This is a genomic window from Streptomyces phyllanthi (assembly GCF_009377205.1).
Classification (GTDB): Bacteria; Actinomycetota; Actinomycetes; order Streptomycetales; family Streptomycetaceae; genus Streptomyces; species Streptomyces phyllanthi.
Genome location: NZ_VJZE01000015.1, coordinates 1 through 47,487 on the forward strand (window position 1 = coordinate 1; position 47,487 = coordinate 47,487).

Below are 47,487 nucleotides of genomic sequence, written 5' to 3' on the forward strand. Positions count from 1 at the left end.
GGGCGAAGGCCTTCAGCGCCAGGTGGAGCATGACGATGGAGTCCTTGCCGCCGGAGAAGAGGATCACCGGCCGTTCGAACTCGCCCGCCACCTCGCGGAAGATGTGCACCGCCTCCGACTCCAGCGCGTCCAGATGCGAGAGAGCGAAGGTGAGTGCCCGGGTCCCGGCCGTCATACGAGCCCCCTCGCCGCCAGCATCGCGTGCACCAGGTCCGCCGACTCCTGGGGCGTCTGGTGCTGCGTCTGAAGGGCCAGCGCCGGATCGACCGGTGCCTCGTACGGGTCGTCGACACCGGTCAGGCCCTTCAACTGGCCCGCGGCCTGGCGGGCGTACAGGCCCTTCACGTCCCGCCGGCTGCACACCTCCACCGGGGTGGCGACGTGCACCTCGAAGTACGGCGTCCCGCTGACGTCGTGCCGCTTGCGGACCGCCTCGCGGCTGTCGGCGTACGGGGCGATGACCGGCACGACGGTGAGGACGCCGTTGCGGGCGAGCACCTCGGCGACCAGGCCTATGCGCTGCACGTTGGTGTTGCGGTCCGCGCGGGAGAAGCCGAGGCCGGCCGAGAGGAAGCGGCGGACCTCGTCACCGTCGAGGACCTCCACGCGGTGCCCCTCCGACCGCAGGCGCCCGGCGAGGATCCGGGCGATGGTGGTCTTGCCCGCGCTCGGCAGCCCGGTGAGCCAGACGGTGGCTCCCTGAGCCCTGGGGGTGGTGGTCATGCGCCCTGTCCTTTCGCGGCACCGGTCGGGTGCCGTTGTCCGTGAAGTTCGGTGAAGAGGGCCTCCCAGCGGGGGTGGACGGCGTCCGGGCCGTACGAGGCCGCGGTGAGCACCGCCGCCACACCCATCTCCTCGCGCAGTTTCTCGTCGGCCATCATCCTGCCCATCGCGTCGGCGAGCGCGTCCGGGTCCTCGGGCGGCACCAGCAGACCGTCGACCCCGTGTGTGAGGACGTCGGAGGGGCCGGTCGGACAGTCGAAGCTCACCACGGGCAGCGCGTGGCTCATCGCCTCGATCATCACCATCGGCAGCCCCTCGAAGCGTGAACTCAGCACGTAGAAAGAAGCCTTGGCCAGTTCGTCGTCCAGGCGGTCCGTATGACCCATCAAGAACACGTGATTGTAGAGGTGGTGCTCCTCGATCAGAGCGCGGAGTTCGGCCTTCTTCTCACCGCTGCCGTAGATCCTCAACTGCCAGTCGGGGAACGACTCCACGAGCTTCGCCCAGGCCGGGATCAGCATGTCGAAGCCCTTCTGCGGGAAGAGCCTGCCGGCCGCCACCGCGATCCTCGACCGGGGGTCGGCGGGCACCTGGTCGAGCGAGTGCACGGCGTTGGGGATACGCACGACCCGGGTGCCGGGCAGCAGTTCCTCGTACTCGTCGCGGTCCCGCTCGGTGAGCACCGCCACCGCGTCGAAGCGGGGGTAGATCTCGCGGATGCGTTTCTGCACGTCGCGCTTGTGCGTGCCGTGGTTCATGTGCTCCTGGGCGACACGGACCACGCCGCCCGTGGCGTGCTCGGCGGCCAGGAAGTTCAGCGCGGGGCGGGTGGTGACGAGGACGCCGTCGGTCAGCGCGCTCATATAGGCGATGAGCCGGTTCTCGACGTACCGGTTGAAGTAGCGGTAGCCGAACTCGCCCGCCGGGATGTACCGCGGGGGTTCTTCGAGGTGCCTGCCGCGGCGCCGGTCGCGCCAGCGGCCCATGAGGCCGGATGCCGGGATGTGCGCACCCTCGCGCATGTCGACGACCGTGGAGACCTTCACCCGCGGGTCGAGCGGGAACTGGATGTCGTCGCGGCGGCGCAGCGCGCTCACGATCTCGACCTCCCAGCCCGCCGCCACAAGCGAGTTGGCCTGATTCATCACCGTACGGATGGTGCCGCCGCGGCCGTAGGCGTGCAGCAGCAGATAGCGGACCCGGGGCAAGGGGCGGCGGCCCGTCATGCGGCACCGCCCGGGCGACACTCCAGGGACAGGTTGTCCTTGACCGTGTAGTAGGGGCGCACGCCGAGGTTCCCGGTGCGCTGCTCCGGATACACGAGGATCTTCTTCTTGCCGCGGATGTCGTCGAGGTGCCGTCCGGCGCGCAGTTGCGCCCTGCCGTCGGTCAGATGGATGTCCCACTCCTCGACGGCCGCGTAGTCGGGGGCGGCCAGGTCGTCGATGGGCAGTTCGCTCTCGAAGCGGTCGCCCTTGAGCCGGGCGTCGTAGCGCAGGCGCCGGTCGGCGTGGGCGCGGCGGGTGAGGACGAGCCGCCAGTCGCCCGCGGCGTCGTCACGGGGCAGCCCGTGGATACGTCCGACGAGTCTGATGCGTCCGTCGCGGGGCCAGATCTCTTCTATCTCGGCGTGCGGCTTCACTTGCTGTAACCCCACGCCTGGCACATCGGCCGGAGGAGCTCCGGGATCTCGTCCTCGGTGGGCAGCGCCCGCCCGGCCTGGACCGTGCCGGTCCTGATCTTGTCCCGCCAGTCACCGAGACCCTTGACGACCTGGGTGTCGTCCTTCTTGCCGTAGTCCAGCATGGCGGGCTCGAAGTCGATGTCGAGGAACGCGCACAGCGCTCGCATCTCCTTCTCGGGGTCGGCGGTGATGTCCTCGTAGCGCACGGTGTGACCGCCGGTGAGGCCCTTGCGGGCCCTCTCCACGGCCTTCATGTAGCGCAGCGCGTCGGCCGCGGCCTCCTCGTACGAGCGCTTGCCGGGGTCGCCCTCGTGCCAGGACTGGGCGATGGAGACGGGGTGCCGCAGCAGGAAGACGAAGCGCGCGTCGGGCCAGCAGTCCCGGATGCGCTCGTGGACGAAGGCGTTGCTGGGCGTCTTCTCGACGATGAAGTCCTTGCCCGACTTCACCAGCTCGCGGTGCATGACCCGGTCCCACAGCAGGTGCTCCAGATCACCGCGCTCCAGGTCGAGGGCGCTCATGGCCTTCTGCGACAGTTTGCTGCCGTAACCGACCTCGAGACGGCGTATGTGCAGCTCGTGCGGGGAGTGCAGCCGGGAGTGCGCGTTCAGCAGCATCCGCAGCAGGGTGGAGCCCGAGCGCACGGGAGACATGATGAAGACCGGCTGCCGCAGCAAGCGGTCCGTGGCGAGGTCGTCCGGGCCGGGACGCCGGTACACCGGCGTGGGCTTCTTCGCGGCAGGCTTGGGGGCCGTGGCCTTCGGCTGGGCGGGCGTGACCGGCGCGGCCCTACGCACCTGGAGGCCGGTGGTGGCGGTGAGCGCCCGGTTCAGATTGCGCATCAGACTCATGCGTCACGATGCTAGGTAAGAATTCTGAGAAGACGAGAGGAGAATTCTAAGGGTTCCCTGAGTCAACCGAATCGTAACCGGCGACAGGTTTACGCCGTGGCGCCCGGTGTCTGATCCATTCCGGCGAAGACCGCGCCCGCGTCCCGCAGCCGCTCGTGCAGGGCCCGGAAGACGGCCGCGGAGCGCACCCCCGGCCAGTCGGCGGGCAGCAGGGCGGCGGGCAGCCCGGGGTCCACGTACGGCAGGTGGCGCCAGGAGTCGAGGGCCAGCAGGTAGTCGCGGTAGGCCTCCTCCGCGGGGGTGTCCTCCCGGCGCTCCCAGTCACGCAGCACTGCCGCGTGGCGGTCCAGGAACGCCTCGTGCTCCTTGGCGATCGCGGCCAGGTCCCACCACCGCTCCACCGCCTCGGCCGTGGGGGCGAAGCCCAGGTGGCCGCCGCGGAACAGGTCCACGTACGGGTCGAGTCCCAGCCGCTCCAGGCTGTGCCTGGCCTCCCGGTACAGACGCGCCGGGGCGATCCACACCCCGGGGGCCGCGGTGCCGAAACCGAGCCCGGCCAGCCGGGAGCGCAGCACGTGCCGCTTCTGCCGCTCCGACTCCGGCACGGAGAACACGGCCAGCACCCAGCCGTCGTCCTCGCTCGGGGGCTCGGTCGCGTACACGCGCAGATCGCCGTCGTCGAGCAGCTGCCGCGCCTCCGGCGACAGCGCGTACCCGGCGGCCCCGGCCGCCGTACGGGCGGGCACGAGCAGCCCGCGCCGTTTCAGCCGGGACACCGACGACCGTACGGAGGGCGCGTCGACACCGACCGCGGCGAGGAGCCTGATCAGCTCCGAGACGGGCATCGGACCGGGCGCGAAGCGGCCGTACGCGCCGTAGAGGGTCACGATGAGGGAACGAGGGGCGTGCTGCTCGGACACATTGATCATTTTAGTTCTTCAACATCACTCCGGGGACATCAGCCCTGGTCGTCACCGGTACGCAGCCGGAACCGCTGCACCTTTCCCGTCGCGGTACGGGGCAGAGCGTCCAGGAAGACGATCTCGCGCGGGCACTTGTAGGGCGCCAGCTCGGACTTGAGGAACACCCGCAGCGCCTCCGCGTCCCGCCGCGCGCCCGTCCTCAGGACCGCGTACGCCACGACGATCTGCCCCCGCGCCTCGTCCGGCCGCCCCACGACCGCAGCCTCGACCACGTCGGGGTGGCGTAACAGGGCCTCCTCGACCTCCGGGCCGGCGATGTTGTACCCGGCCGAGATGATCATGTCGTCCGCGCGCGCGACATAACGGAAGTAGCCGTCGGGCTCGCGGACATAGGTGTCCCCGGTGAGGTTCCAGCCGTCCCGCACGTACCCGCGCTGCCGGGGATCGGCGAGATAGCGGCAGCCCACGGGCCCGCGCACCGCCAGCAGCCCGGGCTCGCCGTCCGGTACGGGGGAGCCGTTCCCGTCCTGCACGCGCGCGTGCCACCCCGGTACGGGAACCCCGGTCGTGCCGGGCCTGATGTCCTCGTCGGCCGCCGAGATGAAGATGTGCAGCAGCTCGGTGGCGCCGATGCCGTTGATGATCCGCAGCCCGGTGCGCTCGTACCAGGCCCGCCAGGTGGCCTCGGGCAGGTTCTCACCGGCCGAGACACAGCGCCTGAGGGACGAGACGTCGTGCCCGGCCGGTCCGTCGAGTTCACCCAGCATCGCCCGGTACGCGGTCGGCGCCGTGAACAGCACCGAGACCCGGTGCTCCGCGATCGCGGGCAGTAACTGCGGGGGACCCGCCTGTTCGAGCAGCAGCGCACTCGCGCCGGCCCGCATCGGGAAGACGACGAGCCCGCCCAGCCCGAAGGTGAACCCGAGCGGCGGACTCCCCGCGAAGACGTCATCGGGGTGCGGCTTCACCACATGCTTCGAGAACGTGTCCGCTATGGCCAGCACATCGCGGTGGAAGTGCATGCACCCCTTGGGGCGGCCGGTCGTACCGGAGGTGAACGCGATCAGCGCCACGTCGTCGGCGGCCGTGCCGACCGCCTCGTACGGCTCGTCGGGCGCCGGCAGCCGGAGCAGGTCGTCGGGCGCGTCACCGCCGTACGTCGTGATCCGCAGCCCGGGCACCCCGGCCTTCACCAGGTCGTCGACCGACCTCGCGTCGCACAGCGCGTGGGTCACCCGGGCGATTGCGCACATGGTCGCGAGCTCGTGCGGCCGCTGCTGCGCCAGCACGGTGACCGCGACCGCGCCCGCCTTGAGCACCGCCAGCCAGCAGGCCGCCAGCCACGGGGTGGTGGGGCCGCGCAGGAGGACCCGGTTGCCGGGGACGACGCCGAGGGTGCCGGTCAGGGTGTGCGCGAGGCGGTCGACGCGGGCGCGGAGCTCGCCGTACGTCCAGGTGGTGCCGGAGGGGGTGCGGAACACCGGGCGCCCGGGGTCGGCCCCGTCGAGCAGCGCGGCGGCGCAGTTGAGGCGGGCCGGGTAGCGCAGCTCGGGCAGGTCGAAGGTGAGGTCGGGCCACTGGTCCGGGGGTGGGAGGTGGTCGCGGGCGAAGGTGTCCGCGTGGGCCGGGACCGCCGGCCTCACGGTGTCCACGGTGTCACGTGGGTCCCTGGTCTCCATGGCCGTTCGCCCCCTTTGTCGTGGTGGGCTCGCCCCAGGAGCGTATCGCGTTGGTGACGACAGTCAACGGTCCGCGATACCGTCGAGCGAGGACCCGCCCAGAGGTGAGAGGACCGGGAATGACCGCATTCTCGCTCGACCCCGCACAGCTCATCCGGTGCGCCGAACTGCGCACCCTGGCGGCGGAGCGGCTGCGCCCCCTCGCCGAGAAGGGTGAACCGGGCCGCGTCAACCGCCCGCTCGTCGCCGAACTCGCCCGACTCGGGCTCCTCGGAAGACTGTTCACCTCCGGCGCGCTCGACCTGTGCCTGATGCGGGAGTCCCTCGCGTACGCCTGCACGGAGGCCGAGACCGCGCTCGCCCTCCAGGGCCTGGGCGCCCACCCGGTGCACGCGTACGGCACCGGGCCCCAGCGCGCCCGCTGGCTGCCCGCGGTGACCGGGGGCGACGCGGTGGCGGCCTTCGCCCTGAGCGAGCCGGGGGCGGGTTCCGACGCGGCGGCCCTCGCCCTGCGGGCGGATCCGGACGGCCCGGACGGCTGGCGGCTCACGGGGGAGAAGTGCTGGATCTCCAACGCCCCGGAGGCCGACTTCTACACCGTCTTCGCGCGGACCACGACCGGTGCGGGCGCCCGGGGTGTCACCGCCTTCCTCGTCCCCGCCGACCGCCCCGGCCTCGGCGGCACCCCCCTCGACATGCTCTCCCCGCACCCCATCGGCGCCCTCGCCTTCGACGCCGTACCGGTCACGGCCGACGACGTCCTCGGCGAGGTCGACCGCGGCTTCCGGGTCGCGATGGGCACCCTGAACCTCTTCCGGCCGAGTGTGGGTGCCTTCGCGGTCGGTATGGCCCAGGCGGCCCTGGACGCCACCCTCACGCATACGGCCGAACGGGACGCGTTCGGCGGCAAGTTGAGGGACCTCCAGACCGTGGCCCACCAGGTCGCCGAGATGGCCGTGCGGACGGAGGCGGCGCGCCTCATGGTGTACGCGGCGGCGTCGGCGTACGACGCGGGGGACCCGGACGTCCCCAAACGCGCCGCCATGGCCAAACTGCTCGCGACCGAGACCGCGCAGTACGTCGTCGACGCGGCCGTCCAGCTGCACGGCGCCCGCGCCCTGCGCCGCGGCCACCTCCTGGAACACCTCTACCGGGAGGTGCGGGCGCCCCGGGTCTACGAGGGGGCCAGCGAGGTCCAGCGGGACATCATCGCCAAGGAGTTGGCAAAGGAGCCTGCGAAGGAGCCGGCGGAGGAGTCGGCCAAGGAGTCGGCCAAGGAGTCGTACGCCTCATGAGCGCCGAGCGGATCAATCCCGCCGAGTTGTCCCCGCCCACGGGCTTCTCGCACGCCGTCGTCGCCACGGGGTCCCGGGTCGTCTTCCTCGCCGGCCAGACCGCGCTCGACACCGACGGCGAGATCGTCGGGGACACGCTCCCGGAACAGTTCGAGCGGGCGCTCGCCAATCTGCTGACGGCCCTCGACGCCGCCGGCGGCACCCCGGCCGACCTGGCCCGCGTCACCGTCTACACCACGGACGTGGCCGGCTACCGGGCACACGCTCCCGGACTGGGCCTGATCTGGAAGCGTTTGGCGGGCCGTCACTATCCCGCGATGGCGGTCGTCGGCGCCGTACGGCTGTGGGACGAACGGGCGCTGGTCGAACTCGACGGCTTCGCGGTGCTGCCGTAGGGCCTCACTGATCCGGGCGCCGGGGTGCGCACCCTCGGAGCGCTCAGGCGGCGACCGTGAACTCGGCGACCGGCGACCGCAGCGGAGCGACCACGCTGCCGTCGGGCAGGATCTCACCCAGGTCGTCGAAGACGATCGTCCCGTCGCACAGCAGGTTCCAGCCCTGTTCGGGGTGGAAGGCGACGACGTGAGCGGTGTCCGGGCGGCCGGCCGAGGGGCCCTGGGGCTGGTGCGAACACATGGCGCGCCTCCACATCGGAAGGATGAGGGGCGGGCGGCGGGTCACCGCCCCGCCCTGGTGCGGTACTACAGACCATGCGCGCGCCCGGGACTCATCGCCAAGCGGTGTCGAGGAAGCGTGACAGCACCCGGACGTCCTGTGACACGACACGGACATGGGGGAGACCGCCGCGCCGGAGTGCGATGAACGGACGAACCGACTCGCCGACGAAGGGGTGACAGTCATCAGCGCAGGTGTTCGGCGCCGGTACCTCTGGAGCTCCCGCTCAAGGAGGTGTACCGATGTGGTTCTCCCGAGCCGTCGGCGCGGCCGTGTGCGCCGCGATGATGCTCACCGCCCCTTCGGCCAGTGCCGCGGCCTGGTCGTACTCCTATGTCACGATCGACGCGCGCGGCCATGTGGCCGAGGACGGCACCCTGACCCTGTCCGGCACCTACCGCTGCGACAAGACCAGCGGACCCGTCTATCTGGCGTCCAACATCCGGCAGAGCCACAGCCGCGTCACCTACGCCGTCAACGGCGCCACCGTGGTCTGTGACGGCGACGAGCACGAATGGGTGCACACGAACAGGGCCCAGCCCGGCAGGCACCGGGCCGGCCCGGCCAGTGTGAAGGTCAACCTGATGGAACTGCGCACCGGCATCAACGGGTTGCCGACGCCGTACTGGCACGCGAAGCGCGAGCAGGACATCACGCTGGTCGAGGGCACCCCGCCGGTCCAGGACTGACACGGCACGGCGGCCACGGTCACCGGCACGCGCCGGAGTCCGTGGCCGCCGTGCAGCCGTCAGGCGACCCGGTGGACCAGCTGGCTGGTCAGCTCGTAGCGGGCGCCGACGATGAGCAGCTTGCCCTCGTCCACCTTGGCGGCGAGGTCGGGCTCGGCCGCGAGCCGGGAGCGTACGAGCGCGACATTGGCGTCGATGGTCGCGTCGACCCGGGCGTCACCCTCCTTGCTGCGGTCTATCGCCGGCTTGATCTGGTCGGCGATGTACTGGATGTGGGCGGGCAGTTCCTCGCCCGTCAGGTCCGCCTGGACCGCGGCCTTCACGGCCCCGCACGACTGGTGCCCGAGCACCATCACCAGGGGTATGTCCAGTTCGAGCACGCCGTAGGCGATGCTGCCGAGCACCGCCTCGTCGAGCACCTCGCCCGCGGAGCGCACGGTCATCAGATCGCCGAGGCCCTGGTCGAAGACCAGCTCCGGGGGGACACGCGAGTCGATGCAGCCGAGCACGAGGGCGAACGGGTGCTGACTCGACGTGAGCGCCGCCCGGACGGCGGGCGACTCGTCGGGGTGCCGCTCGCGGTAGGTGCGCCAGCGCTTGTTGCCCGCCGCCAGTTCCCGCAGTGCCTCCTGCGCGGTGGTCGGACGGGAACGGGTGGCGCCGGTGGGGGTGGCGCCGGCGGAGGAGGCTCCGACGGTGAGCCCGGCACCGATGAGGGCGGTGCCGGTCAGCGCGGCGCGGAGCATGGAGCGCCGCCGGGGAGTGGTCGCGGCGGCGGCGGAGGCGGTCGGCGCGTGGCCGACCGCTCTGGGAGCAGGTTCGGAATTCACGGGGAGGAACGTACGTCCGGAATCCGGCCAGACCGATTCCGTTGCTGAATCTTGGTACGCGTTGAACGAATCTTGAACATTCACATCCCGAACCGTGACCGCCCCTTTTCCGAGCCCATGACCAGGCATTTCACCGAAGGCGAGCAGGGCGGAGACAACGTCACGGAGCCGGTGGAGCCGGTGATTCCGCCACGGCCGGCCCCGGCGCTGATCGAGTGGTGACGGTCACCGGGCGGGCGTACGGTCGAACGGTGGACCCAGCAGTGGACGGGACCGTCCGCTGACTTCCCCTCCCGAGGGTTTCGTCCCCCGAGAGTGCGACATTGCCATGAGCAGTAGCCCGCACCCGACCTCCGCGCCGCAGACCACCGCCCGGGAACCCGGCGGTGGCGGAAGCGCGATGGCGCTGCTGGTGATCGCCTCGTGCCAGCTCATGGTGGTGCTGGACATCACGATCGTGAACATCGCGCTGCCGCACATCCAGCGCTCCCTGGACTTCTCGACCACCAGCCTCTCCTGGGTGGTCAACGCCTACACGCTCACCTTCGGCGGCCTGCTGCTGCTCGGCGGCCGGGCCGGCGACATCCTCGGCAGACGGCGCGTCTTCATCTTCGGGGTGCTGCTCTTCGCGTTCGCCTCGCTGCTCGGCGGGTTCGCGCAGAACTCCGGCCAACTCCTCGCCGCACGCGCCCTCCAGGGCGTCGGCGGGGCCATCGCGTCGCCGACTTCGCTCGCCCTGATCAGCACGACCTTCCGCGAAGGGCCGGAGCGCAACCGGGCGTTCGGGGTGTTCGCCGCGGTCTCGGCGGGCGGCGGCGCGATCGGTCTGCTCGCGGGCGGGATACTCGTCGAGTGGCTGAACTGGCGGTGGGTGCTGTTCGTCAACGTCCCGATCGCGCTGCTCATCGCCCTCGCCGCACCCCGCTGGATCAGGGAGTCCGAACGCCACCCCGGTCACTTCGACATCACGGGCGCGCTGACCTCCACCGCGGGCATGGTGCTGCTGGTGTACGGCTTCATCAGGGCCGCGCAGGACGGCTGGCGGGACGGGCTCACGCTGGCCTCGTTCGCCGCGGCCGCCGTCGTCCTCGGGGTGTTCGTTCTCGTCGAGCGGCACTCCAGACAGCCGATCACACCGCTGCACATGTTCGCCGACCGCAACCGCGCGGGCACGTACGGGATCATGCTGTGCCTCGCCGCCGCGATCTTCGGCATGTTCTTCTTCCTCACGCTCTTCGTGCAGAACGTGCTGGACTTCAGCCCGTTGCAGGCCGGGCTCGCCTTCCTGCCGGTCAGCGCGGTCATCGCGGTCGGCGCCGGTCTCGCCTCACGGTTCCTGCCCGTGTACGGGCCCAAACCCTTCATGGTGGTGGGCGCGATCCTGGCGGCCGCGGGTCTGGCCTGGCTGACCCTGACCGATGTCCACTCCACCTATGCGGGCAGCGTTCTCGGGCCGATGCTCGTCTTCAGCCTGGGCATGGGCATGGAGTTCGTCTCGCTGACCCTGATGGCGCTGTCCAACGTCGCCACCCAGGAGACCGGCGCGGCCTCCGGGCTCCTCAACGCCACCCAGCAGGTCGGCGGCTCGCTGGGCCTGTCGATCCTGGTCACGATGTTCGGCACGGCCAGCAACAACGAGGCGGAGAAGCAGGTTCCGCTGTTCCTGGAGCAGGCGACCCCGGCCGAGCGCCTGCGGTTCGAACGCACCGGGGAACTCCCACCGCCCTGGGCCGACGAGGTCCTCACCTCCGGGGTCTCGGCCGCCTTCATCATGGCGGCGATCTTCACCGTGCTCGCCGCGCTGATCGCCGTCCTGGTCATCCAGGTCCGCCCCTCCGACATCGAGCGCCTCAAGGGCGGGCAGGTCCCCGGCGCGATGTAAGCCCTGCGCCTCCGGCGTCTGCCGGGCTCTGAGCGTCTTCCGGGCCCTGAGTGTTTTCCGGGCCCTGAGTGTTTTCCGGGCCCTGAGCGTCCTCCGGTTCGGTCTCGGGGCGTCTGCGGGTTCTTGGGTGTCTTCCGATTGGGTCTCGGGGCGTCTGGCGGTTCCTGGGTGTCTTCTGCTTCGGCCCCCGGGCGCCCACCGGTCGCAGGGCGTTTTCCGGTCCGGCCTCCGGGTGTCTTCACCCAGCCGTTCTCCGGGTGTCCACAGGTCCCTGAGCGTTCACAGGCCCCCGGGCGTCCACCGGTCCCCGGGCGTCTTCCGGTCAGTCCGGCCTCCCGTCGCCTTCTGGCCGGTTTCCGCAGGATTCAACCCGAGGCCACCCGCGGAGGATTGACTCCGGTCACACGCCTCCCTACGGTCACCGACACCACGGCTCGCTCGTCACCACGCCGAGAGAGGGACCGCCCATTGACCGCGAGGAACACGACCACATGGCGACGACGGGCGGTGATGCTCCTCGTCGGGTTGTCACTGCTGACGGCCGCGCCCACGACACTCGCCCCACCGGAGGCGTCCGGCACCCCCGACCCGGCCGGGAGAGCCTCCCGGTCGTCGGTCTGGACCGGGACCTGGGCCACCACCCCCACCACCGTCCCCGCGACGGACACGACCACCTTCGAGGACCAGACGCTCCGTCAGATCGTCCACACGAGCATCGCGGGGGACAGTCTGCGCGTACGGCTCTCCAACGAGTTCGGCCGGCAGCCGCTGAAGATCGGTGAGGCGAGGGTCGCCCGCCGCGCCCCGGGGGCGAACGGCACGGCCATCGAGCCCGGCAGCGACCGCCCGCTGACCTTCGGCGGCCGTACCTCGGTGACGATCCCCGCCGGCGAGCCGGCCCGGAGCGATGCCGTCACCCTGCGCGTGCCCGCCCGTTCGGACCTCGTGGTCAGCCTCTACCTGCCGGAACGCACACCCGGATCGACCGTCAACGCCTTCGCGTTCCAGCGCAACCAGGTGGCGCGCGGCAATGCCACCGGCGACACGGACATCGAGCCGGTGTCGACCATGGAGCGCTGGTACTTCCTGACCGGCGTGAGCGTACGGGCACACCGCGCCGGCACGCACTCCTCGGCCGTCGTCGCGCTCGGCGACTCCAACACCGCGGGCAGCACCGTGGACGCCAACGACCGCTGGACCGACGTCCTCGCCGAACGCCTCCAGCGGCGAGCGGGAGGCCCGCGCCACGGGCCCGTCGGCGTGCTCAACAAGGGCGTCAGCGGCAACCGGCTGCTCCACGACCCCAACCCGCCCCCGGGCAACGGGGCCGAGGCCTACGCGGCGTACTTCGGCGAGAGCGGACTGCGGCGCTTCGACCGCGATGTCGCCGCTCAGCCGGGGGTCCGGTACCTCGTGGTGCTGCTCGGTGTGAACGACCTCGGGCACCCCGGAAACATCGCCCCGCTCTCCGAGAAGGTGACCGGACAGGACCTCGTCGCCGGTCACCGGCGCCTCGCCGAGCGTGCGCGCGCCCACGGTCTCAAGGTGTTCGGCGGCACGATCATGCCGTTCGCGAACGACACGTTCGGCTACCACAGCCCCGAGAACGAGGCCGCGCGCCGGACCTTCAACCACTGGGTCCGCACCAGCGGCACGTACGACGGGGTCGTCGACTTCGACGCCGCCGTACGCGACCCCGACCAGCCGGAGCGGCTGCTGCCCGCGTACGACAGCGGGGACCACCTGCACCCCAACGCCCTCGGCAGGGCGGCGATGGCGCGGGCGGTCCCGCTGCGGTACTTCGGCTGACGAACAGGCCGCTCGGGGCCGCGGGCCGCGCCTCAGTCCTGTCGGGGCGCGGCCTGCTGCACCACCTCGAAGGACCACAGCGTCGCGTCCGTCGCCGCGGGCTTCGGGCGCTCGCCCTCGGCGCCCGAGCCGCTGTGCGCGGCCTGCCCGCGGCCGGACAGCCAGTTCTGGAAGTCCTCCTCGCTCCGCCAGCGCGTGTAGACGAGGTAGGTGTCGGTGCCCTCCACCGGCCGCAGCAGCTCGAACCACTCGAAGCCGTCCGAGCCTTCCACGGCGCCCGCGCGGGCGGCGAACCGCTTCTCCAGCGTTTCGCGCTGCTCGGCGGGAACGGTGAGTACGTTGATTTTCACGATGCTCATGGGGTCGATTGTCCCTCGTCCCGCCGACGTCGCTGAGCGTCAGTTCTGCGTCTGGGCCGTCACCCAGCCCAGATACGCCGGGCTGCCCGAGACGATGGGAAGGGCGATGACCTCCGGGGTGTCGTAGTCGTGGAGTTCGCCGATACGCCGTGCGAGCTTCTCCACCAGATCGCCGCGCGTCTTGAAGTCGATACGCCACTCCTGCTCCTGCTCGACCCTGCCCTCCCACCGGTAGACGGACGCGATCGCATAGACCTGGGCACAGGCGGCCAGCCTCTCGTCGATCACCTCAGAGGCCAGAGAACGAGCCTTCTCCTCGGCGTCGGTCGTCGTGATCACCATGGCGTACTGAGGATTCGTCATGGTGGCGAGCGTAGAGGGCGGTGGTTCGCACGCCGTGACTCCGCCGGGGGACGGCCGTGGAGACCGCTGAAGAGCACGGCATCAAAGCCGCGTGAAGATTGCCGGTACCAGGCAGTGTTATGGTCGGCGCTCATATGTGAGCATGCGTGCACCAACAAGGTGATACGGGGGGGTGAACGCGCATGGCCTGGTTTCTGGGCCTCGGGATCGCGGGGGTCGTGCTTCTCGCTCTGTCCCTCGTCCTCGACGGTGTCCTCGAAGGACTCTTCCACGGCGTCGGCGCGTTGGACGGCCTCTTCGACGGATGGCTGTCGCTTCCGGTCATCGCCGGATTCGTCTCCATGCTCGGCTTCTCGGGCGCGATCGTCATGGGCACCACGGGGCTGGGCGCGGCGGGGGCCGTCGCGATCGGAGTGCCTGCAGGGGGTGCCACCGCCTGGTTCGCGTACCGACTCAGCCGCGCACTGCTCGACGACGCGTCCGGCGCCCCGCGCGACGACGACCTGATCGGCGCCTCGGGCTCCGTGGTCACGCCCATCCCGGCCGACGGCTACGGCGAGGTGCTGGTCCATCTGGCCGGGCAACCGGTGAAGCTCGCGGCGAAGAGCACGGTCCCCGTCGCGCGAGGAGCCGAGGTCTGGGTGGAGGAAGCGCTGTCGCAGACAGCCGTGTCCGTACGCCTGGTCGAACGCTGACCCTGCCGCCCTGCCGCCCCATCGCCCACCCATGCACCGTTCCGGCGGTGTCGTTGCCCACGCTCCACACCTCTGTCCAACTGCACCTTCGTCCATCTGCCGTCCCCTGGGAGGGCTGAGGGGGAGACATCATGAGCCCTGTCGTCATAGCAGTCGTGGGAGTCGTCGTACTCCTCGTGCTGCTCGGCCTCGTCGTCGTCACGCGCTACAAGGTCGCGGGTCCGAGCGAGGCGTTCATCGTCACCGGGCGGCGCGGCAAGAAGGCCACCGACCCGGAGACCGGCCGCGTCTTCACCGACAACAGCGGCCAGAAGGTCGTGGTCGGTGGCGGTGTGTTCGTCGTGCCGTTCGTGCAGCAGAAGTTCACCCTCGACCTGTCCTCGCGGCACATCCCGGTCGCGGTGCGCGGCGCGGTCACGCTGCGCGGGGTGAAGGCCCACCTGGAGGGTGTCGCCATCGTCAAGGTCGGGGGTACCGAGGACTCGATCCGGGCCGCCGCGCAGCGGTTCCTGATGCAGCAGGACGGCATCGTCGGCTTCACCCAGGAGGTGCTCTCCGGCGCGCTGCGGGCGATCGTGGGCCGGATGTCGGTGGAGGACATCATCCGTGACCGCGCCGCGTTCGCCGGCCAGGTGGCGGAGGAGGCGGAGGCGAGCCTGTCCGGGCAGGGCCTGGTGCTGGACGCCTTCCAGATCCAGGACATCACCACCGAGGGCTCGTATCTGGAGGACCTGGGACGGCCTGAGGCCGCGCGTGCCCGGCAGGAGGCGGACATCGCCGAGGCCGTGGCCCGGCGGGCCGCCGAGCAGGCCCGGCTGAAGGCCGAGGAGGAGATCGCCGTCGCCCAGCGGACGTTCGCGCTGAAGCAGGCCGAGATCAAGGCGGAGACCGACGAGGCCGCGGCCCGTGCGGCGGCGGCCGGCCCGCTCGCCGAGGCCGCGCGGCGGCAGGAGGTGCTCGCGGAGCAGGAGAAGGTGGCCGAGCGGCAGGCGGCGCTGACCGACCGCGAGCTGGACACCAAGGTCCGCAAGCCCGCGGACGCCGCTCGCTACCAGGCCGAGCAGGAGGCCGAGGCCCGCCGTGTCGCGCTGGTCAAGGAGGCCGAGGCGGCCGCCGAGCGGGCCCGGCTGACAGGTGAGGGCGAGAAGGCGCAGCGTGCCGCGCTCGCCGAGGCCGTACGCATCGAGGGTGAGGCGGAGGCCGCGGCGATCGGCGCCAAGGGGGCCGCCGAGGCCGAGGCCATGCAGAAGAAGGCCGACGCCTTCGACCGGTACGGCGACGCGGCCGTGCTGCAGATGCTCGTCGAGGTGCTGCCGCAGGTCGTGGCCAAGGCGTCCGAACCGCTGAGCGCAGTGGACAAGATGACGGTGATCTCCACCGACGGCGCCTCCCAGCTGTCCCGCACGGTCGCCGACAACGTCGCCCAGGGCGTCGAACTCCTCAGCTCCACCACCGGAGTCGATCTCGCCGAGCTCCTGAAGGGCATCACCGGGCGGGCCGGTGGCGCACAGCCCGCGCCCACGGCCGGCGCCGAGGTGAACGGGAAGGTCGAGATCACCGGCTGACACCGAGCGGTGCGGACAGAAGCGAGCCCGGGCAGCGCTGGAACCGCCCGGGCTCGCGGTTTGCCCACCGTGTGCCGACGTCACGCGTGGCCGGCCCCTGAAGCGGTATTTGCTCCGCCGGCCCCGCGGGAACCCGCGTCCGACGGCGTCCGAACCGAACAGGGAGGACATGAACGCCCGCAGAGGGCGCTGCTCTCGCGTGGCCGGAATTGGCCGGAGGGGGCGCTGCCGAGGGCTGGGCCCAGTGGGACAATCCCAGTTCGAGTCTGCGCATCCGGGCGACCGGCGATCCCGTCGGCCCGGCGCAGGACTGGAAGGAAGCGTCAGCATGATCCAGTGGGCGTCCCTGAGCAATGGAGCCAGGCCCGTGCCCCAGCCCGTCGCCACCCCGCTGGTGTGGGCCACGGCCTTCACCGGGGCCATGGTGCTCGTCGCACTGATCAACTCCCTTGTCGGCCCGTACCGCCCTGGGCTGGCCCTGATGGCGCTGTCCCTGCTGGCCGCCCTCCTGGGCCTGTGCGCGCGCTTCACCGCGGCTCCCGGCACGGCCGTACTGTGCTGGCTGTTCCTCAACGGCTTCGCCATTCCACCCGCCGGCACCCTCACCTGGGCGGGGCACCGCGACACGTTCTGGCTCGGCTGCCTGTGCGCCGCGGCCCTCGTCGGCACCGCGCTGGCCCGCGTCATCCACGCCCGCGCCGCATATCGCCGTATCACCCCGGGCGGTGCCACCACGGTGGCCACGGTGCGATCAGGCCGGGGCGGATGGCGTAGCGGGTGAGTTCGGGTCCGCGGGCGCGGCGGGTGTGCGCGTTCGTTTGCGTGCCGACTCGTCTCCTGACCGACCACTCGTGAGCAGTTGAGTTGCCCCATCTGTTCATCCCGCACTTCGCGGGCCGGCGGTGCCCTTCGACGCGAGTGATCGGAGGAGTGGAACGGTGCCCGATTGGGCATGTGCTGTTCGCTCGGTGGCAGTGGGGGGCCGATGACCATAAGTCTCGCCAGACGACGACATGAGGCGCTGATACTGGCTGCCGGGCCCGTCCTCGGGGCCGGCGTGGGCGCCGTGACCAACCTGGTCACCTCCACCTGGAACTGGTGGCTCTTCGGCGCGCTGCTCGTCCTGGTCTCCCTCGCGGCCGTGGGCGCCGCCCTGATGCCGGGCAGCGGCGCTCCCGCGGACGACTCCGTCCGGGTCGAGGAGCCCGACGGTCACAGCGGTGGCCCGAGCACACTCCCGCCGGGGACCGCGGTGTTCGTCGGCCGTGAACGCGAGCTTGACCGGATCATGAACGCCGAGCCGCCCGCACCCGTGCCACGGCCACTGGTCTGCCTCGTCACGGGTCGCTCGGGCAGTGGCAAGACGGAGCTCGCCGTGCAGGCGGCCCACCGTCTCGCCCCGCGCTATCCGAGCGGTCAGCTCTTCGTGGGGTACCGCAGCCACGGGGAGTCGGCCGGTCGACTCGCCCCGGAGGACGCCCTGGCCGCCGTGCTGGCCGCCGTCAGCGCCGCCCCGGGGACAACGCACTTCGATCTGCACAGCATGAGGAACCAATGGCTGTCGGCCGTAGCAAGCCGGCCGTTCCTCATTGTTCTCGACGACGTGGCCGAAACCGACCAGGTGGAGTCCCTTCTTCCGGCGTCTCCGCGCTCGATGGTCATCGTCACCAGTCGGCGCATGCTGGCCGGCATCGACGCGGACGTGCACGTCGAGGTCGACGCTCTGAGCGAGGAAGCCACCCGGTCCGTCTTCACCGCCATCCTGCGGCGGGGCTCGCGCACCGTCGACGAGGCCGTGGTCGACGCGATGGTGGGCCTGTACCGCCTGCCCCTGACGATCCGGCACCTCGCCGACCGCATCGTCGCGGAGCAGACGCCGCTCGCCCTGGGTGCCGAGCCGCACATCCCCACGGGCAGTGAAGGGACCGAACCCATGCGGGCGACGATCGAAGCGCTGACACCGGTGGACCACCTGGTCTTCCGGCGGATGGCACTCCACCCCGGGCCGCACGTCACCGCCGAGATCGCCGCGGCCCTGGCCGGCCTGCACCTCCAGGAAGCGGCACGCGCACTCACCCTGCTGCATGAGCACGGACTGATCATCCGGCCCGATCCCCATGGATACGGTCTGCACGACCTCGTGAGATCGCTGGCACACCGGGAACTCTCACTCCGAGACGACCCGGGAACGTGCGTGGAGGCCCGCGAGCGGCTGTTCAAGTGGGCGGAAGGGCGACTGGCAAGGGCCAACAACGACATTCACGCCCCCATCTTTCTCGAGTTGCCCGGCCTCGACCTGGGGGAACCCCAGACGCCCATGGACGAAAAGCAGGCACACGAGTGGCTGCATCGCTACTTCGAGGACCTGCGGTCGGTGGCGCGCCTGGCCATCGACCACGCTCGGCCGGAGAGTTGGAAACTGACGGCCCAGCTCGCCTACTTCATGCGCGTGCAGAAGAGGAACATTCCTCAGGCAATAGCACTCAATGAAGCCGCGTTGGAGATCACCCGGGCGTCGGACGAGGCCGGCCAGGCTCACTGCCAGGCGCAGTTGGGGGCCCTGCACCGTGCCTCCGGGCGGTACGAGGAAGCCGTCCGGCAGGCCCGGAGCGCGACGGACACCTTCAGCCGGCTGGGTGACCGACGCAACGAGGCGCATGCCACAAGCGAAGTAGGCGTGAGCCTCTATCACTTGGCCCGCTACGCCACCGCACGGGACACGATCGAGCGCGCCGTCACTCTCCACGAGGACGAGGGCCAACAGCGTGGTGAGGCCAATGGGCTCGGAGTTCTCGGGATGATCAGCAGGGCGACGGGCGACTACCCGAGAGCACGGGGACGCCTCACAGAGGCGCTGGCCATCTACCGGGAGATAGGGAACCTCCGTAACGAGGCATGGATTCTCATCGAACTCGGCACCATCGACCGGTTGACCGGAGAACTCCACAGAGCTGAGGCACGGTTCACCACCGCGCGGCGCATCAGCGCCGATGCGAAGGACCAGAACGGCTGTGCCTGGGCGCGGCGCGAGATCGGGATCGTGAAGAGGATCCTCGGTCAGTACACCGAGGCACGCCGGCTACTCGAACAGGCCCTGGAAGGGTTCACCGACCTGGGCAGCGAGCGCAACATCGCCGACGCGGAAGTCGAACTCTGCACCCTGTACCGGGCAATGGGAGACCTCGCCACGGCACGTGTGCACGGCGACGCCGCACTCGACAAGTACGAGCGCATGGGAAACCTCCGGGGCGGAGCCTGGACGAAGGTCGAGTTGGGCATGCTCGATGCCGCAGAAGGCCGGCTGCGGTCGGCGGACAGGAAGTTCAGCGAAGCAGAGGGCACCTACGCGGAGATCGATGACCGTTCCGGTAAAGCGCGGGTCCGACTGGAACGGGGCAGACTCGCGCGGATCCGGGGAGAGGAACCGGCAGCGCGCCGGTATCTTGAAGAGGCCCTGTCGCTCTACACCGACCTCGGTGCGGCACAGGCCGCGGAGGTTCGGAGCCTGCTCCACGGAGGGTGAGAAGACCAACCGGAGGCGCGAGTGGTGAACGTTGCGCGCAGCCGCGACGGCCGTGAGATCGTCTTCGAGACCTGGGGTGATCCCAAGGGACACCCGGTGTTCCTGCTGCGCGGCACTCCCGGCAGCCGAAACGGCCCGCGCCCGCACTCGCTGGTCCTCTACCAACTCGGCATTCACTGCACTGGCCTGCGCGGCCCTGTGCCCCGACCGGGTGCGCAGCGCCGCCGCACTGGTGAGTCTCATGCCACCGGACGCTGAGTCGGCGGACTGGTTCGAGGGCATGACGGAGTCCAACGTCCGCGAGTACCGCAACGCCCTCGAGAACCGCACCGCACTGCACCGCAGCCTCGTGGAGCGCGCGGACAGCATGCGGTGCGACCCCTTGGCCCTGCTCGCGTACCTCAACGACGAGTTGCCCGAGGCCGACCGGCAGATCGTGGCGGACGCCGGCGTCCGCGGCATGCTGCACAAGGTCCTGCAGCCGTCGGCGGCGCACTTCACCGCGGTTGTCGTGCTGCCGAGAGTGCTCAGCTGGATCCGGGAACAGGCGGACGCGGAAGACGCCGCGACGACGCCGTAAACCACCCCTGATGCCTCAGACCGGGTGCGGCCGGCTTCTGGTGGAAGCGCCAGAGCCGGCTGTTCGGTGGGTGGCGGGTGGTGGCCGCCCGGTCCAGGGGACGTGCGGCCGTGGCTGAGGAACCCGCAGCGCTGCTGGGCGCCGCCGGGCGGTCGAGGGTGGGTGTGGGCGTCAGGCACGGTCGGCTTTCCCGGCTGCGATGCCGGGCCTGTTGCGGCCGGAGACCATCCAAGTGACGGCGGCGTCGACGGCCCAGCGCAGGGGCACCAAGCGGCTGTCGGCCGCCCCGACACGGCCTCTTGCGATGGGGCTGCGGCCATCGCTTGTCAGCGTCTCCAGCCACAGGCCCAGTTCCCCGAAGTCGCTGTCATCGAGATCCACGTCGACGAAGCTCGTCCAACACGGAGCACTCCGGCCCATGACCTTGCAGTCGTACCGGCGGGTCGGGGCGGACACGCGGTACTCCGCCAGGTGGAAGGCAGAGCAGACCTCGAAACCGACGCCCAGCAGCAGGATGTCCGCACCGCACTCGTACAGGCGGCCCAGGGGCGACCGCTCACCCAGCAGGCAGTCCCGTGCATGGTGCGCGGTGATCCGCGTGGCCCGCGGGCCGAGCGCGGCGAAGGACGTCTGGGGGTGGACGCTGCGTGCGGCGCCCTCAGCGGTACGCACGTGCTCGGCGATCGCACCCATTCCCTCCGAGGGCGTGGACGCCGCCTCGAAGGGTTCCATGCCGTCCTGGAATTCGGCTAGTCGGCGTTCCGACATGTCTTGCGTTCGGGCGAGGTAGGTGCGGGACGTGAGTGAGTTGCCCGGTGTGAAGGTGGGGACAGCCAGCGTGCCGTCACTGCCGAGCGCGCTTCGTAGGGCGCGGACCACCGTGCGGGCGCCGCCGCGCACCGGCCCAACGGACCGCAGCGACGCGTGCACCAGGAGTGTTGACGCCCGCCCGCACCCCAGACTCCGCAGGTCGGCTTCGAGGGAGGCCTCATCGGGCAACGGCGATCACCCCCGCAGCCTGGCAGCCATCCGGCGCCCATGGTCGGTCAGATCCTCGGTCGGCAGCGCACCCGGTGGTGTTCGCCCCAGATAGGCTGATCGCAGCCTGTCCTTCGCCTCGTGGTTCCCGGCCAGGTCGAAGAGGTCCGACAGAGCATTGAACTTCATCTGCTGCACTCCGTCCACGAGCAGCGCGGCCAGCCTGTCGGGAGTGGCCGGCAGGGACAGCCCCAAGGCACCGAAGGCATCCGGGGCGGCGGCCACCACGCCTTGTTCCTTCACCTGGCTCAATGGCGTGCATACGGTGAGCAGGGTGCGGACGCCCGCCGCGCGGCCGCCGTGCCGGCCTTGGACATGGACGGCGGCTTCGGCGAACAGCCGCTGCCACCGGACGTACTCCTCGTCGTCCAACCGTGGTGCCGGAGTACCCCCGAAAGCGTCCCGGTGCGGATCGCCGTCCTCCACGAGGATGCGGAAGCCGTCCATGACGATGCTGCGCACCGGTTCCCATGACGGCCCGTCGTGCGAGGACTCGGTCACCGCAATCGGCAGCGACCGATCGTGGACGCGCAGCAGGAGAGCTCCACGGCGGACGACCAGTTCCCCCTTCCCCGGGCGGGGCGGCAGGACCAGTCGGCCGTAGCCCGGGACATGGACGGCCCGCACAGTCCCGCGTAGTCCGACCGTGAGGTCGGCACCGGTCCGCAGGGCAACCGCCACAGCGATCTCCGCGAGCCGCTGCCGGACCGCGTCACGGGCCAGTTGCCCCTCGAGGGCGCGCACCGACCAGTGGCGGAGGTACGGGTGTCGAAGAACCTCCGCTGTCTCACCGGGCCATCGCTGGTCCATGCGGGTCACTGCCTCCGCCTCCGGACCCCGGTACCGCGCGCAGAGCGCGGCGAGGAGTACCCGGCGGATACTGGACTCCGCTCCGACGAGATCGCGCAGCACGTCGGCGTCGCCGTTCCCCGCCGCGAGCGAGTCGAAGCCGTGAGACGTGAGTGTGTGCGCCGGGCGGACCGGCTGCCGGCGGGCGTCGTCTCGACAGTGGTCGATGAGGCGGATGAGATCGCCGCAGTACACCGACGGGTTGTCGAAGCCGTTGTCCGAGCGGTACCGGTGGGCGTACAGCCCGCCTCCGCAGAGCCGCACCACCCGGCATTCCCGACACGTCCGGGACAGGCCCGCGACGCCGGTCTGCCGGACGAGGAACCCCGGGTGGCCCGCCGCCTCGTCGAACGAGTGCCGCAGCACGTGGAATCCCGTCCGTGGCGCGTCCTGCCCCGCTGTCTTGAGCCAATCGGCCTGCTCGATCTCGCCGTCCGTCTCGACGACCACGAGGTCGGGGCTGCTGAGTCCGAGCGCCTCGGTCAGGGATCCCCTTCCGTCCCGGACAGCTTCGATCGAGTCGAACAGACGAACCGCGAAGGGGCGTCCCTCGGCGGTCCACTGGTCGTACACGGCGGTCAGCCACCGGGCATACGCGTGGGGGCGTACGTCCGCCTGCGGGGGAGGGCGATCCCAGGTCGCATGCGGCAGGAGGAAGTCCACCCGTGGAGGATCGAGCGCCCCGAGGGCCCGGTACACGTCGACCGGATCGTTCTCCACGTCGACCGTGCACAGCAGGCCCGCGAACATCCGGCGGTACGCAGGCGACCCGATGAGCCGTACGGCGCGGACCACCGCGTCGTACGACCCCGTTCCGTTGGCCCGTCTGCGATGCCGGTCGTGGGAGACACGGTCCCCGTCCAGAGAGATTCCGGTGCGGATCCCCTCCCGGGCCAGCATGTCGCAGAAATCGCCGTCCAGCCGCAGCCCGTTGGTCTGCATGCGCACGTCGAGATCGCACACTCCGTCCAGGGCCCGGCGCAGTCCGGAGGTGATCCGAGCCAGCCGTTCCCGGCCCGCGAGCAAGGGTTCACCGCCGTGCAGAACGACGTGCACGCGGGTCAGTTCGGGGTGGCCTCGGGCGTGCTCGGCGATTCGTGCCACCGTCGCCGCCGCCACGTCGTCCGGCATGACCGGGGGACGCCGCTGCCAGCTCTGGTCGGCGTGCTGGTAGACGTAGCAGTGGTCGCACGCGAGGTCGCACCGGCTGTGCATCTTGAGAACGAACTGGCGAAAGGCCCTCGGCCGGACCGTCATCGGCGGGTGGCGTGCGGCCCGCTCAGAGGCTGGAGTTGAAGGTCGGGGCAAGGGTCTGCCGGGAGGGCAGCAGGCGATTCAGCACCGGGGAGTCGTATGCGGCCAGGTCTTCCAGAGGTGTAGCGGCGCAGTCCAGGATTTCTGTGGTGAGAAGGGGGGACTGTGTGGTCGTCACCACAGGCTCGCTCACACCGCCGAGGGAGGTTTCTTCGGCTGTGCTCATCGGTATCTCCTTCGCCATCTCGTGGGACGGGCGCACAGGGGCAGTCGAACCGTGGCACAGGGGCACCAAGTGCTCATCATCGTGCCTCCGGTATTCGAAGGACAAGTGTCATTCGGGCCGTCGGGCGCGGGCGCGGCGCTCGGAGGCGCGCCTCGCCGTCGAACCCGACCATGGCGGTCCGGCCGGCCGGGGTTCTGGCGACTGCGTACGACCGTCTCGGTGGCCTCGGACAGGTGGCCGACGGCCTCGACGTGGCGGCTGTGCCGGTCGGACCAGAACCAAGTGAGCGGCGGCGGCTGGGCGCCGAGGAGGGGGGCGGCCGCGCGGGCCCCGTCGTGCTGGGCCGCCTCCCAGTGTTCGGCGTGTGGCAGGAGAACGCCGTGGTGGCGGGTGCGCGCCGGGTCGCCGTCCGGGGTTCACCAGAACCGGCGGCGGATGACCCGCGCGGGTCAGGGTGAGGGGGAGGCAGCTCTTCCGACTGCATTGTCGCGCCTTACTGGCCCAGGCAGTAAGGCGCGGGTACGACGACGGTGCTCCGGGCGCGGACCAGGGGCAAGTCGGACATCGAGCGCTACGGCGCACAGCCTCGCAGGGCGAACGCGACCGTGTTCTTGAGGCCCTGCTCGACGGCGTCGGCCTGGATTCCGCCGGCGATCGCGAGGGCCACAAAGCCATGCATCGCAGCCATGACGGGAAGACCGATCTCCTCCACCGGGCCTTGGCAAACCTCGCCGCGGCGCTGGCCGTCCTCGATCAACTGGGCGGCCAGTTCCGGCAGCCGTTGGGAGGCCTTGGCCAGCGCGGAAGGCACGGAGGGGTCGTACTTCACCGAGTACATCAGGTTCAGCAGGGCCGGGTTGGCCGCGGCGAATCCCATGTAGGCGCGTGTGAGCGCGGTCAACCGCTCGGCGAATGACTCCCCTGCCTCGTCCTGAGCCGCGATCAACAGCGCGCTCAGGCGGTCGAATCCCTCCAGCGCCAACGCGTCGAGCAGAGCCTGCTTGGTTTTGAAGTGCCGGCTGGGCGCGGCAGGGCTGACCCCGATATCCCGGGCCAGTTCCCGCAGCGAAAGGCCGGCGGGCCCCCTCTCCTTGAGGGTCTCTTCGGCGTGCGTCAGCAGGGCGGCGCGGAGGTCTCCGTGGTGGTAAGGGCGGTGTGTCATGCAGCCAGCATATCTACCTTGTAATCATTGACAACATTGTAGTCAATGCATGCATTAATGGTATGAACCAAGTGCTCCACTTGCTTTCAGGGCCGTTCCGGAGAGCGGACGTGTGAGACAGAACTCGCCTGCTCCTCGACGGTGAGCCTGGGCGAGGCGGCCGCGGGTACGCGCTTCGACGACGTCAACGCGGCGACGGAGGAGGTGCTCGGCCAGGCCGCGGACGGCGGGCGCGAGGACATGGAGCGTGCCATCGCGGCCGCCCGGCGCGCCTTCGGCGAGCCTGACTGGTCGACCGGCAAGGAGCTGTACAAGCGGGCTCTCGCGCAGCTGCAGGTCGCCCTCGAAGAGGAGCGGGGGCGCGAGTTGCCCGACTCGAACACGTTCGGCCTGTGCAGTCGGCGCAAAGTGGTCAAGGAGGCGCAGGGCGTCGTCGGCGCGATCACCCCATGGAACGTTCCGGTCGAGATCATCACGGGCCGGCGGTCGGCGCGGTGGCGCCGAGCGGCAGCGCGCCGACTCGTGCCGTCACGGCGTTCTTTCTTTGTTGCGGGCGCTGAGGCCTATGCGTGAGCGGTGGTCGCGCGCAGGTGGTTGGGGAAGGCGACACCGGTGAGTTCTTCGGAGACCGTCCACAGGCGACGGGCGGCTTCCGGGTCGCTGGCACGTGCCGTGCGGCCGACGAGGGTGGGGCTCCCGCGCCATTCGCCGCGTCCGTCGGGGCCGACGTAGGAGGCGCCGGGCAGGTCCTGGACTGCCGCGTAGAGGGGGTTGAGCGCCCCCTGGGTGGCGTCCTGGGCGAAGAAGCGGTTGACGAAGTAGCCGAACCAGCGGATGGCGACGTTGGCGTTGCCGGCCTGGATGTTGGTGTTGGACCAGCCGGGGTGCGCGGCCAGAGCGCGGATCGGCGAGCCGGTCGCCGTGAGTCGGCGCTGGAGTTCCAGGGTGAAGAGCAGGTTGGCGAGTTTGGACTGGCCGTAGGCGGTGACCGGGTTGTACTCGCTGGTCAGGTTGAGGTTCTCGAAGTGAATGCGGGGATTGTTGGCGATCTTGTGTGCGTTGGAGGCGATAGTCACGACGCGGTCGGTGATGTGGGGGAGGAGGAGGTTGGTGAGGGCGAAGTGGCCGAGGTGGTTGGTGCCGAACTGCATCTCGAAGCCGTCCTTGGTGCTGGCTTCCGGGATGTTCATCACGCCGGCGTTGTTGACCAGCAGGTCCAGGTCGCCCTGCCAGTCGGCGGCGAACTCGCGGATGGAGGCGAGGTCGGCCAGGTCGAGACGGCGGACTTCGAGGGTGCCGCGGGCGTCGGTGATGGTGGAGGCGGCGGTTTCGCCGCGGCGGGGGTCGCGGACGCCGAGGACGACGTGGGCGCCGGCCTGGGCGAGGCCCTGGACGATGGCGAGTCCGAGGCCGCTGTTGGCTCCGGTGACGACGGCGGTGCGGCCGGTCAGGTTGGGGAGGTGGGCGGCATCCCAGTGAGGGGTGGTGGTGTTCTTGGCCATGACCCCCAATGTATGCAGCGCTCACTATGTTGTCAATGTTTACTATGTGGGTGTTGCCCACACGGCTGTGGGAAGAGTTCAGGACGCTGCCCGCCCAGTGGGAGGACGGCTCTGACGGGCGCCGAAGAACACCCGGCTTCGGCTCGTCTTCGTCGAGGAGACGGATGAAGGAGACGGCATGCGCCAGGCCATGGACAAGGAACCCGGTCAACAGGGCCAGGGCAAGGAGCCCTGCCGGCGACGCGCCGCGTGAGCGACCGGTCAACCGTTTGATGGTCACCAGACATTCGCGTTCCGTCTCCACTCGAAGCCCGACCAAGGGCGCCGGGCGGGCGCCCCCTCCCGGCTCCCGTCCGCCCAACCACCGGCCGCGCTACCGGGATGTTGCGATCTTGGTCGCGAAATCGTGCACGGACCCGCGCTGCGCCTGGCGAGCACACGGATGCCGCGCCGCTGGTCGAACCCGTGACTGCAGGTTGCCCGCGGCCTTGCTGAGCGTTTCCCACGTGTCGTCGACGGAGCCATCCAGACGTCGAATTCCGCTCACGATGACCGCCTCACTCCGCGTGGGCCGATCGCCCACGGTGAACCCCCGCCCGACTCACTCCCGCTTGACGATCAGGTCCGCATTCATCGGCGGGTGACCGCGCTGCGGGCCGTCCGGACCCATGGGTGGTGGCCCGCCGCGTGGCCGGGATCACCGGATCGGCCGCGACATCGTGATGGGTGCTGCCATGGTCTGAACGAGGGGTACCGGGACAGCCGGCGGACGGTCCGGCGTGTGCCGCCGTTCCAGCAGGACGTCGTTCGATTTCAGCATGTGCTTGCGAGGAACCCCGGGGCTTCGGGCGGTTCCTCGCATTCTCTGGCTCGCGGCGATCAGGTCATGATCCGCGCGTATGCGCTCACCAAGGCCCGCCCGGCATCGCGTGCACGATCTCTGCCTGGTCGCGCTTGGTGTGCGCCTGCCAGTAGTGCTCGGCGATCGTGGCCGCCTCCGTGCCGGGGCCCGAGCCGATCATGACGCCGATGGCCACATGGGTGGCGTGGACGCCGTGTTCGGCCAGATCGACGTTGAGCGCCAGGGCGTAGTTGCGCAGCGCCGCCGCGGCGATCCCGATGGAGCCGAACGTCCCGCCCAGCGGCCGGACCGACGACGCCCCGGTGGACAGCAGCAGTGTGCCGCTGCCACGGCGGAGCATGCCGGGGAGCACCTGGCTGACGGCAGTGAGGGCGCCGTACACGTAGTGCTCGAACTGCGGCTGAAGGTCCTCGCGGGCGGTCTCCAGGACGCTGACGCCGCCGAGGGCGTGGTTGGCCGGGGAGTACTCCAGGACGTCGATCGGTCCGAAACGGCTCTCGGCGGCGGCCAGCGCCTCGCGCAGAGTGTCCGGGCGGGTCACGTCCGCGGTGAAACCGGCCGCCTGAATGCCCTCGTCGGCAAGCTGGGCGACAAGGTCGTCGAGCTTGTCCCGGGAGCGGGCGAGAAGGGCGACGTCGAACCCTTCGGATCCGAAGCGGCGGGCGATGGCCAGACCCATTCCAGGGCCGGCTCCGACGATGGCGATCACTGGCATGAACGGCACTCCTGTCAACAGTGAAGAAAAAGGGGAGGGGCCCCTCATGTTTCCGGGTCTCAACGGTAACATGAGAACCCCCTCATGTTGATAGGCTGCGGACATGGACATCGATCCGCCCTCCGTCACCGCGGGGCCCCCGCCCGCCAGGCCGTTGCGGCGCGACGCCCAGCGCAACCGCGACACCCTCCTCGCGGCGGCTCGTCGCGCCTTCGCGGAGGAGGGGCTGGGGGCGTCCCTCGAACAGGTGGCGAAACAGGCCGGGTTGGCCATCGGCACCCTGTACCGGCACTTCCCCACCCGGCTCGATCTGGTCCAGGCGGTCTTCGCTGACAAGCTCGGCGTCTGGTACGAGGCGGCGGAGCGGGCGGTCGTCATGGACGACACCTGGGAGGGCTTCTGCTTCTTCCTGGAGACGATGTGCGAACTCCAGTCGGGCGACCGGGGGTTCAGTGGCCTGGCGGGAACCCGGCTGCCGGAGGTCGCCTGCCTGGCCGGAACCCAGACCCGTATCCATGAGCTCGGTATCCGCATCGTCGAGCGCGCCCAGGAGCAGGGCACGCTGCGCCCGGACGTCACACCCGAGGACGTGGCCTTCGTGATCTGGTCCGTCGGCCGCGTCTCCGAGGCGACCCAGGACGTGGCTCCGGAGGTGTGGCGACGCCATCTGTACCTGCTGCTCGAGGGGTTCCGCGCCGGACGCGTCCATCCGCTGCCCGTACCGTCACTGACTCCGGAGCAGTTGTACGAGGCCATGGCGCGCCCGGGTGATCTGATGGGCCGCACTCCCTGACATCGAGCCACTGTGCGCAGGGGCGGAAGGCGCCGGGACGAACCGTGCTAGCCGTCCCCCTCAACGGGGCCGAGCGGGGTCGTCATCTGTGAGAAGACCACCCCCGCCAGGGCGCTCGAGAGGGATGAGCCGATGGTCCGGGCGAGGGGATTGAGGCTGTTGGCCGCCGCCGTCTGGGACAGTGGCACCGCGTAGCTGGTGGCGACGACGAAGGCGCCCAGCATCAGCGTTGCCTTCGGTCCCATCTGCCCGACACGCGGGCCGATGCCCCCGACACCACCATCATCACCAGGCCTACTCGGCCGCCGAACAGGACCTTGCCGCCGCGCTGGAGGAGCGTCTGCCGGCGTCGGCAGACCGGCCCCTGCGGGCCCAGGTCCTGGCCACGGCGTTCCTCGCCACCCTGCGCGTGGTGCTGCACAGGTTCACCGTGGATCCCGAGCAGGACACCACGGCGCTCATCCACCAGGCTGTTGCCGTCCTCCGCGAGAGTTTCGGGTAGGTCGGGCTCTACCGTGACACGCTCGGCCTCACTGAGGCGGCGTGATCGACCTGGTCAGGGCGCCTCACCTGATGGCGGACTTGGCCGTACTTGATATTGATCTCCGCCTGCGACACCGGCCTGGTCCGGCCCGCACCAAGTCCGCGACCGGCGCGCCGCCCGGCCCATGCCCTCGCCTCTGTCACCGTGTGCGGGAGCCGCACCACGGCCTTGTCCCCGGGCGACTCGTCCCGTTAGCTTGCGGCGGGTATCGGAGGACAGCTCGAGGCGAGGCGTACCAGTGGCAGGTCAGGGCAGGACACACCGGGAGGCGCAGTACGGCCTGCTGACCAGCATCGCCGGCGAGGCCGGGGTGTCACTCAGCACGGTGTCCAAGGTGGTGCACCGGCGTCCTGACGTCGGTGCGGCGACACGCGTCCGGGTCGAGGAGCTGCTGACGCGACACGGGTATGTCCGCCCGGGGGAGCCGGACCCCGCGGTGCCGCGTCAGATCATCGCGGTGTTCCGTGACCTGTCCGGGCCGTACACCCTGGAGGTCGTCCGCGGGATCGTGGACGCGGCGGACGACCTCGGCATCGACGTGGTGACGGGAACGACCGCCCATCGCTCGATCTCCCAGTGGCTTCAGGAGTGCGTGGCGCTCGGCGCGGCCGGGATGATCATCGTGATCTCGATGCTGGCCGAGGAGGACCAACGCCGAATCGTCGAACAGCGCCTTCCGGTGGTGCTGATCGATCCGCTCAGCGCGCCGAGCCACGACATCCCGAGCATCGGGGTCACGAACTGGAGCGGGGCGAGGGACGCGGTGCAGCACCTGCTGGGGCTCGGGCACACCCGGATCGGCATGGTCGCGGGCCGGTCGCACTCGCTGGCCGGGGCGGCACGGCTGCATGGCTACCGGGCCGCGCTGGAGGAGGCCGGTATCGCCTACGACCCCACGATCGTGCGCTCGACCGACTTCGACTACGACGAGTCCCTCGCCGCCAGCCTGCAGATCCTGCGCTCGGCCGACCCGCCCACGGCAGTCTTCGCGGCCAGCGACGCACAGGCGCTCGGTGTCCTGGAAGCCGCCCGACAAGCGGGGTTCGCCGTCCCCGACGACCTGGCGGTCATGTCCTTCGACGACACCCTCGTGGCGGCCATGGCCTGCCCACCACTGAGCGCGGTACGCCAGCCCTTCGAGGAACTGGGCAACGAGGCGACCCGGGTGCTGATGCGGCTCGCCGAGGGCAAGCCGCCGGCGTCGTCGCGGATCGAGCTCGCGACGGAACTCGTCCTGCGCACGTCGACATCCGTACGCCGGCCGGTCACCACCCTGTAACGGCCAACAGGTGCTCCCGGCGGTGTCAGGCGAACGGGAGTATCACCCCGGTGGGGGAGTGGGACAGCAGGCGCAGGGTCTGCCGCGAGTCCATGGCACCACGGCACACGAGGGCGATGTCCCGCTCGCGCGGCGACGTCAGCACCACCCGGACGACACCCTCCCGTACGTCCCAGCTCAGCTCGTCGACGCGCACCCCGGCCCGGGTCTCGACGCCGCGCAGACTGCCGCTCGGCCATTCCGGGGGCAGTGCCGGAAGCACCTCGACGATGCCCGGCCGGGAGTCCACGAGCATCTCCGTGACGACGGCGGGCAGACAGTGTGCGGCGTCCGCGTTGTAGATCTCCAGATCGGGGTTGTGTGAGGTCATCAGTGACCGGAAGACCATGTTCCGGCCGAGGATCTTGAGGATGTTGGCCTTCGCCGTTCCGCCGTCCTTCAGTCGCGCGGCGACCAGGGCGCGGTGCAGGCTGCCGTGCGCGGACGTGTTCTCGTCGCCGCGCCGCAGCAGCGCTTCGCGTGCGGCGGCGGCCAGGTCGGGCGTGTCGTCCGGGGTGATGTCGTGCAGGGGCCACACCGGGTAGAGGTGGCTGATGTGCCGGTGGTCCTCCGCGGTCGCCAGTCCTGGCCACGCCCACTCGGCGAGTGCCCCGTGGTCGTCGACGCGGTACGGCGGCAGCCGCTCGGCCAGCGCGCGCCAGCGGTCGGCCGCCGCCTGCTCGACGCCGAGATGCGCGCAGACGCCGGCGGCGGTGGTGAGCGCGTGCCGGGCCGCGGCGACATCCATGGTGGCGTTGACCCCGGCCACGCCCGGCCCGTCCTTCGGGCCCACCTCGGGGGAGTAGGACGGGACCAGGACGGCGTGCCCGTCGTCGTCCTCGCGGGTGAGGAAGTCCTCGAAGAAGACGGCGGCCTCGACGAGCCACGGTGCGAGCGTCCCGGCGAGGAAGGCGTCGTCGCCGGTCGCCTGCCAGTACTCGTACAGCGGGTACAGCAGCCAGTCGGCGCCCGCCAGCCACATCGTCCAGGGCCAGTCGTCGTCGAGGTGGAACAGCAGCCCGTGCTCTCCGTCGGTCCGGCTCGGTGCGAGGATGCCGCGGGTGCCGTAGATCGTGCGGGCGTTGGTGCGCCAGTCGTCGATCTGCGCGCCGATCAACGCGGCGTACGGCGCGATCAGTTCGGGCATGCCGGTAAGGACCGCCCCGGCCATCTGGAGGTTGATGTTGGCGTCGGTGGTGTAGTCGCCGGACCAGGCGGCGCCCCAGGCCCCCAGCCACAGTCCGGTCAGCCGGGGCGGAAGGACTCCGCTCGAGCTCAGCAGAAGGTAGCGGCCGGAGTGGAACAGCGCTTCGACCAGGGCGGGGTTCAGCGTTTCGGGGTCGGCCAGGGCGAGCAGCTCACCCACGGGGAGCGGACTGTCGCCGTCGGACGCGCCCAGGGTGAGCTCCGCCCGGCCGTAGAGCTCGCCGTGGACGGGAGCGTGGCGGGCGAGCAACGCGTCGTACTCGGCGGGCAGCGCGAGCAGCGCCGTGCGCAGCCCCGTGACGTCCACGGGAGTCGGCGACCGGTCCATCCGGGTCAGCAGCACCACGCGCGTCGCTCCCTCGACGCGGGCCGCGTCTGCCTTCACCGTGACCCGGCCACCGGTGACGACGGCCCGGGTCACGCCGGCGAACTCCGCCGCACCGGGTCCGGGCGGATACGCCCCCACCACGGTGAGGCACGCCTCACCGTCCCCGGTGGCCTCGGCGGACGACGAGAAGGTGACCTCGGGCGGTCGGCCGGGAAGCTCGCCGGAGAGCCGTACGACCAGGTCGAGCCGCGGACCGGTGATCTCGACGACCGCGACGGCGTCGGTGCGCGAGACGAACGCACGCCGCTGCCATTCCCGCTCCCCGTCGGTCCAGGTGACCCGCACCTCGCCGGTGGTGAAGTCCGTGCCGCGGTGGTAACCCTCCACCGGGCCCGCCTCCGCTTGAGCGTCCAGGTGGAGCACGTGCCCGGGGTGGAAGGACTGGGTCCAGGCCATCGCCCTGCCGTCGGAGAACTCGCGCTGGGCCCGCTCCCGGTCCCCGGCCAGGATCAGATCGCGGACGTGCTCGAGACGGTCGGCGACGGCCGGCGGGCGCATCGTGAGGGACTCGTTGGGGAGGACGTAACGGTGGTGGTTGTGAACGATCCGCTCCTGGTGGGGATGCCCGAACACCATGATCCCGTACTCGCCGTTGCCGGAGAGGAAGGCGTTCTCCCAGCGGTCGGCGGGCTGGGTGTCGTGGACGCTGTGCACCGGCATGTCCCGGCCTCCCGGATAGCGGCGTGCCTGAGCGGCTCGAACAGGGTGCGGGGAGCCTACAAGAGTTCACCACTCGGATTGCGAAAGTCTTTCGCAGTCCGACCGTCATCGAATCACCGCAGGTGGAAGGGGCTTCGGGTCCTTTTGCCACCGCTTCGGTGATCGAACTTGTGTGTACCTTCACTGCGCGTACAGCCCGCGGATGTCGACAGGGAGGTCCACGCCGAAGTGACGGGTCCAGCCAGGTCGCGCCGGAACGCCCAGTACGGGCTGCTCACCTCGATAGCCGGCGAGGTCGGTGTCTCACTCGCGACCGTTTCGAAGGTCGTCCACCGGCGACGCGACGTGTCCGAGGCGACGCGGACACGTATCGAGGCGCTGCTGGCCGAGCGCGGCTATGTCCGTGCCTGGGAGGGAGATGCGCGCCGTCGGAGGCAGATCCTGGCCGTGTTCCGGGACCTGGCCGGCCCGTACACCCTGGAAGTGGTGCGCGGCATCGTGGAGTCGGCGGCCGAGATGGGCGTCCACACGACCGTCGGTACGACGGGCCGGCGCTCGATCGCCCAGTGGCTGGGGGAGTCCGGTGCGCTGGGCGCCGTGGGGGTCGTCATCGTGATTTCCGCTCTCGCCGAGCAGGACCAGCGCCGGATCGTGGACCAGCGGCTGCCGGTGGTGCTTGTCGACCCCCTGAACGCGCCGTCCGCGGACATCCCGAGCGTCGGGGTGACGAACTGGCACGGTGCGACGACCGCCGTCCAGCACCTGATCGAGCTCGGGCACCGCCGCATCGGCATGCTGGCCGGCCGCTCGCACTCGCTGGCCGGGGCGGCACGTCTGCACGGCTATCGCGCCGCCCTGGCGGAGGCCGGGATCCCGTACGACCCCGCGATCGTCCGGTCGACGGACTTCGACTACGGCGAGGCCCTGCGCGCCGCCCACAGCATCCTGGACCGGCGCGAACGGCCGTCGGCTCTGTTCGCCGCGAGCGACGCCCAGGCCCTCGGCGCCCTGGAGGCCGCGCGGCAGCTCGGTATCGCGGTGCCGCGCGAGCTGTCGGTGATGTCGTTCGACGACACCCTGGTCGCCGCCATGGCCTCACCGCCGCTGAGCGCCGTAAGGCAGCCGTTCCGGGAGCTCGGTCAGGAGGCCACGCGTGTCCTGCTGCACCTCGCCGACGGCCGGCCTCCCGCGACGATCCGCAGGGAACTCGCAACGGAATTGGTCGTGCGCATGTCGACAGCGCCGCCCGAAGTCGAGAAACACGAGCGCCCTTGACCGCGTTTCCGCACGGAATTGGTCGTGTGCATGTCGACAGCCCCGAAGTCAGGAGAGCCGGGCGCCCTGACCTCGGTTCCGCAAGCCCCCGGACTGCGAAAGTCTTTCGGAACTGATTCCCCTCCGATATTGCCGTGGCTGAATTCCGCCGCTTAGCGTGACCGACGCCAGCTCAACCGCAGGAGCAACGGGACGCAAACCTTGCGCGACAGCACCTGACGGTCGTGGCCATCGACTCACATCCCTCAGCGCGGACAGGCCTGGGACGGCCTGTGCGGTGAAGCGCACCCGCGAAGGGATCCTGCCGACTCGAAAGGTGTTCAACGATGAACAGAGTCTCCCGACGCTGGTTCCTCACCGCCACGGCGGCGACCACACTGGGCGTCACCGTGGCCGGCTGCGGCAAGTCCGACAGCTCCGCGGCCTCGCCCAAGGGCAACGTGGACTTCTGGACGCTGCAGGACCCGACGAACTCCGTGCAGAAGGCCGCGGTCAGCACCTTCAACTCCACCGGGCACGGCAAGGTCAGCATGTCCGTGATCGCCTCCGACGGGTACAAGGACAAGCTGCGCACGGGCATGGGCTCGTCGAAGATGCCCGGGATGTTCTTCAACTGGGGCGGCGGCAGCCTGAACGACTACGTCAAGGCGGGCAAGCTGGTCGAGCTCGACGAGATGCTGGAGGCGTACTTCCTGCCGTCCGCGCTGGAGGCCGGGAAGGTCGACGGCAAGCTGGTCGGCGTTCCGTGTCGCGGCACCCAGCCGGTGTTCCTCTTCTACAACAAGAAGGTCTTCGCCAAGGCGAACGTCGAGCCGCCCAAGACGTGGGCCGACCTGACGGAGCTGGTGAAGGTGTTCAGGCGCAGGGGCGTCACACCCTTCGCGCTCGCGGGCAACGCCAGCTCCTCCTGGACGGAGCTGATGTGGGTCGAGTACCTCGTCGACCGACTCGCGGGCGAAGGGCTCTTCCAGAAGATCCAGGACGGCGACTGGTCCAAGTGGCAGGACCCCGCGGTCCTCAAGACCGCCGAGATGATCAAGGAGCTGGTGGACGACGGCGCCTTCGGTAAGGGCTTCGGTTCGGTCAACTACGGCGCCGGCGGCACCTCCACCCTGCTCAACAAGGGCAAGGCCGCGATGGTGCTGATGGGCTCGTGGGAGTACGCCGTCCAGCAGGGCGAGGCCCCGGACTTCGCCAGGAACGACCTGGGATATGTGGCCTTCCCCTCGGTCGAGGGCGGCAAGGGCGACCCGAAGAACGTTGTCGGGAACCCCACCAACTACATCTCGGTGACCACCGCGGCTCCGAAGGAGACCGCGGCGGAGTTCCTGAAGACCACCTACAGCGATGCCTACGTCCAGGGCCTGGTCGAGAAGGGTGAGGTGCCGGTCACGACGAACGCCGGGAAGCTGCTCGAGAAGGCGGCCGACCCGGCATACGCGAAGTTCCAGTTCGACCTCGTGCAGGCGGCCCCTTACTTCACGCAGTCCTGGGACCAGGCGCTCGGCCTCACCCTGGGCACCCCGCTGCTGACCGAGATCCAGAAGCTGTTCAACGGGCAGAGCTCGCCGGAGCAGTTCGTCAGCGCGGTGCTGGCGATCAAGAAGTAGGAAGGGCACGTCCACGTGGTCTCCGCAACGACTTCGCGGCCGGTGAGCAAGCACCGGGTGCGCGACCGGGCCGCTCCTCCCACCCTGGAGCGGCCGGGCGTGGCCTGGGCGCTTCCGGGCCTGCTGTTCTTCCTCGCCTTCGCCGTCGCGCCGATGGTGGGGGTGCTGTACCTGTCCTTCACCCACTGGGACGGCCTGAGCACCCCGCAGTTCACCGGCACGGAGAACTGGTCGCGGTTCTTCGGCGACAGCCAGGTCTGGCAGTCCACCCTGGTCACCGGCATCCTGCTGGTCGGGAACATCGCCGTCCAGGCACCGATCAGCATCCTGCTGGGCGTCTGGGCGGCCGGCCACCAGCGCAACCGGGCCGTGCTGTCAGCGGTCTTCTTCCTGCCGCTGCTGCTGTCGACGGCGGCCACGGCCATCATGTGGCGCCAGCTCCTCGACCCGAACTTCGGCCTGCCGGCGAAGGTCGAGTGGATCTTCGGTGCGAATCCGCTCGGCACCCGGAGCGGTGCGATCGCCTGTCTGGTCCTGGTGACCAGCTGGCAGTTCGTTCCCTTCCACAGCCTGCTCTACCAAGGCGCCGCCCGAGCCATCCCGCACACCCTGTACCAGGCGGCCGCGATCGACGGCGCGGGACGGGTGCGGCAGTTCTTCCACATCACCCTGCCGCAGCTGCGCAACACGATGATCACCTCGACCGTCTTCATGGTCGTCGGCGGGCTCACGGCCTTCGACATCGTGCTGCTGCTGACCAACGGCGGCCCCGGCACCGACACCTCGATCCTGCCCTTCTCCATGTACCAGACCGCGTTCCGCACCTACGACTACGGCTACGCCAGCGCCATCGCGAGTTTCCTGCTCCTGCTCGCCACCGCGGCCTCGGTCCTCCTCACGAAGCTCAGCGGATACGACAAGATGACGAGCACCCTGGAGGGAGTGTGAGGACGCGCCCCAACTACGCGGCCGGTATCGCGGCCTTCGTCTGGCTCCTGATCATCGGCGTCCCCCTGTACGCACTGGTGAACACGGCGGTGCAACCGCAGACGACGTACACCGACAAGGGACCGGTCTCGATCCCCGACGCCGTGACGCCGGCGAACTTCCACACGGTGCTGGACAGCGGGTTCCTGCAGTACATCTGGAACACCCTCGTGGTGGCGGCGGCCACGGTCGCCGTCGTGCTGGCGCTCGCGATCCCGATCAGCTACACCGTCGTACGAGGCCGGGGCTGGATGTCCAGGGGAGTGTTCCGCCTGTTCCTCCTGGGGCTGGCGATCCCGTCGCAGGCCGTGATCATCCCCCTCTTCCTCATCGTCAACGACCTCGGCTTCTACGACACCCTGTGGGGGATCATCCTGCCCACCGCGGCGTTCGCACTGCCGGTGAGCGTGCTGGTCCTCAGCGGCGGGATGCGGGACATCTCCACCGAGCTGTACGAGGCGATGGCGCTGGACGGTGCCGGCCCGGCCCGGACCCTGGTGACGATGGTCGTCCCGATGTCGAAGTCCGCCATCGCGACCACGTCCGTCTTCACCGCACTGCAGGCGTGGAACGGCTTCCTGTTCCCGCTGATCATGACCCAGTCCGAGGACACCAAGCTGGTGACGCTGGGCCTGTACAACTTCGTCTCCGAGTACGGAGCGAACGTGCCTGCTCTGCTGGCCGCGGTGCTGATGTCCGCGGTCCCCATCCTCGTCGTCTACCTCTTCGCCCGCAGGGCCCTGGTCGCGGGCCTCATGGGAGCCGGCGGCAAGTGACCGTACCGGCGTCCTGCCGGGGCCGACGAGGCAGGACGCCGCCCGATCCGGAGCCCGGGCGCCGAAAGGCGTCGATCACCACCTCCCCATGACGCCGTCCGGCGTGTCCGCCTCCCCGCGACCGCCGGACCGGTGCCCGGGCCCGACTCCCCGTCCCTGTCACGGTGGCAGTGCTTCTGCGACTTCCTGGATCACCGGCGCGGCTCTCGCGCGCCCGAAAACAGAAACGGACGAGACCTTGACGATCAGCGACGAGCGCCCGACGACCGGGCTGTGGAACGATCCCACCCTGCCGGCGTCCGCCCGCGCGCGGGCCCTGCTGGACGCCATGACCGACGCCGAGAAGATCGCGCAACTCGGCAGCACCTGGCCGGACCACGACGACGGCGGTGACGTGGCACCCATGCAGGAGACCTTCCGCGGCGCCGACCGCTTCGAGGAGGCCATCGTCGACGGACTGGGGCAGCTGACCCGGGTGTTCGGCACGGCGCCGATCGATCCGGAGGCCGGCCGCCGGCGGCTGACGGCGTTGCAGGAGCAGGTGGTGGCGGCGAACCGGTTCGGCATCCCCGCCGTCGCCCACGAGGAGTGCCTGACCGGATTCTTCACCTGGCAGGCCACCGTCTACCCGACACCACTTGCCTGGGCGGCCACCTTCAACCCCGAGCTCGTCGGACGGATGGCGCAGGCCATCGGCTCGGACATGGCGGCCGTCGGCGTCCACCAGGGCCTGGCTCCCGTCCTGGACGTCGTACGCGACTACCGGTGGGGCCGGGTGGAGGAGACCCTCGGCGAGGACCCCTACCTCGTCTCGGAGCTCGGACTGGCCTATGTGCAGGGCCTGCAGTCGTCCGGCGTGGTCGCCACGCTGAAGCACTTCGCCGGATACTCCGCCTCCCGCGCGGCCCGCAACCACGCCCCGGCCGTCCTCGGCCCCCGCGAACTCGCCGACGTGATCCTCGTACCCTTCGAGAAGGCCGTGGTCGCCGGCCGTGTCCGGTCGGTCATGAACGCCTACAACGACATCGACGGCGTGCCCTGCGGCGCCGACGAAGTCCTGCTCACCGGGCTTCTGCGGGACACGTGGGGCTTCGAGGGCACGGTGGTCTCCGACTACTGGGCCGTCGCGTTCCTGGCCTCCATGCACCACGTGGCGGACGACGTCACGGGCGCGGCACGCGCCGCACTGCGGGCCGGTATCGACGTCGAGCTGCCGCACACCTCCGGCTACGGGGAAGCGCTCCTGGACGACGGCGTCCCCACGGATCTCCTCGACCGTGCGGTGCTGCGGGTGCTGACGCAGAAGGCCGAACTCGGGCTGCTCGACCCCGACTGGAAGCCGGGGCAGTACACCGCCCCGGCGGACTTCGACTCGCCCCGCAACCGCGGCATCGCCCGCGACCTGGCCGAACAGTCCGTCGTGCTCCTCGACAACCCCTCCGGCGCACTGCCGCTCGCCTCCCCGCGCTCTGTCGCCGTGATCGGTCCGGCCGCCGACGATGCCCGGTGCCTGTTCGGCTGCTACTCCTTCCCCAACCACGTCCTGCCCCACCACCCCGAGACCCCGCTGGGCGTCGAGGCGCCGACGGTCCTCGACGCCATCCGGCAGGAGTTCCCCGACGCCTCGGTGCACCACGAGACCGGCTGCTCCTTCACCGGGGACGACCGCAGCGGCATCGAAGCCGCGGTGGCGGCAGCCTCGGCGGCCGACCTGACGATCCTCGTCGTCGGTGACCGCTCCGGCATGTTCGGGGAGGGCACCTCCGGTGAAGGCTGCGACGTCGGCGCACTGACGCTCCCCGGAGGGCAGGAGGACCTGGTGGACGCCGTCCTCGACGCGGCGAACCAGACCGTCCTCGTCCTCGTCTCGGGCCGCCCGTACGCGATCGGCCGGCACGCCCGGGCGGCGGACGCGACCCTCCAGGCCTTCTTCCCCGGCGAGGAAGGCTCGGCGGCGATCGCCGGCGTCCTCTCCGGCCGGATCAACCCCTCCGGACACCTGCCCGTGCAGGTCCCCGGCGACACGGCCGGCCAGCCGGGCACCTACCTCGCGCCCCCGCTCGCCCTCAAGAGCGACGGGGTGAGCAACATCGACCCCACCCCGGCCTTCCCGTTCGGACACGGCCTGTCCTACACCACCTTCACCATCGAGGACGTAGAGGCCGACGCGGAGACCATCGCGGTCGACGGGTCGGTGACCGTCCGCGCCACCTTCACCAACACCGGCCCCCGGGCGGGCACTTCGGTCCCGCAGCTGTACCTCACCGACCCGGTCGCCTCCGTCACCCGGCCCGTCCGCCAGCTGATCGGCTTCACCCGCATCGAGCTGGCCGCAGGGGATTCCCGCACCGTAGAGTTCCAGGTCCACGCGGATCTGACCAGCTTCACCGGGCAGGACCTACGCCGCTGTGTCGAGCCCGGCCGCCTCGTGCTGACCGTCGCGCAGTCGGCGGGAGAGCCGGGCCGGTCCGTGGAGGTGGAGCTGCGCGGTGACACCCGGGTCGTCGACCACACCCGGACCATGACCACAGCCGTCACGATCCTCCCGAGCTGAACCGGACCGCCGCCCGCCCGCTTCCTCTTCGCCCTCGTCCTCGCAGGAGTCGCGCCATGCCCTCCGCCATGCCCGCTTCCGCCCGCATCACCGCCCTGGACGTCCTGGACGTACGTTTCCCGACGTCCGAGCAGCTGGACGGGTCGGACGCGATGAACCCCGAACCCGACTACTCCGCCGCCTATGTCGTCCTGCGCACCGACGCCGGCGACGGCCTGGAGGGCCATGCCCTGGCCTTCACCACCGGGCGCGGCAACGATGTGCAGGCGGCTGCCATCGCGGCCCTGGCGCCGTATGTGGTCGGCCTGACCGTCGAGGAGGTCTGCACCGACCTGGGCGCGTTCTCCCGCAGCCTTGTCCACGATCCCCAACTGCGCTGGCTGGGCCCGGAGAAGGGCGCCATCCACATGGCCACCGGCGCGGTCGTCAACGCGGCCTGGGACCTGGCGGCCAAGCGGGCGGGCAAGCCCGTGTGGCACTTCCTGGCCGAGATGTCACCGGAGGAGCTGGTCGCCCAGGTCGACTTCCGCTGGCTGAGTGACGCGCTGACCCCCGAGGAGGCCCTTCAGATCCTGCGCCGCGCAAAGCCGGGCCGCGAGGAGCGGATCGCACGGTTGCTGGAACGGGGTTACCCGGCCTACACCACCACACCGGGCTGGCTCGGCTACTCCGACGAGAAGCTGGCCCGCCTGGCCCGCGAGGCCGTCGCCGACGGCTTCACCCAGATCAAGCTGAAGGTCGGGGTGGACCTGGAGGACGACGTACGGCGCATACGCATCGCCCGTGAGACGGTCGGCGACGGCATTCGCATCGCCGTGGACGCCAACCAGCGCTGGGACGTCCAGCCCGCGATCGACTGGATGCGGGTGCTGGCCCCTTACGACCCGTACTGGATCGAGGAGCCCACCTCCCCCGACGACATCCTCGGCCACGCCGCCGTCCGCAAGGCCGTCGGCCCCATCAAGGTCGCCACCGGCGAGCACATCGCCAACCGGGTCGTGTTCAAACAACTCCTTCAGGCCGGCGCGGTGGACATCGTCCAGATCGACTCCGCGCGGGTCGGCGGCGTCAACGAGAACATCGCGATCCTGCTGCTCGCCGCGAAGTTCGACGTGCCGGTCTGCCCGCACGCCGGCGGGGTCGGCCTCTGCGAGATGGTGCAGCACCTGTCGATGTTCGACTACGTCGCCGTCTCCGGCACGACCGAGGACCGCGTCATCGAGTACGTCGACCACCTGCACGAGTACTTCGTCGACCCGGTGCGCATCGCCGACGGCCGCTACCTCGCGCCGAGGCTGCCGGGCCTCAGCGCCCAGATGCACCCCGAGTCCCTCAAGGAGTACGCCTACCCCGACGGCCCGGTCTGGTCGGCCCGTGTCTGACGTGCTGTGGCTGGTGGACGCCCACCATCATGTGTGGGATCTGGACTGTCGTCCCCAGCCCTTGCTGGACGAGCCCGGCCATGAGCCGATCCGCCGGACCTTCGCCGCGGACGACTTGCGATCGGCCGCGACCCGGCCCATCGCCGGACGGCGGCTGGACCGCACCGAGCCGGCCACCGACACGTCTGCCAGCGCCTCGACTTCATCGGCATCGACTCGCCCGGCGGGATGCAGCAGCGCTGGGGGTCCCCGCCTCGACCCTCATCCGCCTGCCGGACTCCCTCTCTCTGGACCGGGCCGCGCTCGTCGAGCCCACGGCGGTGGCCGTGCACGACGTCGGCCGTGCCGGGCTGCAGGACGGTGAGAAGGTCGTGGTGGTCGGCGGCGGGCCGGTCGGAGTCCTCATCGCGCTGGCCGCGCGGGCCGTGGGTGCCGAGGTCCGCGTCGTGGAGCCGAGTGCCCACCGGCGGCTGCTCGCCGAGGAGTTGGGGCTGATCACCTGGAACCCCACCGGGACGAACGTCTCCGAACGGGTAGGACAGTGGACCGCCGGCGCCGGCGCGGATGTCGCTTCGAAGGCTCTGGCGCGTCCGCCGGGATGGACGCAGCGGTCGAAGTCCTCGGTGTGCGGGGCCGGTTGTGCCTGGTCGTCATCCATCCCCGGTACCGCGAGGTGAATTTGCACCGCTTCTTCCGGCGCGAACTCACCCTCGTGGGGGGCCCGGTTGTACGACCGCTCCGACTCCGACGGGAGACCGCCGCCGACGTGGTGATGGTGGCCGGACGCTACATGCTGCTGGACCAGTCGGCGCTGGACGACGTCCTCCCCACCGCACTCGCGCTCGGTAAGAGCGTCGTGGCGGCAGGGGTGTTCAACTCCGGTCTGCTCTCCGAGGGCCGGCTCGCACACGGCATGAGGTACGACTACCGGGCCGCTCCGCCGGAACTCGTCGCCCGTGCCCGGGCCATCGCCGACGTCTGCGAACGGCACGGCACGACCCTGCCCGCCGCGGCGATCGCCTTCCCCTTCACCCACCCCAGCGTCATCAACGTCACCCTCGGCATGCGAACTCCTGAACAGGTCACGCGGAACATGGGGCTCCACCGTCGGCACGTCCCAGAAGATCTCTGGCACAACCTGCGCGGCCGAGGCCTGATCAGAACCGACGTGCCCGCCGGCCACCGCATCCCTCATCTCCCGGCTACTGAATAGTGCTCGTGATTCCGCCCTGTCAATATCGAATGAGGAGCGGTGTGCGAAACACTTTCGGAAACGTACCGGTGACAAAGCGGTCTCTCGTCCCAATACTTTTCCCCACCCGGCTTACGCCTCATCGACCGGATTGCATCGATGCGTAATCGCCGCGGGCCGCATGCCGCAGTCGACAGTTCGGTATTCACGTCCGGCTCTGCGGTCATTCCCCGTCGGTCACGGAGTTTGTCCTCTCAATTGCCGTGGCCGTCAACCCGTACGTTCAGAGGAGCCGCAGTGAGACAAACATGGGCACGGAGGGCTCTCGCGACAGCGACAGCCTTCGGCGTCGGCGTGGGACTCGCCCTCGCCTCCACGGGCAGCGCGTCGGCGTATCAGCCGAGCCAGACGAACCTGTACGTGTCGCAGGATTCCGCCACGTGCAACAAGAAGCCCTGTGTTCTGTACCCGAAGACGGCTCAGCTGCCGAGCGGCCGGATCGTCGCGTCGTTCGAGAACAGCAAGGGCGACCCGGTGGGCCAGACCCTGCCGGTCTACAAGAGTGACGACGACGGTACGACGTGGCAGAAGCTGTCCGACGTCAAGGCTCCCGCGTATCTGTCCAGTGACTCGCAGTACGCGAAGTACACCAGCAACTGGACCAACCCCTACCTCTATGTGCTCCCGCAGGACGTCGGAGCGCTGCAGGCCGGCACGCTGCTTCTCGCGAGCGTCGTCTCGGGGGACGACTACTACTACAAGGAGCGCAAGGCCGCCGACCCGAACTGGACGCCCACCGCCGACGGCGACCGCAAGGACATCGCGATCGCCCTGTACGCCAGCACGGACGACGGTGCGACGTGGGACTTCCAGAACATCATCGCCACCGGCGGCTGGCAGGGCATCAACCCCTCGAGCGCCAACACGAACCGGCAGAGGGACCCTGTCTGGGAGCCGTACCTGGTGGCCCGCAACGGAAAGCTCGTCGCCTACTACTCCGACGAGCAGGAGTACCTCGGCTTCGACGCCACCACCGGTGTACCGAACCGTGACCCTGATGACGACACGGCCACGGACCCCGGGTTCCAGATCCTCGTGCACCGGACCTGGGGCGGCGGCAGCACGTCCTGGACCCAACCGATCGTCGACGTCCCGGGCACGACCGACACCGTGGGCGGCAAGACACTGATCGGCAACGGACGTCCGGGCATGACGACGATCGCCGAGACGACCGACGGGAAATGGCTGCTCACCTACGAGTACTGGGGCGGTGGAACGGACACCCGGTACCGGCTCGCGGACGACCCGCTGAAGTTCTATCCGAACACTGTGACGGACCAGCCCGTCACCAATCTGCCCGTGCCCTCAGGGGGGCGCAGGCTGTCCACGAGCGGCAGCCCGGTGCTCGTCCAGCTCCCGGACGGACGGATCGCCTACAACGCCAACGGCAGCGGCAGTGTCTGGGTGAACGAGTCCGGTAAGAGCGACGGCACCTGGAAGGAGTACCGGACGGCGATCACCAACGGTTACAGCCGCAATCTCCAGTACGTGGAGGGCACGGGACGCGTCCTCATCCTCCAGGCCGACTTCAGCACCGGCTACGGGCCCATCCGTTACGCCGAGGTCGACCTCGGCCGGTCCGACGGTGCCTATTACACCCTCGTCAACCGCGCCACCGGTCAGGCGCTCAGCCCCGACGCCGGCAAGACGCAGGACGCGAACCTCACCGGAGACGTCCCCGACCTCGTCCTGAAGGACCGGAACGCGGCCGACGACCTGCAGCGCTGGCACACCACGGCCAAGGGCAGCAACGTCACCCTGCTCAACAAGGCCGGTGGCCGCTCGGTCGCCATCTGGACCGGCAGCGCGACAGCCGGACAGAAGCTCGCCCAGTGGGTCGACGACGGAGCCACCGACAAGCAGTGGACCCTCGTCCCCTCAACCGACGGCCACTACAAGCTCCGGTCGGTCCGCAACACGAGTCTGTTCATGACGGGCGCGACCGCGAACGGCTCCGTCACCCTGGGCACGTCGATCGACGCGTCGACGAACGCCGCGGCCGACGACTCGCAGGAGTGGCAGCTGGTCCAGGACCCGCTGCCGACGGACGGCACCTTCACCCTCAAGGGCGCCAACTCCGGACGCTGCCTCGACGTCCCGGGCGGCCAGACGGGCGTGCAGGTACAGATCTGGGACTGCTCCGGGAACGCGAACCAGACCATCACGCAGACCACGGCGGGTGAGCTCCGCGTCGCCGGCAAGTGCCTGGCGGCCGATGGTGATGGCACCACCGCGGGCACCAAGCTGATCCTGTGGACCTGCAACGGCAAGACCAGCCAGAAGTGGTGGTCCCGACTGGACGGATCCGTCATCAACCGCTCCAACGGCCTGGCGATCGACGTCACCAACTGGGGGACCGCCAACGGGTCGAAGGTCCAGCTGTGGACGGCTCTCGGCAACGCCACCCAGAGGTGGAGCCGGGCCTAGTTCGCGCCGGTGGGGTGCGGTCCGAGGGGGACCGCACCCCGCTGAACGCGGTTCCGGAGCTACGCGAGTCGCCTGAAGAACCCGCGGATGTCGGCGCTGAGCAGGTCCGGCTCCTCCATGGCGGGGAAGTGGCCGCCGAGGTCGAACTCTGACCAGCATGTGATGTCGTTCAGGGTTTCGGGGTACCGCCGAGGCGCCCGGAAGCCGACGTGTAGGCCATGAACTCCCCCATCGCCGCCCGCGCGTCGTCGCCGCCCTGCGCGGAACTGATCCGCTCGGACCATCCCCGCGGGAGCTCCCGGTCCTCCAGGGGCGCCCCGAGCAGCTCGCAGATCGCCATTGCGGGGAGAGAGAACCGCAGCGGGCGCGGTGGTCGTCGCCGTGCTGATCGCCCTGACCCTCGTCCGGGCATTCCTCGGGTTCTGGCCGAACGCGGTGCTGTCGCGTCGTACGCGCAAGGGATCCGAGCCGGACGACAAGGCCGAAACGCGCGGGAGGACCCTGCGAGGCAGGAGGCCCCTGCCGCGAAAGAAGAATTCCGTGGCCCGCAGCAGCGCCAGGGCCGACGTCGTCGTGGCCCTCGGGAGCGGGGAGACGGACGAGAAGGAGCGGGACAACCTGGGTACCCGCTGGGCCCGCTTCGTCCTGCGCCGCCCTCTTCCCGTACTGATCCTCGGCGTCCTGGGCCTCGGCGGCCTCGCTCTTCCGGCGACGGGCCTGCAGCTGGGCATGCCGGGCGACGAGGCCAAGTCCACCTCCACCACCGAGCGCCGGGCCTACGACGCCCTGGCCGAGGGCTTCGGCCCCGGCTTCAACGGCCCGCTGACCATCGTCGTGGACGCGAAGGGATCCGCCGACCCGAAGGCCGCCGTGAGCACGATCAGCGAGGAGATCGGCGCCACGAAGGGGATCGTCTCCGTCTCGCAGGCGCGCTTCAACGAGGCCGGTGACACCGCGGTGTTCATGGCCACCCCGTCCACCAGCCCCACAGACGAGAAGACCAAGACCCTGGTCAAGACCATCCGTGACGAACGTCCCGCAATCGAGTCGGCGACGGACGCGTCCTTCGAGGTCACCGGTACCACCGCGCTGAACATCGACATGGCCGAGAAGGTCCAGGCGGCACTCGTCCCGTACCTGGTCGTGGTGGTCGGTCTCGCGGTCCTCCTGCTGCTGGTGGTCTTCCGGTCGCTGCTCGTCCCGCTGAAGGCGGCCCTCGGCTTCCTGCTGTCGGTGCTGGCGTCCATCGGTGTGGTCGTCCTGGTCTTCCAGCAGGGGCACGGTGCGGAACTGCTGGGCGCGGAGACCACCGGCCCGATCATGAGCATGATGCCGATCTTCCTGGTGGGTATCGTCTTCGGGCTGGCCATGGACTACGAGGTCTTCCTCGTCTCGCGGATGCGGGAGGCGTACACCCACGGTGAGGCGGCAAGGCAGGCGGTGGTGTCGGGGTTCCGCCACAGTGCCCGGGTGGTGGTGGCCGCCGCGCTGATCATGATCGCGGTGTTCGCCGGGTTCATCGGCGAGAGCGATTCCATGATCATGATGATCGGGTTCGGCCTCGCCTCCGCGGTACTGCTCGACGCCTTCGTCGTCCGCATGGCGATCGTGCCCGCCGTGCTCGCCCTGCTCGGCGACAAGGCGTGGTGGCTGCCGAAGTGGCTGGACCGGTTCCTGCCTCGGGTCGATGTGGAGGGTGAGGCCCTCAGCCGCCGCCCGGCCGACGCCCAGAGCTCTGCCCCTGCCCCTGCCCCGGACCTGGACCCGGACCTGGACCCGACGCCGGACGAGCCGGTCGGCGTGCGTGTCTGACCTGGCACCCACCCGTCCACGGCCCGCCCGAGGCAAGGACCTCGGGCGGCCCGGACGGCCGTCGTCCCAGGGCGACGGCGACCATGGATCCAGCACCCCACCGGGAGCATCCTCACCGGGAGAGACACGATGACGAGCAACCTCGAGCGTCACTCGGAACGTCGTCCGCGCGTCGTGGACACGGCGATGTACCTGGCACTGTTCGGCTGCGTGGCCCTCGGTGCCTCGCTCAATTTCCCCGGTATGGATCTGCCTAAGGACGACTGGCCCGCCGTACTCCTCGCCGGGATCTCCTGCCTCGGACTGCTGAAGGCACGCGACCACCCGCGCAGCGCCCTCGCCGTGGCCACGACCTGCACGGTGGCCACCGGCGCCCTGGGCTATCTGCTCACCCCCCTGCTGCTGGCGCCCCTGATGATGGCGCTGTACTGGCTGGCTCTCAGTACCGATCCCAGGACCACGCGTATGTACGGCGTGACGGTCATGGCCATGGTGGTGATCACGACGCTGCTCGACAAACCAACGACCGACATGCTGCTGCTGCGCACCCTCGGTCCCATCCTGTGGCTGCTCCTGCCCATGGTCGGCGGCGGCAGATCTCGCCTGCGGCACGCCTACACCGAGTCCGTCCAGGCGCGTGCCGCGCACGCCGAGCGCACCCGCGAGGAGGAGGCCCGCCTGCGCGTGGCCGAGGAACGCATGCGCATCGCGCGCGAACTCCACGACGTCGTCGCCCACCACATGGCCGTGGCCAACGCGCAGGCCGGCAC

General features: G+C 70.2%; 42 protein-coding genes and 4 pseudogenes. 25 read left to right on the forward strand and 21 right to left on the reverse strand.

Features of this window, described 5'->3' with window-relative positions; all coding sequences use genetic code 11:
• The 7 genes from FNH04_RS04405 to FNH04_RS04435 form a co-directional block, all read right to left on the reverse strand.
• Positions 1-175: phosphoadenosine phosphosulfate reductase domain-containing protein (locus FNH04_RS04405; protein WP_152780492.1), on the reverse strand; the 175-nt coding region annotated here is incomplete at its 3' end.
• Complete coding sequence (cysC, locus tag FNH04_RS04410; protein WP_152780494.1) at positions 172-723, reverse strand: adenylyl-sulfate kinase; 552 nt, start codon at positions 721-723, stop codon at positions 172-174. The genes cysC and FNH04_RS04405, both read right to left, overlap by 4 nt.
• The gene (locus FNH04_RS04415; protein WP_152780496.1) at positions 720-1,949 is read right to left on the reverse strand and encodes a glycosyltransferase family 4 protein; all 1,230 of its coding nucleotides are present in this window, start codon (positions 1,947-1,949) and stop codon (positions 720-722) included. Before FNH04_RS04415 ends, cysC begins: the two co-directional genes overlap by 4 nt.
• Positions 1,946-2,380: a hypothetical protein gene (locus FNH04_RS04420; protein WP_228031129.1), complete on the reverse strand. Its 435-nt coding sequence runs from the start codon at positions 2,378-2,380 to the stop codon at positions 1,946-1,948. The genes FNH04_RS04415 and FNH04_RS04420 overlap by 4 nt, the downstream gene beginning before the upstream one ends.
• A complete protein-coding gene (locus tag FNH04_RS04425; RefSeq protein WP_152780499.1) occupies positions 2,362-3,258 on the reverse strand; it encodes a sulfotransferase family protein in 897 nt (298 codons plus the stop codon). Before FNH04_RS04425 ends, FNH04_RS04420 begins: the two co-directional genes overlap by 19 nt.
• Before the next feature lie 89 nt (positions 3,259-3,347).
• The gene (locus tag FNH04_RS04430) at positions 3,348-4,187 is read right to left on the reverse strand and encodes a PaaX family transcriptional regulator (RefSeq protein WP_152780501.1); all 840 of its coding nucleotides are present in this window, start codon (positions 4,185-4,187) and stop codon (positions 3,348-3,350) included.
• A 29-nt stretch (positions 4,188-4,216) separates the two neighbouring features.
• Complete coding sequence (locus FNH04_RS04435) at positions 4,217-5,923, reverse strand: AMP-binding protein (RefSeq protein WP_194236554.1); 1,707 nt, start codon at positions 5,921-5,923, stop codon at positions 4,217-4,219.
• Between the two features lie 56 nt (positions 5,924-5,979).
• Between FNH04_RS04435 and FNH04_RS04440 the strand changes: the two genes are divergently transcribed.
• Both FNH04_RS04440 and FNH04_RS04445 read left to right on the forward strand, forming a co-directional pair.
• Positions 5,980-7,155, forward strand: coding sequence for an acyl-CoA dehydrogenase family protein (locus FNH04_RS04440; RefSeq protein WP_152780505.1), 1,176 nt, complete (start codon positions 5,980-5,982; stop codon positions 7,153-7,155).
• Positions 7,152-7,550, forward strand: a complete 399-nt coding sequence (locus FNH04_RS04445) for a RidA family protein (RefSeq protein ID WP_152780507.1) — start codon at positions 7,152-7,154, stop codon at positions 7,548-7,550. The genes FNH04_RS04440 and FNH04_RS04445 overlap by 4 nt, the downstream gene beginning before the upstream one ends.
• A 43-nt stretch (positions 7,551-7,593) precedes the next feature.
• Here the strand turns inward: FNH04_RS04445 and FNH04_RS04450 are convergent, their stop codons facing one another.
• Complete coding sequence (locus FNH04_RS04450; RefSeq protein ID WP_152780509.1) at positions 7,594-7,791, reverse strand: DUF5999 family protein; 198 nt, start codon at positions 7,789-7,791, stop codon at positions 7,594-7,596.
• A gap of 281 nt (positions 7,792-8,072) precedes the next feature.
• Between FNH04_RS04450 and FNH04_RS04455 the strand changes: the two genes are divergently transcribed.
• Positions 8,073-8,519, forward strand: a complete 447-nt coding sequence (locus FNH04_RS04455) for a DUF6299 family protein (protein WP_152780511.1) — start codon at positions 8,073-8,075, stop codon at positions 8,517-8,519.
• A gap of 59 nt (positions 8,520-8,578) precedes the next feature.
• Here FNH04_RS04455 and FNH04_RS04460 read toward each other — a convergent pair whose 3' ends face one another.
• Entirely contained in the window at positions 8,579-9,349 is a 771-nt protein-coding gene (locus tag FNH04_RS04460) for a carbonic anhydrase (RefSeq protein WP_322722583.1), read from the reverse strand.
• Between the two features lie 328 nt (positions 9,350-9,677).
• On the opposite strand from FNH04_RS04460, the gene FNH04_RS04465 reads away from it, so the two are divergent.
• On the forward strand, positions 9,678-11,231 hold the full coding sequence (locus tag FNH04_RS04465) for an MFS transporter (RefSeq protein ID WP_152780515.1): 1,554 nt from the start codon (positions 9,678-9,680) through the stop codon (positions 11,229-11,231).
• 468 nt (positions 11,232-11,699) lie between these two features.
• Positions 11,700-13,040 carry an SGNH/GDSL hydrolase family protein gene (locus FNH04_RS04470; protein WP_228031130.1) on the forward strand — a complete coding sequence of 447 codons (1,341 nt, stop codon included), beginning with the start codon at positions 11,700-11,702 and terminating at the stop codon, positions 13,038-13,040.
• Between the two features lie 32 nt (positions 13,041-13,072).
• Here the strand turns inward: FNH04_RS04470 and FNH04_RS04475 are convergent, their stop codons facing one another.
• Together FNH04_RS04475 and cutA are read right to left on the reverse strand one after the other, a co-directional pair.
• Positions 13,073-13,399, reverse strand: coding sequence for an antibiotic biosynthesis monooxygenase family protein (locus tag FNH04_RS04475; protein WP_152780517.1), 327 nt, complete (start codon positions 13,397-13,399; stop codon positions 13,073-13,075).
• Between the two features lie 39 nt (positions 13,400-13,438).
• Positions 13,439-13,762 (reverse strand): divalent-cation tolerance protein CutA, encoded by a 324-nt coding sequence (cutA, locus tag FNH04_RS04480; RefSeq protein WP_152780519.1) that lies wholly within the window; start codon positions 13,760-13,762, stop codon positions 13,439-13,441.
• A 182-nt stretch (positions 13,763-13,944) separates the two neighbouring features.
• On the opposite strand from cutA, the gene FNH04_RS04485 reads away from it, so the two are divergent.
• The 5 genes from FNH04_RS04485 to FNH04_RS49310 all read left to right on the forward strand — a co-directional run bounded on the left by FNH04_RS04485 (position 13,945) and on the right by FNH04_RS49310 (position 20,125).
• Complete coding sequence (locus FNH04_RS04485; RefSeq protein WP_152780521.1) at positions 13,945-14,457, forward strand: hypothetical protein; 513 nt, start codon at positions 13,945-13,947, stop codon at positions 14,455-14,457.
• A 131-nt stretch (positions 14,458-14,588) separates the two neighbouring features.
• Positions 14,589-16,022: a flotillin family protein gene (locus FNH04_RS04490; protein WP_152780523.1), complete on the forward strand. Its 1,434-nt coding sequence runs from the start codon at positions 14,589-14,591 to the stop codon at positions 16,020-16,022.
• Between the two features lie 328 nt (positions 16,023-16,350).
• The gene (locus FNH04_RS04495; protein ID WP_152780525.1) at positions 16,351-16,803 is read left to right on the forward strand and encodes a hypothetical protein; all 453 of its coding nucleotides are present in this window, start codon (positions 16,351-16,353) and stop codon (positions 16,801-16,803) included.
• A 204-nt stretch (positions 16,804-17,007) separates the two neighbouring features.
• Positions 17,008-19,545: a tetratricopeptide repeat protein gene (locus FNH04_RS04500; protein WP_194236550.1), complete on the forward strand. Its 2,538-nt coding sequence runs from the start codon at positions 17,008-17,010 to the stop codon at positions 19,543-19,545.
• A 241-nt stretch (positions 19,546-19,786) separates the two neighbouring features.
• Positions 19,787-20,125 (forward strand): hypothetical protein, encoded by a 339-nt coding sequence (locus tag FNH04_RS49310; RefSeq protein WP_386575913.1) that lies wholly within the window; start codon positions 19,787-19,789, stop codon positions 20,123-20,125.
• 171 nt (positions 20,126-20,296) lie between these two features.
• On the opposite strand, the gene FNH04_RS04510 is transcribed toward FNH04_RS49310, so the two are convergent.
• The 5 genes from FNH04_RS04510 to FNH04_RS04530 form a co-directional block, all read right to left on the reverse strand.
• Positions 20,297-21,124: an aminoglycoside N(3)-acetyltransferase gene (locus FNH04_RS04510; RefSeq protein ID WP_152780529.1), complete on the reverse strand. Its 828-nt coding sequence runs from the start codon at positions 21,122-21,124 to the stop codon at positions 20,297-20,299.
• 6 nt (positions 21,125-21,130) lie between these two features.
• Positions 21,131-23,269: an FxsB family cyclophane-forming radical SAM/SPASM peptide maturase gene (locus tag FNH04_RS04515; protein WP_152780531.1), complete on the reverse strand. Its 2,139-nt coding sequence runs from the start codon at positions 23,267-23,269 to the stop codon at positions 21,131-21,133.
• 22 nt (positions 23,270-23,291) lie between these two features.
• Positions 23,292-23,492 (reverse strand): hypothetical protein, encoded by a 201-nt coding sequence (locus FNH04_RS04520; RefSeq protein WP_152780533.1) that lies wholly within the window; start codon positions 23,490-23,492, stop codon positions 23,292-23,294.
• Complete coding sequence (locus FNH04_RS49315) at positions 23,489-23,863, reverse strand: oxidoreductase C-terminal domain-containing protein (protein ID WP_152780561.1); 375 nt, start codon at positions 23,861-23,863, stop codon at positions 23,489-23,491. The genes FNH04_RS04520 and FNH04_RS49315 overlap by 4 nt, the downstream gene beginning before the upstream one ends.
• Before the next feature lie 200 nt (positions 23,864-24,063).
• The gene (locus FNH04_RS04530; RefSeq protein ID WP_152780535.1) at positions 24,064-24,654 is read right to left on the reverse strand and encodes a TetR/AcrR family transcriptional regulator; all 591 of its coding nucleotides are present in this window, start codon (positions 24,652-24,654) and stop codon (positions 24,064-24,066) included.
• A gap of 141 nt (positions 24,655-24,795) precedes the next feature.
• Here FNH04_RS04530 and FNH04_RS04535 point away from each other — a divergent pair, with 141 nt between their 5' ends.
• Positions 24,796-25,227, forward strand: a complete 432-nt coding sequence (locus tag FNH04_RS04535) for an aldehyde dehydrogenase family protein (protein WP_322722584.1) — start codon at positions 24,796-24,798, stop codon at positions 25,225-25,227.
• On the opposite strand, the gene FNH04_RS04540 is transcribed toward FNH04_RS04535, so the two are convergent.
• The gene (locus FNH04_RS04540; protein ID WP_152780537.1) at positions 25,218-26,156 is read right to left on the reverse strand and encodes an oxidoreductase; all 939 of its coding nucleotides are present in this window, start codon (positions 26,154-26,156) and stop codon (positions 25,218-25,220) included. The two genes, FNH04_RS04535 and FNH04_RS04540, sit on opposite strands and share 10 nt — an antisense overlap.
• Positions 26,157-27,061: 905 nt before the next feature.
• Positions 27,062-27,733, reverse strand: a complete 672-nt coding sequence (locus FNH04_RS04545) for an SDR family oxidoreductase (protein WP_152780540.1) — start codon at positions 27,731-27,733, stop codon at positions 27,062-27,064.
• Positions 27,734-27,836: 103 nt separating this feature from the next.
• On the opposite strand from FNH04_RS04545, the gene FNH04_RS04550 reads away from it, so the two are divergent.
• On the forward strand, positions 27,837-28,526 hold the full coding sequence (locus FNH04_RS04550) for a TetR/AcrR family transcriptional regulator (protein WP_152780542.1): 690 nt from the start codon (positions 27,837-27,839) through the stop codon (positions 28,524-28,526).
• A 47-nt stretch (positions 28,527-28,573) separates the two neighbouring features.
• Here the strand turns inward: FNH04_RS04550 and FNH04_RS04555 are convergent, their stop codons facing one another.
• Positions 28,574-28,771: a hypothetical protein gene (locus FNH04_RS04555; RefSeq protein ID WP_152780544.1), complete on the reverse strand. Its 198-nt coding sequence runs from the start codon at positions 28,769-28,771 to the stop codon at positions 28,574-28,576.
• A 537-nt stretch (positions 28,772-29,308) separates the two neighbouring features.
• Here FNH04_RS04555 and FNH04_RS04565 point away from each other — a divergent pair.
• Positions 29,309-30,349, forward strand: a complete 1,041-nt coding sequence (locus FNH04_RS04565) for a LacI family DNA-binding transcriptional regulator (protein ID WP_322722585.1) — start codon at positions 29,309-29,311, stop codon at positions 30,347-30,349.
• A 25-nt stretch (positions 30,350-30,374) separates the two neighbouring features.
• On the opposite strand, the gene FNH04_RS04570 is transcribed toward FNH04_RS04565, so the two are convergent.
• Complete coding sequence (locus tag FNH04_RS04570; protein ID WP_152780551.1) at positions 30,375-32,642, reverse strand: glycosyl hydrolase family 95 catalytic domain-containing protein; 2,268 nt, start codon at positions 32,640-32,642, stop codon at positions 30,375-30,377.
• A 228-nt stretch (positions 32,643-32,870) separates the two neighbouring features.
• Between FNH04_RS04570 and FNH04_RS04575 the strand changes: the two genes are divergently transcribed.
• The 10 genes and pseudogenes from FNH04_RS04575 (at position 32,871) to FNH04_RS04615 (ending at position 44,905) form a co-directional block, all read left to right on the forward strand.
• Positions 32,871-33,917: a LacI family DNA-binding transcriptional regulator gene (locus FNH04_RS04575; protein WP_322722586.1), complete on the forward strand. Its 1,047-nt coding sequence runs from the start codon at positions 32,871-32,873 to the stop codon at positions 33,915-33,917.
• Between the two features lie 326 nt (positions 33,918-34,243).
• Entirely contained in the window at positions 34,244-35,527 is a 1,284-nt protein-coding gene (locus FNH04_RS04580) for an ABC transporter substrate-binding protein (RefSeq protein ID WP_152780553.1), read from the forward strand.
• Between the two features lie 42 nt (positions 35,528-35,569).
• Positions 35,570-36,475, forward strand: a complete 906-nt coding sequence (locus FNH04_RS04585) for a carbohydrate ABC transporter permease (RefSeq protein WP_322722587.1) — start codon at positions 35,570-35,572, stop codon at positions 36,473-36,475.
• The gene (locus tag FNH04_RS04590; RefSeq protein ID WP_322722588.1) at positions 36,472-37,290 is read left to right on the forward strand and encodes a carbohydrate ABC transporter permease; all 819 of its coding nucleotides are present in this window, start codon (positions 36,472-36,474) and stop codon (positions 37,288-37,290) included. The genes FNH04_RS04585 and FNH04_RS04590 overlap by 4 nt, the downstream gene beginning before the upstream one ends.
• Before the next feature lie 238 nt (positions 37,291-37,528).
• Positions 37,529-39,844, forward strand: coding sequence for a beta-xylosidase/alpha-l-arabinosidase (locus FNH04_RS04595; RefSeq protein ID WP_228031131.1), 2,316 nt, complete (start codon positions 37,529-37,531; stop codon positions 39,842-39,844).
• A 56-nt stretch (positions 39,845-39,900) separates the two neighbouring features.
• Positions 39,901-41,226 (forward strand): L-fuconate dehydratase, encoded by a 1,326-nt coding sequence (locus FNH04_RS04600; protein WP_194236552.1) that lies wholly within the window; start codon positions 39,901-39,903, stop codon positions 41,224-41,226.
• Positions 41,219-41,392, forward strand: a pseudogene (locus FNH04_RS47370) (amidohydrolase family protein); the annotation flags it as partial. The gene FNH04_RS04600 and the pseudogene FNH04_RS47370, both read left to right, overlap by 8 nt.
• Positions 41,392-41,969: pseudogene (locus FNH04_RS47375) on the forward strand (zinc-binding dehydrogenase); the annotation flags it as partial. The pseudogenes FNH04_RS47370 and FNH04_RS47375, both read left to right, overlap by 1 nt.
• Positions 41,966-42,439: pseudogene (locus FNH04_RS04610) on the forward strand (aldo/keto reductase); the annotation flags it as partial. The pseudogenes FNH04_RS47375 and FNH04_RS04610, both read left to right, overlap by 4 nt.
• 276 nt (positions 42,440-42,715) lie before the next feature.
• On the forward strand, positions 42,716-44,905 hold the full coding sequence (locus tag FNH04_RS04615) for an RICIN domain-containing protein (protein ID WP_322722589.1): 2,190 nt from the start codon (positions 42,716-42,718) through the stop codon (positions 44,903-44,905).
• 169 nt (positions 44,906-45,074) lie between these two features.
• On the opposite strand, the gene FNH04_RS46380 is transcribed toward FNH04_RS04615, so the two are convergent.
• Complete coding sequence (locus tag FNH04_RS46380; protein ID WP_194236553.1) at positions 45,075-45,245, reverse strand: hypothetical protein; 171 nt, start codon at positions 45,243-45,245, stop codon at positions 45,075-45,077.
• 17 nt (positions 45,246-45,262) lie between these two features.
• Between FNH04_RS46380 and FNH04_RS04625 the strand changes: the two are divergent.
• Together FNH04_RS04625 and FNH04_RS04630 are read left to right on the forward strand one after the other, a co-directional pair.
• A pseudogene (locus FNH04_RS04625) lies at positions 45,263-46,717 on the forward strand (MMPL family transporter); the annotation flags it as partial.
• A gap of 129 nt (positions 46,718-46,846) precedes the next feature.
• On the forward strand, positions 46,847-47,487 hold a 641-nt coding region (locus FNH04_RS04630; protein WP_228031132.1), incomplete at its 3' end, for a histidine kinase.

Bases quoted from the DNA above. Each gene is read 5' to 3' on its own strand.
- cysC (WP_152780494.1), bottom strand. From the start codon at position 723: ATGACCACCACCCCCAGGGCTCAGGGAGCCACCGTCTGGCTCACCGGG.
- FNH04_RS04415 (WP_152780496.1), bottom strand. From the start codon at position 1,949: ATGACGGGCCGCCGCCCCTTGCCCCGGGTCCGCTATCTGCTGCTGCAC.
- FNH04_RS04425 (WP_152780499.1), bottom strand. From the start codon at position 3,258: ATGAGTCTGATGCGCAATCTGAACCGGGCGCTCACCGCCACCACCGGC.
- FNH04_RS04430 (WP_152780501.1), bottom strand. From the start codon at position 4,187: ATGATCAATGTGTCCGAGCAGCACGCCCCTCGTTCCCTCATCGTGACC.
- FNH04_RS04440 (WP_152780505.1), top strand. From the start codon at position 5,980: ATGACCGCATTCTCGCTCGACCCCGCACAGCTCATCCGGTGCGCCGAA.
- FNH04_RS04445 (WP_152780507.1), top strand. From the start codon at position 7,152: ATGAGCGCCGAGCGGATCAATCCCGCCGAGTTGTCCCCGCCCACGGGC.
- FNH04_RS04450 (WP_152780509.1), bottom strand. From the start codon at position 7,791: ATGTGTTCGCACCAGCCCCAGGGCCCCTCGGCCGGCCGCCCGGACACC.
- FNH04_RS04455 (WP_152780511.1), top strand. From the start codon at position 8,073: ATGTGGTTCTCCCGAGCCGTCGGCGCGGCCGTGTGCGCCGCGATGATG.
- FNH04_RS04465 (WP_152780515.1), top strand. From the start codon at position 9,678: ATGAGCAGTAGCCCGCACCCGACCTCCGCGCCGCAGACCACCGCCCGG.
- FNH04_RS04475 (WP_152780517.1), bottom strand. From the start codon at position 13,399: ATGAGCATCGTGAAAATCAACGTACTCACCGTTCCCGCCGAGCAGCGC.
- cutA (WP_152780519.1), bottom strand. From the start codon at position 13,762: ATGACGAATCCTCAGTACGCCATGGTGATCACGACGACCGACGCCGAG.
- FNH04_RS04485 (WP_152780521.1), top strand. From the start codon at position 13,945: ATGGCCTGGTTTCTGGGCCTCGGGATCGCGGGGGTCGTGCTTCTCGCT.
- FNH04_RS04490 (WP_152780523.1), top strand. From the start codon at position 14,589: ATGAGCCCTGTCGTCATAGCAGTCGTGGGAGTCGTCGTACTCCTCGTG.
- FNH04_RS04495 (WP_152780525.1), top strand. From the start codon at position 16,351: ATGATCCAGTGGGCGTCCCTGAGCAATGGAGCCAGGCCCGTGCCCCAG.
- FNH04_RS04500 (WP_194236550.1), top strand. From the start codon at position 17,008: ATGACCATAAGTCTCGCCAGACGACGACATGAGGCGCTGATACTGGCT.
- FNH04_RS49310 (WP_386575913.1), top strand. From the start codon at position 19,787: ATGCCACCGGACGCTGAGTCGGCGGACTGGTTCGAGGGCATGACGGAG.
- FNH04_RS04515 (WP_152780531.1), bottom strand. From the start codon at position 23,269: ATGACGGTCCGGCCGAGGGCCTTTCGCCAGTTCGTTCTCAAGATGCAC.
- FNH04_RS04520 (WP_152780533.1), bottom strand. From the start codon at position 23,492: ATGAGCACAGCCGAAGAAACCTCCCTCGGCGGTGTGAGCGAGCCTGTG.
- FNH04_RS04530 (WP_152780535.1), bottom strand. From the start codon at position 24,654: ATGACACACCGCCCTTACCACCACGGAGACCTCCGCGCCGCCCTGCTG.
- FNH04_RS04540 (WP_152780537.1), bottom strand. From the start codon at position 26,156: ATGGCCAAGAACACCACCACCCCTCACTGGGATGCCGCCCACCTCCCC.
- FNH04_RS04545 (WP_152780540.1), bottom strand. From the start codon at position 27,733: ATGCCAGTGATCGCCATCGTCGGAGCCGGCCCTGGAATGGGTCTGGCC.
- FNH04_RS04550 (WP_152780542.1), top strand. From the start codon at position 27,837: ATGGACATCGATCCGCCCTCCGTCACCGCGGGGCCCCCGCCCGCCAGG.
- FNH04_RS04555 (WP_152780544.1), bottom strand. From the start codon at position 28,771: ATGGGACCGAAGGCAACGCTGATGCTGGGCGCCTTCGTCGTCGCCACC.
- FNH04_RS04570 (WP_152780551.1), bottom strand. From the start codon at position 32,642: ATGCCGGTGCACAGCGTCCACGACACCCAGCCCGCCGACCGCTGGGAG.
- FNH04_RS04580 (WP_152780553.1), top strand. From the start codon at position 34,244: ATGAACAGAGTCTCCCGACGCTGGTTCCTCACCGCCACGGCGGCGACC.
- FNH04_RS04600 (WP_194236552.1), top strand. From the start codon at position 39,901: ATGCCCTCCGCCATGCCCGCTTCCGCCCGCATCACCGCCCTGGACGTC.
- FNH04_RS46380 (WP_194236553.1), bottom strand. From the start codon at position 45,245: ATGGCGATCTGCGAGCTGCTCGGGGCGCCCCTGGAGGACCGGGAGCTC.